The sequence below is a fragment of the Methylocapsa aurea genome, from assembly GCF_000746085.1.
GTDB classification, from domain to species: Bacteria; Pseudomonadota; Alphaproteobacteria; order Rhizobiales; family Beijerinckiaceae; genus Methylocapsa; species Methylocapsa aurea.
The window spans coordinates 57,672-113,881 of the sequence record NZ_JQKO01000008.1 but is presented as its reverse complement, the minus strand read 5'-3'; the positions used below and the strand labels follow the sequence as shown (position 1 = coordinate 113,881).

General features: G+C 62.3%; 53 protein-coding genes and 1 tRNA gene (2 of these 54 cut by a window edge). 30 read left to right on the top strand and 24 right to left on the bottom strand.

What is annotated here, in order from left to right; translation table 11 throughout:
- The 3 genes from DL86_RS06100 to DL86_RS06090 form a co-directional block, all read left to right on the top strand.
- Positions 1-1,698, top strand: partial view of an error-prone DNA polymerase gene (locus tag DL86_RS06100; RefSeq protein ID WP_425348902.1) — the 3' portion only. 1,785 nt of this gene lie to the left of the window's left edge; only the last 1,698 of its 3,483 coding nucleotides appear in the window; its start codon lies off the left edge, out of view; its stop codon occupies positions 1,696-1,698.
- 209 nt (positions 1,699-1,907) lie between these two features.
- Entirely contained in the window at positions 1,908-3,278 is a 1,371-nt protein-coding gene (locus DL86_RS06095) for an O-linked N-acetylglucosamine transferase, SPINDLY family protein (protein ID WP_084572752.1), read from the top strand.
- 111 nt (positions 3,279-3,389) lie between these two features.
- Entirely contained in the window at positions 3,390-4,316 is a 927-nt protein-coding gene (locus DL86_RS06090) for an MBL fold metallo-hydrolase (RefSeq protein ID WP_036259347.1), read from the top strand.
- Here the strand turns inward: DL86_RS06090 and DL86_RS06085 are convergent.
- The 3 genes from DL86_RS06085 to DL86_RS06075 form a co-directional block, all read right to left on the bottom strand.
- Positions 4,301-5,089, bottom strand: coding sequence for a DUF1499 domain-containing protein (locus DL86_RS06085; RefSeq protein ID WP_036259345.1), 789 nt, complete (start codon positions 5,087-5,089; stop codon positions 4,301-4,303). The two genes, DL86_RS06090 and DL86_RS06085, sit on opposite strands and share 16 nt — an antisense overlap.
- 128 nt (positions 5,090-5,217) lie before the next feature.
- Positions 5,218-6,189 (bottom strand): DnaJ C-terminal domain-containing protein, encoded by a 972-nt coding sequence (locus DL86_RS06080; protein WP_036259568.1) that lies wholly within the window; start codon positions 6,187-6,189, stop codon positions 5,218-5,220.
- 121 nt (positions 6,190-6,310) lie between these two features.
- Positions 6,311-6,685, bottom strand: coding sequence for an RT0821/Lpp0805 family surface protein (locus DL86_RS06075; protein WP_245276269.1), 375 nt, complete (start codon positions 6,683-6,685; stop codon positions 6,311-6,313).
- A gap of 227 nt (positions 6,686-6,912) precedes the next feature.
- Here DL86_RS06075 and pdxH point away from each other — a divergent pair, with 227 nt between their 5' ends.
- From pdxH to DL86_RS06060, 3 genes are read left to right on the top strand one after another with little or no spacing between them, the layout of a single operon-like run.
- Positions 6,913-7,527, top strand: coding sequence for a pyridoxamine 5'-phosphate oxidase (gene pdxH / locus DL86_RS06070; RefSeq protein ID WP_036259343.1), 615 nt, complete (start codon positions 6,913-6,915; stop codon positions 7,525-7,527).
- Positions 7,524-8,009, top strand: coding sequence for an NUDIX hydrolase (locus DL86_RS06065; protein WP_051952814.1), 486 nt, complete (start codon positions 7,524-7,526; stop codon positions 8,007-8,009). The genes pdxH and DL86_RS06065 overlap by 4 nt, the downstream gene beginning before the upstream one ends.
- Complete coding sequence (locus DL86_RS06060; RefSeq protein WP_245276268.1) at positions 8,006-8,599, top strand: TIGR02301 family protein; 594 nt, start codon at positions 8,006-8,008, stop codon at positions 8,597-8,599. Before DL86_RS06065 ends, DL86_RS06060 begins: the two co-directional genes overlap by 4 nt.
- Before the next feature lie 166 nt (positions 8,600-8,765).
- Here the strand turns inward: DL86_RS06060 and DL86_RS06055 are convergent, their stop codons facing one another.
- Positions 8,766-9,065 carry a hypothetical protein gene (locus DL86_RS06055; RefSeq protein WP_036259342.1) on the bottom strand — a complete coding sequence of 100 codons (300 nt, stop codon included), beginning with the start codon at positions 9,063-9,065 and terminating at the stop codon, positions 8,766-8,768.
- Positions 9,066-9,425: 360 nt separating this feature from the next.
- On the opposite strand from DL86_RS06055, the gene DL86_RS06050 reads away from it, so the two are divergent.
- From DL86_RS06050 to DL86_RS06030, 5 genes are all read left to right on the top strand, one after another.
- Entirely contained in the window at positions 9,426-10,418 is a 993-nt protein-coding gene (locus DL86_RS06050) for a P1 family peptidase (RefSeq protein WP_036259340.1), read from the top strand.
- 145 nt (positions 10,419-10,563) lie between these two features.
- Positions 10,564-11,574: a c-type cytochrome gene (locus DL86_RS06045; RefSeq protein WP_036259339.1), complete on the top strand. Its 1,011-nt coding sequence runs from the start codon at positions 10,564-10,566 to the stop codon at positions 11,572-11,574.
- 121 nt (positions 11,575-11,695) lie between these two features.
- Positions 11,696-12,997 (top strand): adenylosuccinate lyase, encoded by a 1,302-nt coding sequence (gene purB, locus DL86_RS06040; protein WP_036259337.1) that lies wholly within the window; start codon positions 11,696-11,698, stop codon positions 12,995-12,997.
- 451 nt (positions 12,998-13,448) lie between these two features.
- On the top strand, positions 13,449-14,105 hold the full coding sequence (locus tag DL86_RS06035) for a ferritin-like domain-containing protein (RefSeq protein WP_051952810.1): 657 nt from the start codon (positions 13,449-13,451) through the stop codon (positions 14,103-14,105).
- 25 nt (positions 14,106-14,130) lie between these two features.
- Positions 14,131-14,679, top strand: coding sequence for an RBBP9/YdeN family alpha/beta hydrolase (locus DL86_RS06030; RefSeq protein WP_036259334.1), 549 nt, complete (start codon positions 14,131-14,133; stop codon positions 14,677-14,679).
- Positions 14,680-14,689: 10 nt separating this feature from the next.
- Here the strand turns inward: DL86_RS06030 and DL86_RS06025 are convergent, their stop codons facing one another.
- Positions 14,690-16,015 (bottom strand): dihydroorotase, encoded by a 1,326-nt coding sequence (locus tag DL86_RS06025; protein WP_036259558.1) that lies wholly within the window; start codon positions 16,013-16,015, stop codon positions 14,690-14,692.
- 186 nt (positions 16,016-16,201) lie between these two features.
- Here DL86_RS06025 and ygfZ point away from each other — a divergent pair, with 186 nt between their 5' ends.
- Both ygfZ and DL86_RS06015 read left to right on the top strand, forming a co-directional pair.
- A complete protein-coding gene (ygfZ, locus tag DL86_RS06020) occupies positions 16,202-17,074 on the top strand; it encodes a CAF17-like 4Fe-4S cluster assembly/insertion protein YgfZ (RefSeq protein WP_036259556.1) in 873 nt (290 codons plus the stop codon).
- A gap of 70 nt (positions 17,075-17,144) precedes the next feature.
- On the top strand, positions 17,145-17,753 hold the full coding sequence (locus tag DL86_RS06015; protein WP_245276266.1) for a DNA-3-methyladenine glycosylase I: 609 nt from the start codon (positions 17,145-17,147) through the stop codon (positions 17,751-17,753).
- A gap of 10 nt (positions 17,754-17,763) precedes the next feature.
- Here DL86_RS06015 and DL86_RS06010 read toward each other — a convergent pair whose 3' ends face one another.
- A complete protein-coding gene (locus DL86_RS06010; protein WP_036259332.1) occupies positions 17,764-19,488 on the bottom strand; it encodes an ATP-binding protein in 1,725 nt (574 codons plus the stop codon).
- A 230-nt stretch (positions 19,489-19,718) separates the two neighbouring features.
- Between DL86_RS06010 and DL86_RS06005 the strand changes: the two genes are divergently transcribed.
- From DL86_RS06005 to DL86_RS05985, 5 genes are all read left to right on the top strand, one after another.
- Positions 19,719-20,399: a phosphohydrolase gene (locus DL86_RS06005; protein WP_051952808.1), complete on the top strand. Its 681-nt coding sequence runs from the start codon at positions 19,719-19,721 to the stop codon at positions 20,397-20,399.
- Positions 20,400-20,576: 177 nt separating this feature from the next.
- Complete coding sequence (locus tag DL86_RS06000) at positions 20,577-21,089, top strand: tyrosine phosphatase family protein (protein WP_036259330.1); 513 nt, start codon at positions 20,577-20,579, stop codon at positions 21,087-21,089.
- Positions 21,090-21,183: 94 nt separating this feature from the next.
- Complete coding sequence (locus DL86_RS05995) at positions 21,184-21,429, top strand: exodeoxyribonuclease VII small subunit (RefSeq protein WP_036259328.1); 246 nt, start codon at positions 21,184-21,186, stop codon at positions 21,427-21,429.
- Positions 21,430-21,574: 145 nt separating this feature from the next.
- Positions 21,575-22,186 carry a hypothetical protein gene (locus DL86_RS19685; protein WP_036259326.1) on the top strand — a complete coding sequence of 204 codons (612 nt, stop codon included), beginning with the start codon at positions 21,575-21,577 and terminating at the stop codon, positions 22,184-22,186.
- Between the two features lie 141 nt (positions 22,187-22,327).
- Positions 22,328-23,014: a fumarylacetoacetate hydrolase family protein gene (locus tag DL86_RS05985; RefSeq protein ID WP_036259323.1), complete on the top strand. Its 687-nt coding sequence runs from the start codon at positions 22,328-22,330 to the stop codon at positions 23,012-23,014.
- Positions 23,015-23,112: 98 nt separating this feature from the next.
- On the opposite strand, the gene DL86_RS05980 is transcribed toward DL86_RS05985, so the two are convergent.
- The 3 genes from DL86_RS05980 to glyS form a co-directional block, all read right to left on the bottom strand.
- The gene (locus DL86_RS05980; protein ID WP_202899169.1) at positions 23,113-23,319 is read right to left on the bottom strand and encodes a hypothetical protein; all 207 of its coding nucleotides are present in this window, start codon (positions 23,317-23,319) and stop codon (positions 23,113-23,115) included.
- Between the two features lie 157 nt (positions 23,320-23,476).
- Positions 23,477-23,608 carry a hypothetical protein gene (locus tag DL86_RS20700; protein WP_280948986.1) on the bottom strand — a complete coding sequence of 44 codons (132 nt, stop codon included), beginning with the start codon at positions 23,606-23,608 and terminating at the stop codon, positions 23,477-23,479.
- A gap of 155 nt (positions 23,609-23,763) precedes the next feature.
- On the bottom strand, positions 23,764-26,241 hold the full coding sequence (gene glyS / locus DL86_RS05975) for a glycine--tRNA ligase subunit beta (RefSeq protein ID WP_036259321.1): 2,478 nt from the start codon (positions 26,239-26,241) through the stop codon (positions 23,764-23,766).
- Between the two features lie 255 nt (positions 26,242-26,496).
- On the opposite strand from glyS, the gene DL86_RS19680 reads away from it, so the two are divergent.
- Positions 26,497-27,117: a hypothetical protein gene (locus DL86_RS19680; RefSeq protein WP_156964501.1), complete on the top strand. Its 621-nt coding sequence runs from the start codon at positions 26,497-26,499 to the stop codon at positions 27,115-27,117.
- Between the two features lie 183 nt (positions 27,118-27,300).
- Here the strand turns inward: DL86_RS19680 and DL86_RS05965 are convergent, their stop codons facing one another.
- Positions 27,301-28,245 (bottom strand): glycine--tRNA ligase subunit alpha, encoded by a 945-nt coding sequence (locus DL86_RS05965; protein ID WP_051952802.1) that lies wholly within the window; start codon positions 28,243-28,245, stop codon positions 27,301-27,303.
- 304 nt (positions 28,246-28,549) lie between these two features.
- Between DL86_RS05965 and DL86_RS05960 the strand changes: the two genes are divergently transcribed.
- On the top strand, positions 28,550-28,873 hold the full coding sequence (locus DL86_RS05960) for a hypothetical protein (protein ID WP_156964500.1): 324 nt from the start codon (positions 28,550-28,552) through the stop codon (positions 28,871-28,873).
- A 217-nt stretch (positions 28,874-29,090) separates the two neighbouring features.
- A complete protein-coding gene (locus tag DL86_RS05955; RefSeq protein WP_051952799.1) occupies positions 29,091-29,360 on the top strand; it encodes a hypothetical protein in 270 nt (89 codons plus the stop codon).
- 89 nt (positions 29,361-29,449) lie between these two features.
- Here DL86_RS05955 and DL86_RS05950 read toward each other — a convergent pair whose 3' ends face one another.
- Both DL86_RS05950 and DL86_RS05945 read right to left on the bottom strand, forming a co-directional pair.
- Positions 29,450-30,229, bottom strand: coding sequence for a tRNA1(Val) (adenine(37)-N6)-methyltransferase (locus DL86_RS05950; protein WP_036259318.1), 780 nt, complete (start codon positions 30,227-30,229; stop codon positions 29,450-29,452).
- Positions 30,222-30,446: a putative signal transducing protein gene (locus DL86_RS05945; RefSeq protein ID WP_036259540.1), complete on the bottom strand. Its 225-nt coding sequence runs from the start codon at positions 30,444-30,446 to the stop codon at positions 30,222-30,224. The genes DL86_RS05950 and DL86_RS05945 overlap by 8 nt, the downstream gene beginning before the upstream one ends.
- Before the next feature lie 136 nt (positions 30,447-30,582).
- Here DL86_RS05945 and DL86_RS05940 point away from each other — a divergent pair, with 136 nt between their 5' ends.
- Entirely contained in the window at positions 30,583-31,596 is a 1,014-nt protein-coding gene (locus DL86_RS05940) for a polyprenyl synthetase family protein (RefSeq protein ID WP_036259316.1), read from the top strand.
- A gap of 429 nt (positions 31,597-32,025) precedes the next feature.
- On the opposite strand, the gene DL86_RS19675 is transcribed toward DL86_RS05940, so the two are convergent.
- Positions 32,026-32,532 (bottom strand): hypothetical protein, encoded by a 507-nt coding sequence (locus DL86_RS19675; protein ID WP_156964499.1) that lies wholly within the window; start codon positions 32,530-32,532, stop codon positions 32,026-32,028.
- 456 nt (positions 32,533-32,988) lie between these two features.
- Between DL86_RS19675 and DL86_RS05930 the strand changes: the two genes are divergently transcribed.
- The 4 genes from DL86_RS05930 to DL86_RS05915 all read left to right on the top strand — a co-directional run bounded on the left by DL86_RS05930 (position 32,989) and on the right by DL86_RS05915 (position 37,510).
- Complete coding sequence (locus DL86_RS05930; protein ID WP_036259312.1) at positions 32,989-34,221, top strand: cell wall hydrolase; 1,233 nt, start codon at positions 32,989-32,991, stop codon at positions 34,219-34,221.
- A 259-nt stretch (positions 34,222-34,480) separates the two neighbouring features.
- Positions 34,481-36,280, top strand: coding sequence for a tetratricopeptide repeat protein (locus tag DL86_RS05925; protein WP_036259309.1), 1,800 nt, complete (start codon positions 34,481-34,483; stop codon positions 36,278-36,280).
- 161 nt (positions 36,281-36,441) lie between these two features.
- Entirely contained in the window at positions 36,442-37,308 is an 867-nt protein-coding gene (locus DL86_RS05920; RefSeq protein ID WP_036259537.1) for a 4-(cytidine 5'-diphospho)-2-C-methyl-D-erythritol kinase, read from the top strand.
- A gap of 128 nt (positions 37,309-37,436) precedes the next feature.
- A tRNA-Gly gene (locus DL86_RS05915) sits at positions 37,437-37,510 on the top strand.
- Positions 37,511-37,529: 19 nt separating this feature from the next.
- Here DL86_RS05915 and DL86_RS05910 read toward each other — a convergent pair.
- The 4 genes from DL86_RS05910 to zwf form a co-directional block, all read right to left on the bottom strand.
- Positions 37,530-38,192: a class II aldolase/adducin family protein gene (locus DL86_RS05910; protein WP_036259307.1), complete on the bottom strand. Its 663-nt coding sequence runs from the start codon at positions 38,190-38,192 to the stop codon at positions 37,530-37,532.
- Positions 38,193-38,221: 29 nt separating this feature from the next.
- Positions 38,222-38,866 (bottom strand): bifunctional 4-hydroxy-2-oxoglutarate aldolase/2-dehydro-3-deoxy-phosphogluconate aldolase, encoded by a 645-nt coding sequence (eda, locus tag DL86_RS05905; RefSeq protein ID WP_036259304.1) that lies wholly within the window; start codon positions 38,864-38,866, stop codon positions 38,222-38,224.
- Positions 38,867-38,938: 72 nt separating this feature from the next.
- Entirely contained in the window at positions 38,939-40,750 is a 1,812-nt protein-coding gene (gene edd / locus DL86_RS05900; protein WP_036259301.1) for a phosphogluconate dehydratase, read from the bottom strand.
- A gap of 47 nt (positions 40,751-40,797) precedes the next feature.
- The gene (gene zwf, locus DL86_RS05895) at positions 40,798-42,273 is read right to left on the bottom strand and encodes a glucose-6-phosphate dehydrogenase (protein WP_036259298.1); all 1,476 of its coding nucleotides are present in this window, start codon (positions 42,271-42,273) and stop codon (positions 40,798-40,800) included.
- 343 nt (positions 42,274-42,616) lie between these two features.
- Here zwf and DL86_RS05885 point away from each other — a divergent pair, with 343 nt between their 5' ends.
- Entirely contained in the window at positions 42,617-44,119 is a 1,503-nt protein-coding gene (locus DL86_RS05885; protein WP_084572735.1) for a leucyl aminopeptidase family protein, read from the top strand.
- Positions 44,120-44,669: 550 nt separating this feature from the next.
- Here the strand turns inward: DL86_RS05885 and glmM are convergent.
- The gene (gene glmM / locus DL86_RS05875) at positions 44,670-46,019 is read right to left on the bottom strand and encodes a phosphoglucosamine mutase (RefSeq protein ID WP_036259295.1); all 1,350 of its coding nucleotides are present in this window, start codon (positions 46,017-46,019) and stop codon (positions 44,670-44,672) included.
- A gap of 582 nt (positions 46,020-46,601) precedes the next feature.
- On the opposite strand from glmM, the gene ybgF reads away from it, so the two are divergent.
- The 3 genes from ybgF to ftsH all read left to right on the top strand — a co-directional run bounded on the left by ybgF (position 46,602) and on the right by ftsH (position 51,020).
- Positions 46,602-47,804: a tol-pal system protein YbgF gene (gene ybgF, locus DL86_RS05870; protein ID WP_051952796.1), complete on the top strand. Its 1,203-nt coding sequence runs from the start codon at positions 46,602-46,604 to the stop codon at positions 47,802-47,804.
- The gene (gene tilS / locus DL86_RS05865; RefSeq protein WP_036259294.1) at positions 47,798-48,922 is read left to right on the top strand and encodes a tRNA lysidine(34) synthetase TilS; all 1,125 of its coding nucleotides are present in this window, start codon (positions 47,798-47,800) and stop codon (positions 48,920-48,922) included. The genes ybgF and tilS overlap by 7 nt, the downstream gene beginning before the upstream one ends.
- 172 nt (positions 48,923-49,094) lie before the next feature.
- Positions 49,095-51,020: an ATP-dependent zinc metalloprotease FtsH gene (gene ftsH, locus DL86_RS05860; RefSeq protein ID WP_036259529.1), complete on the top strand. Its 1,926-nt coding sequence runs from the start codon at positions 49,095-49,097 to the stop codon at positions 51,018-51,020.
- Positions 51,021-51,238: 218 nt separating this feature from the next.
- Here the strand turns inward: ftsH and arsC are convergent, their stop codons facing one another.
- The 6 genes from arsC to tolQ all read right to left on the bottom strand — a co-directional run.
- Positions 51,239-51,655 carry an arsenate reductase (glutaredoxin) gene (arsC, locus tag DL86_RS05855; protein ID WP_051952794.1) on the bottom strand — a complete coding sequence of 139 codons (417 nt, stop codon included), beginning with the start codon at positions 51,653-51,655 and terminating at the stop codon, positions 51,239-51,241.
- Between the two features lie 138 nt (positions 51,656-51,793).
- Positions 51,794-52,315, bottom strand: coding sequence for a peptidoglycan-associated lipoprotein Pal (gene pal, locus DL86_RS05850; protein ID WP_036259292.1), 522 nt, complete (start codon positions 52,313-52,315; stop codon positions 51,794-51,796).
- Between the two features lie 419 nt (positions 52,316-52,734).
- Positions 52,735-54,036, bottom strand: coding sequence for a Tol-Pal system beta propeller repeat protein TolB (gene tolB, locus DL86_RS05845; protein ID WP_036259524.1), 1,302 nt, complete (start codon positions 54,034-54,036; stop codon positions 52,735-52,737).
- 77 nt (positions 54,037-54,113) lie between these two features.
- Positions 54,114-55,274 (bottom strand): cell envelope integrity/translocation protein TolA, encoded by a 1,161-nt coding sequence (locus DL86_RS05840; protein ID WP_036259290.1) that lies wholly within the window; start codon positions 55,272-55,274, stop codon positions 54,114-54,116.
- Between the two features lie 6 nt (positions 55,275-55,280).
- Positions 55,281-55,727, bottom strand: coding sequence for an ExbD/TolR family protein (locus DL86_RS05835; protein ID WP_036259287.1), 447 nt, complete (start codon positions 55,725-55,727; stop codon positions 55,281-55,283).
- 185 nt (positions 55,728-55,912) lie between these two features.
- Positions 55,913-56,210: the 3' end of a protein TolQ gene (gene tolQ, locus DL86_RS05830; protein ID WP_036259284.1), read on the bottom strand. The gene runs 446 nt beyond the window's last position; the window shows 298 of its 744 coding nt (coding positions 447-744); its start codon lies beyond the right edge, outside the window — the gene reads right to left on this strand; the stop codon is at positions 55,913-55,915.

Below are 56,210 nucleotides of genomic sequence, written 5' to 3'. Positions count from 1 at the left end.
GGCCGCGCCCTGACATTGGCGAGTCTGCCGGCCGAGGAGCGCGCCGTCTATGCGATGATTTCACGCGCGGATACGATCGGCGTATTCCAGATCGAAAGCCGCGCGCAGATGTCGATGCTGCCGCGGCTCAAGCCGGCTACATTCTACGATCTTGTTATCGAAGTCGCGATCGTTCGGCCCGGCCCGATCCAGGGCGACATGGTGCATCCCTATCTGCGCCGCCGGCAACGTTTGGAGCCGGTCGTCTATCCATCGAAAGAGCTTGAAGAGGTGCTCGGCAAGACGCTCGGCGTCCCTTTGTTCCAGGAACAGGCGATGAAGATCGCCATCGTCGCCGCCGGCTTCACCCCTTCCGAAGCCGACCGGCTGCGCCGCTCCATGGCGACGTTCAAACGCGTCGGAACGATCAGCGCTTTTCAGGCGAAGATGGTGGAAGGCATGGTCGCGCGGGGCTATCCACGCGACTTCGCCGAGCGCTGCTTCAAGCAGATCGAGGGCTTTGGCACTTATGGCTTTCCTGAAAGCCATGCGGCCTCCTTCGCTCTTCTCGTTTATGCATCCGCCTGGATGAAATGCCGCTATCCGGACGCCTTCGCCTGCGCTCTTCTCAACGCCCAACCGATGGGTTTTTACGCGCCGGCGCAAATCACGCGGGACGCCCGCGAACATGGCGTCCAAATCGAAGAAGTCGATGTCAATTTCTCCGCCTGGGACTCGACGCTTGCGGAGCGCGCGCAATCGGATGAAGCCTTGCCGCTGCATCCCCGCCATGCGTCCATGCAAGGCGAAATCTTCTCAACTCACGCCATCCGGCTCGGCTTCCGGCACATTAAGGGGCTTTGCGAATCCGACATGCGCCAACTCGTCGATTTGCGCGCGGAAGGATATGATTCCATCCGCGATCTTTGGCTCCGCGCCAGGCTCTCGCCAGACGCGCTGGAAATTCTAGCCGGCGCCGACGCCTTTCGCTCCCTCGGCCTCGACCGGCGCGAGGCGCTTTGGGCCGTGCGCGGCCTCAACCGCGCCGGCGACAAGGATGATCTGCCGCTTTTGAAAGACCTCAGCTGGCGCGCCATCGAGCCCGACGCCAGGCTTCCAGCCATGCCGCTTGGCGAACATGTGGTGGAGGATTATCGCCATTTATCGCTCTCCCTGAAGGCGCATCCAGTCGCCTTCCTGCGCGACCGGCTCACACAGAAGAAAATTTTCCGCGCCGCGGAGCTTGCGTCCCTTCCCCCCGGCCGGCGTGTCAGCGTCGCCGGCCTCGTTCTCGTGCGCCAGCGCCCGGGCTCGGCCAAGGGAGTGATCTTCCTGACGCTCGAAGACGAGACCGGAACCGCCAACGCCATCGTCTGGCCGAAAGTCTTCGAGGCCCTGCGCCCGATCGTCATCGGCGCGCGTTTCATCGCCGTGACCGGACGCCTGCAGAACGAGGCGAATGTGATCCACATCGTCATGGAGCGCGCCGAGGATCTGACCTCGCTTCTCGGCCTATTGTCCGCCCAAGGCAAAGACATCTCGGCCCTCGCCCACGCCGACGCCGTCAAGCGCCCGCATCTCCGCAGCCGTTGGGGCGAATTGGAAAGAGAAGCCCAGCCAAGTCTTGCCGCCCAGCCCAACCTTTTCGATGCGGCGGAAACGCCCCGCTCCGCCCTCGAGGTCCGGCGCATTCTGCCGAAGGGCCGCAACTTTCAGTAAGGCGGCAATGATCGCGGTTCGCTTCGGCCCCATCGAAGACGCCAAGGCGGCCCGGCTCTTGCTTTACGATGGGACCGCGCCGTTACAATTTAACTACATATTAGAGCACGAACCATGCTTTAACGCGTCCGTCAGGCGTTCCGGATCGTCTCTCGCCCGTCCATCGCTTTACGCCGAAGCAGATCGCCGCGCACTTGTTGGGGAATCTCATGAGGCTCCGCCTTGAAAGCCGCGACATGTGCGAGTGGTCCGGGCTCGCCGACTTGCTCGAAAGCTTCCGCCTCCAAATCGCGCGGGGAGAATCCGGCAAGATCTCGCCTTTTCTGCTGCTCGCCATGTCCGGCGTCAGCGCCAGCGAACAACGCGGCTGTTCCGAGCTCTGGATGAAGGACAGGCAAGCCGCCTCCGCCGCTGATCGCGACGCGCTCGCCTTTACGTTCAGCGCCGCCGCGCGCGCGAAAATCCGAATTGGTTATCTATCCTGCGACTTTCACGAACACGCGACCGCGCTGCTGCTCGTTGAGATGTTCGAAGCGCATGATCGCGCTCGTTTCGAGCTATTCGCCTATTCCTATGGCGCCGATGACGGCAAGCCGATGCGGCCGCGTCTCAAGGCCGCCTTTGACCATTTCATCGACATTGAAGCCTTGTCGAACATTGACGCGGCGCGCGCGATCCATGCCGACGAGATCGACATTCTCGTCGATCTCAAGGGCTTCACAATGCATACGCGAACCGCAATTCTTCTGTTCGGTCCGGCGCCGGTGCAGGTCAACTTTCTCGGCTATCCGGGAACGCTCGGCGAGAGTCTTTGCGATTATATCATCACGGATCCTTTCCTCACTCCGGCCGCCAGCGCCAGGGACTACAGCGAGTCCTTCGCCTATCTGCCGCATACCTATCAGCCGCATGGACGCAGGGCCCTGATCGGGACGGCGCCGACCCGGACGCAAGCCGGATTGCCCGAGGATGGGTTTGTCTTTTGCTGCTTCAATCAGGCCTATAAGATCACGCCGGAAATGTTCGACATCTGGTGCCGGCTCTTGATCGAGGTTCCCGGCAGCGTCCTTTGGCTCTTGAAGAACGACAAGGCCGAGGGAAACTTGAAGAACGAGGCTTTGTGGCGCGGCGTCACCCCGGATCGGCTGATCTTCGCGAAGGATTTGCCGCAGATCGAGCACCTCGGCCGGCTTCAGCTCGCCGACCTCGTTCTCGACACCTTGCCCTATAACGCGCATACGACGGCCAGCGACGCCCTCTGGGCCGGCGTGCCTCTCGTCACCTGCGCGGGAGATACCTTTCCTTCGCGCGTCGCCGGGAGCATTTTGCGCGCGATCGGCCTCGGCGAACTGGTCGCCGCCGATCTCGATGGCTATTTCAATGTCGCCCATGAACTCGCGATCGATCCGGAGAGCCTCGCCAAGATCAACGCCAAACTCGCGGCAAACCGTCTGACGACGCCGCTTTTCGACATCGAAGCCTATACGCGCGACATCGAAGGGCTCTATGAGACCATGTGGCGACGCTATAGCGGCGGCGAGGCGCCCGCCTCGATCGGCGCGGTCCCGGCGCCAGATTGAGGCCGCCGTCGATTCTCTCAAGCAAGAGCGCCTTTTCCGCCGCGCCTTGGCGACATATGAATCATTGAACCGCGGCGGCGCGTTCTGGACCCCACAAGCGCTGGACTGCAGATGCCCGAACCCACGCAGGAAGACGAGATCGCCTTCAACCGCTCCTTCGAAGGGGCCCCGGGCGAACTCATCCGGCTTTCGCCCCTGGTCCGCCGGATGGTCGCCGGCAACGCCGGGCCGATGACATTCACCGGAACCTGCACTTATGTCGTCGGCTCCGGCCAAGTGGCGGTCATCGATCCCGGCCCGGACGACAAGCGCCATATCGCCGCATTGCTTGACGCCTTGCGGGGCGAGACCGTCGCGACCATCCTTGTCACCCACACCCATCGGGATCATTCGCCTGGCGCGCGCGCGCTGAAGGAGGCGACCGGGGCCCAAATAGCTGGCTGCGCGCCATATCATCCGGCGCGAGAGGGCCTTGCGGCCGAAATGGGCCGGATCGATGCCGCAAATGATTCCAACTATGCGCCCGATGCGGTCATGCGCGAGGGCGACGCGATCGAGGCCGCCGACTTCACTCTCGTCTGCGTCGAGACCCCGGGCCATACGATGAATCATCAAGCCTTCGCCCTGCCGCAGGAAAACGCGCTGTTTTCCGGCGACCACGTCATGGCCTGGTCGACCTCGGTGGTGACGCCCCCGGACGGCGCGATGCGCGATTATATGGCCTCGCTCGACAAGCTGCGCACGCGGGACGATAGGATTTATTGGCCGGGACATGGCGGGCCGGTCAACGAGCCTCAACGCTTCGTGCGCGGGCTGGCCCAGCATCGGCGCGCGCGCGAGAAATCGATTTTGTCCCACATCGGCGCGGGAGACGCCACGATCGCGGCAATTGTTGCGACCGTCTATGAGGGCCTCGATCCGGCCCTGCGCGGCGCCGCCGCCTTATCGGTTTACGCCCACATCGAGGACCTCGTCGAGCGCGGGCTGGTTTGCGCAGAGGGGCCGGCGGCGCTGGGCGCAAGCTATCGTCTCGCGTGATCGCTTTTGTCGACTTCCGCCTGTAGAGCGGACTCGAATTTTTCTATGTTGCGTTGATTGGAGCCAAAATCATAGGGCCCGAAGCGCGAGACGGAGCGAATGTCGACCCGCGTCTGCCCGACGAGCGGCCGGATCCGTAAAGTGATGTCGCAGGGAAATCCCAAAATCAGGCTCGAGGCGATCGCATCGACATGGCCAAGGCCGGAGCGTCCGCCAGGCGGTTTCTGTTCGACGATTTTCCAGCCGTTCGCGGTCATCGCCTTCAGGATGGATTGATAGGCCTCCTGCGACTCGAGATCGAGCAGGATAGGCTGGATCTGCGGATAGGCCTGCATCTGCCGTTTACGCATCTGAACGGGAATGCTGGCCGGGGTCGCGCCGCCGCGCGCCGCCTGCGCTTGACGGGACAAGGAGAAAACCGGCGGATCGGCGATGTCGGTCGAAATATCGACAAGACGCGGCAGGCGCAGCGTCCTTTCGGCGAGGTAGGCCGGATAGGCCAGGAAAAGCAGCGCTAGAAAAAGCCCTGCGGAAGCCTGTCCCGCGCCCTTGCGCCCGCTGCGCCAGATCACGACAAACGCCAGGAACGCAAATAAAATCGCGACGCAAGCGACAAAAGCCGCGGCGGCCAGCACCGCGAAGGTCGCCGGCGGATCGAGTCCCGCGCGCCCGAGGAAAACGCCGACAAGTCCAACGGCAACAGAAAAAAAAGCGAGATTCCGGCTAAGCAAGGCCGCCTTGGAATAAGGCTCTTCGACGATCAAGCGCCGCATCACCGGTCCCCGCACGCGATATTTGAAATCAACCCTGGACCGCTCGAAAGAAGCAGGCCTTCTTAAGCCAAGCTTCGGGTCTGGCCACTAGAGCATTTTCATGCGGGCTGTGTCCACTTCAAGCGCTCTCACGTCATATCGGTGCGGGGATTATAAGGCTTCTGGGCCTCCCATTTGCGCATGAGGCTCGAGAGGTCGGAATCGGACTCATCCGGCAGGACAATCCGCAAGGTCACCAACAGATCGCCCGCCGGTCCTTGCGGATTGGGCAGGCCCTTGCCGCGCAGACGCAAGGTGCGGCCGCCGTTGGAGCCGGCCGGAATTGCAAGCTCCACCGCCGCATCGAGCGTCGGCGCATTGACCTTGGCCCCAAGCACGGCCTCATAAAGGGTGACCGGCAGATCGAGCCTCAAGTCGCGCCCATCGACCCGGAAAAACGGATGTTTGGCGATTTTGACCGTCACCATCGCATCGCCCGGCTCGCCTCCGGCAGCGCTCGGCTGCCCCTGCTTCTTCAGGCGGATCTGCTTGCCGTCTTCGATGCCCGCCGGCACTGTGACTTCCAGGGTCCGGCCAGTCGGCAAGGTGACGCGGGCGGTGGTTCCCTTGACCGCTTCGGCGAGGCCAACGGTCACGCTTGCGGCGACATCCTCGCCGCGCGTCGGAGCCGAGGCTGGACCCCGCCCGCCTCTGCGCCCGCCGGCCGCCCCCGCGCCGAAAAGATCGGCGAATATGTCGCCGGCATCGAACCCATGGCCGCCAGGGCGCCCGCCGCCGAAATTAAACTCGAAATGCTCGGCGCCGGGGCCTCCGCCCGCCTTGGCGCCGCGCCCAAAGCCGGGTCCGCCAGCGCCAAACCCCTCAAAACCGTGATAACGCGGCTTGCCCTCGGCGTCGATTTCGCCGCGATCGAACGCGGCGCGCTTCTTGTCGTCGCCGAGGATCTCGTAAGCGGCGCTAACCTCGGCGAATTTTTCCTTCGCCTTGTGTTCACTGCTCTGATCGGGATGGAATTTCTTCGCGAGCTTGCGAAAGGCCTTCTTGATCTCAGCCGCATCGGCTGATTTCTGCACACCCAAGACCACATATGGATCACGCATCGATGAGCCCACTCCCCGCGCCCGCCCATTGACCGGCACAAGCGCCAATGTCTCTTAGTGCATTTGGGGGATCGGCGCGCCGGACGCAAGGCTTTCGGAATGAATCGAGGCGAGGGGCGCCCTAATTCGAGGCCCTCAAGTCTTTGCTTGTGGGATTGATTTCCGCGATTGCCCAATCGCCCGCCTTTTCCGAACAGGCGGTTCCCCGCATCGATCGCGCGTTGCCTTTGCGATCGATCTGGCTCAGAAAGACGCGGCAGATCTTCGCGTCCGAGGGATAGGCCGCGCCGATTGGGGTGAAGGACCCTTTGGCTCCCGATTCCGGATTGGCCCAGCCGACCAGCGACCCATTGCCCTGCGGATCGAGGGCAGTGTCGAGAGCCGCCTTTGCCCGGCGCAAATCCTCGGCGTCCAAAAAATGGGCGAAGGAGGCCTTTGGAATCGAGCCGGTCGCGTCGTCGTTCGAAGCCGTCAGTGAGGCGATCTGCATCGACATGGAGCACCCAGCCAGCGCGAAGGCCAAACAAGCAGTAGACATCCACGCGGCGGCGAGGCTGGTCGAATTGAACCGAGCCCCCCGGATGACCGGCCGGCTGGCTTCCAGCTCGCAGCTTTTTCCTGTCAAAAGCTCAGCGCCGGACTTATATCGTCGATCGTGGCGCAAGAACTCCTCTGTCACGATTCCGCCGCTCGCAAAAAATTAGGCCTTGTGGAGACTTACCCTTGAACAAGTTAACGGGGCGTGACTTCACCGAGGAGACCGAGCCTTTCCAATTGTTCGCATCCTGGTTCGAGGCGGCGCAAAAGAGCGAGCCGAACGATCCCAACGCGATGGCGCTGGCGACCGTCGACGCGGATGGACTGCCGAATGTCCGCATGGTTCTGCTCAAGGCGGTCGAGGATTCGACCTTTGTCTTTTACAGCAATTCGGAGAGCGCCAAGGGCCAAGAACTGCAGGCCAATATGAAGGCCGCGGCTGTCCTGCATTGGAAATCGCTGCGCCGCCAGGTTCGCTTTCGCGGGCCGGTCACGCTTGCCTCCGACACCGAGGCCGACGCCTATTTCGCGAGCCGGGCCTTGCAAAGCCGTCTCGGGGCCTGGGCGAGCCAGCAATCGCGCCCGCTCGAAAGCCGCTTCGCGCTCGAGGCGGCGGTGGCGAAATATGCGGCAAGATTCGCCCTTGGGGGCGTGCCCCGGCCGCCCCATTGGATCGGCTACAAGATTGCGCCGGTCTATTTGGAATTCTGGTCGGATGGCGCATTCCGCTTGCACGACCGCATCGCGTTCCGAAGGCCGACGCCGCAGGAGCCCTGGCGCAAGGAGCGGCTCTATCCATGAAGCCCGATAGGATTTTCGCGTCGCCGGCGGATCGGGAGCGGATCTATCCTCCCTACCCTTTCCTCGCCGTGAGCCTGGCGGTCTTCCGGGCCGGCCGGGTGTTGCTGGCCACGCGCACAAAGCCGCCCTATGCCGGCGCCTTTTCGCTGCCCGGGGGACTGGTCGAGGCGGGAGAAACCTTGCAGGAGGCGGCCTTGCGCGAATTGCGCGAGGAGGTGCAGGTCGAGGCGCGAATCGTCGCCTTCAACCGGCACGTCGAATCGATCGAACGCGATGACGAGGGAGGGATCTTGCGCCATTATGTGATCGCCTCCTTTGTCGGCGCCTGGATCGCCGGGGAAGGCGCGCCCGGACCGGAGGCGGGCGAAGTCATCTGGGCCGAGCCGTCCGACCTCGCCCGGCTCGATTGCACGCCCCATGTCCTCGCCACGATCGAGGCGGCGGAAACAGCGCTGAAGGCGCCGATGCGAGGCGCGTCGTGAGCTCTATTCCCGTCCGCGCCACGCCCTCCCGCCAGAAGCCGGGCCGCGCCAAGATCATTCGGAGCTTAGTGCTTCACGCATCCTTGGCGGCGCTGGTCTGCGTCGCTCTATCCACGGCGCCGGCGGTCGCCGTGGAGGGACAGGCCGCGAAGGCTGGGCATTCGAGGACGCACTCCAAAGCGGTTTTAGGCAAGAAGACTCAAGGCAAGGGCGCCCCGGCCAAGCCGGCGGAGGCAGCTCCGGCTCCCGCGACAAATGCAGAGACGCCCGCCTCGGAGCCGCCGCCGCCGCCCTACGAGGCGCAGGTCTTAAGGCTCGCCGAGATCCTCGGGGCTTTGACCTATCTCGACGATCTGTGCGGTTTCAGGGATTCAGGCGACTGGCGCGCGAAGATGCAGGCGCTTCTGGAAGCCGAAGCAAAGACAACGTTTCGGAAAGAGCGCCTTGCGGGCGCCTATAATCGCAGCTTTCGCGGCTATGAGCGATCGTATCGCGCCTGCACGCCGAACGCTCAGGCGATCATCAACCGGTTCCTCGCCGAAGGCGGCCGGCTCGCGCATGAGGTGGTCAATCGATTCAGCGCTTCGTGAGCGGCGCCGCCCTTGCGCCCGGAGGCAAAATCGCTTCCGAGATCCGCAGGGCGTGCGGTCATCCCTCCCCTCAGCGGGGGAGGATGACCGCACGCCACGGATATTAAGCAATGCGCCGCGCTTCGAGGCGCCGGCGCAACCTTTGGAGACAAGCCCCAAATGCAGCTTAATGACGATCCTGGATTCCATTGTGAACCTGGGCGAGGACGCGGCCTTCGACCCAGGCGAACCCAGCGTTCGGATCGGCGCAATTAATCTCGCGCTCGATGATAAGCCGGTCGCAGAGGATGACGCAGATGTCTTCTATCGGAGCAGAGGTGTCATTCTCCTCGGTCATGCGATCGATCGAGATTTCTCCCCATTCCTCGCCATCGATCATGTGGATGATGAAGACTTCCTCATGCCCATGGATGCCGTGATAGTTTACCCTGAAGGTTTCACCGCGATATTGAAATTCACGTATCATCTGACCGCCGACTCTCTATTAGTGGGTTAGCGAATGTGTGGGTTAGCGAATGGATTTCGATCCATTGATGCAAAGCGCGGCGACCATATGCATAGGGGCAAGTCGAGGTCAAGTCGGCGCGGCGCCGCGGGCGCATCGGTTCGGTACAGAGGCGGCAAGATTTTGCGCCGCACAAAAAGAGTCGAAGAGATTACCTTCAGGGCCATATATTAGAATCGATATATTATAGAGCGCGACGAGGAGTTGGCGATAGCGCAGTATCATATAATTAGTTTATATAGGATGTGCTCTATTTATTACTGAACTTTTTGATCTAATACTTGTAGCGGCAAGACAGCCCGCGGAACCGGAGCGCCGATAGTGAAAAATCTCATCACGGATGTCCCCGGCCTTCGCGTCGGCAATGCCCTGGACGAAAAGCTCGGATCCGGCGTCACCGCCGTGATTTTCGATGCGCCCGCCATCGCCTCGATCGCCATTCACGGCGGCGCGCCGGCCCTGCGCGACGCCACGCTCCTCGAACCCGAGATGACGGTGGAGCGGATCGACGCCCTGGTTCTGTCCGGCGGCTCCGTCCATGGCCTCGATTCGATGGGCGGGGTCTTGGCCTTCCTGCGCGAGAGCGGCCGCGGCTTCGCGGTCGGCGACGTCAAGGTGCCGATCGCCCCCGGCGCGGCGCTCTTCGATCTTCTGAACGGCGGCGACAAGAATTTTGGGAGCGAACCTGTCTACTGGCATCTGGGCTACAAGGCGGCGCGCGCTGCGGCCACCGATTTTGAGCTCGGCAGCATCGGCGCCGGATATGGAGCGACCCTCGCCGACATCAAAGGCGGCCTCGGCTCGGCCAGCGAGACGACCTCGAGAGGCTTTCGCGTCGGCGCGCTTGTCGCGGTGAATGCGGTTGGCCGCGCGACAATCGGCCGAAGCGCGCATTTCTGGGCCGCTCCCTATGAACGGAACGGCGAATTCGGCGGCCTTGGCTGGCCTTCGCCATGGCCTCCGGACGCGCTCGACTTTCACATCAAGGGCGACGCCGCAGAGAACACGACGATCGCCATCATCGCCACCGATGCGGCCATGACCAAAGCCGAGGCCAAGCGCCTTGCGATCATGGCGCATGACGGCATGGCCCATGCGGTGCGCCCCTCCCATGCCGCCATGGACGGCGACACGATTTTTTCCGCCGCGACCGGCGCGGCGAGCCGGACCTCGACGATCCGCGACAGGACCGAAATCGGCATGCGCGCCGCCGACTGTCTCGCCCGCGCCATAGCCAGAGCCGTTTACATGGCCACGCCCTTGCCTTTTCCAGGCGCCCAGCCGAGCTGGCGCGGCAAATTTGGGACGGGGTGAGGACAGCGCAAATAGTCTCATGCTACAGCTGTGAACTCGCAGAGCCGCATTCCCCAATCCCCTGGAGGCCGAGCGCTCTGGATCGGCGCCGTCCCGAACGGGCCGCCAAGCGATCGCACGGATTTTCGAGGCAGGAGCAAAACAGATGGCGATAAACTTTGCGTGGAAGCTGCTCGCGGCCATGATGGCGCTCGGCGGTCTCTTTCTCATGCCCGCCACGGCCGAAGATCAGTCCAAGCCAAGCGCCCGGGTCTGGACCGTCCCAGATGTCGGCGCGCTGCCTGATGACGCTCATGGCCAGCAGGTGCGCCGGGGACGCGATCTCATCACTTCGACCTACGCTCATATAGGTCCACAGGTCGCCGATCATGCAAAACGTTTCGCGGGCAACAACATGGCCTGCGGCAATTGTCACCTCGAGGCTGGAACAAAGAAGTTCGGCTTGCCGATTTTTGGGCTCTACTATGACTTTCCGCACTATAGCGCCCGTACCGGCGCGGATATCTCCATCGAAGACCGCATCAATTCCTGCATGACGCGGAGCATGAACGGCCGGCCAATGCCTGCTAACGCGCCGGAAATGAAGGCGCTTGTTGCTTACGTCAAGTTCCTTTCGATAGGCGTCGCGCCGGGCGAGCAGCTGCCCGGCCATGGGTCGGGCAAGATGCCGGAGCTCGACCGGGCGGCCGATCCCAAGCGCGGCGAACTGGTCTATCAGCGCGCCTGTCTCGACTGCCACAATACCGATGGCTCGGGGGTCGCGCGCAGCAAAGCGGCGATGGCGCTGGGCTATGCCGCGCCGCCGCTCTGGGGAAAGGATAGTTTCAACGATGGAGCGGGCATGGCCCGGATCGGCGATATGGCGAATTTCGTTCATTTCAACATGCCGCATGGGGCCGATTATTTGAACCCGATGCTGTCGGTCGAGGATTCTTGGGATGTGGCGGCCTATGTCGAGTCGCAGAGCCGGCCGGCAAAATCCGGCCTCGCGCATGACTTTGCGAACCTGCTGGACAAGCCCGTCGACGCGGCCTATGGGCCCTATGCAGACAGCTTCAGCGAGGCCCAGCATAAATACGGGCCATTCGCGCCGATCCGCGCCGAAATCGCGCGCCTGAAAGCCGAGAAGAAGCTGATTCCGAACGAAACGCGATAAATGGCGCTCGCGCCATTCAGGGCCAAAAAGCCTCTTTGGCCCTGCTCCTGCGGCTGATCCCTTTGCCGGCCTCGTAGCCGCGTGTTAGGCCTGCCCGCTCCCAACCCGAAAGCTCAAGGCCATGATCCCGCGCTATTCCCGTCCCGAAATGACCGCCGTCTGGGAGGCGCAAACCAGGTTTCGGATCTGGTTCGAGATCGAGGCCCATGCCTGCGACGCGCTCGCCGAAATCGGCGTCATCCCAAAAAAATCGGCGGAGGCGATCTGGGCCAAGGCCGGCCATGTCGCCTTCGACGTCGCGCGAATCGACGAAATCGAAAAAGTCACCAAACATGACGTCATCGCCTTCTTGACTCATCTCGCTGAATTCATCGGCGAGGACGCCCGTTTCGTGCATCAGGGCATGACCTCCTCCGATGTGCTCGACACCTGTTTTGCGGTGCAGCTCGCGCGCGCCTCCGACATTCTCCTCAACGACATCGACGCCTTGCTCGCGGCCCTGAAGCGCCGCGCCTTCGAACACAGACTGACGCCGGCGATCGGCCGCTCGCATGGGATTCACGCCGAGCCGGTGACCTTCGGGCTGAAGCTCGCGGGAGCCTATGCGGAGTTTTCCCGCGCCCGCGAACGGCTCGTCAATGCCCGCAAGGAGATCGCGACCTGCGCGATTTCGGGCGCCGTCGGCACCTTCGCCAATATCGATCCCCGCGTCGAAGCCCATGTCGCGGCAAAACTCGGCCTCGCGGTGGAGCCCGTCTCGACGCAAGTTATTCCGCGCGATCGGCATGCCATGTTCTTCGCGACGCTTGGCGTCATCGCCTCCTCGATGGAGCGGCTCGCGACCGAGATCCGGCATTTGCAGCGCAGCGAAGTTTTGGAGGTTGAGGAGTTTTTTTCCGAAGGGCAGAAAGGCTCTTCGGCCATGCCGCATAAGCGCAATCCGGTCTTGACCGAAAACGTGACCGGCCTCGCCCGTCTCGTGCGCGGCATGGCGCTGCCGGCGATGGAAAATGTCGCGCTCTGGCACGAGCGCGACATATCCCATTCCTCGGTCGAGCGGATGATCGCGCCCGATGCGACGATCACGCTGGATTTCGCGCTGAACCGCCTCACCAATGTCATCGACAAGCTGCTCGTCTATCCGGCCAATATGCGGAAAAATCTGGATCGGCTCGGCGGCCTCATCCATTCGCAGCGGGTCCTCCTCGCCCTGACCCAGAAGGGCGTCAGCCGCGAGGACGCCTATGGCTTCGTCCAGCGCAACGCCATGCCGGTCTGGCGCGGCGAAGGCGATTTTCTGACGCTCCTGAAAAACGACAAGGACGTAAGCCTAGCGCTGAGCGCGGCGGAGCTCGATGATCTGTTCGATCTCGGCTATCATCTGAAAAATGTCGATGTCATATTCGCCCGCGTTTTCGGCTAAGCATCGAGGCCGCGGCCAATTCGGGAGAAAATAACGCGGACTGAGCGGCGCCCAGCATTTTCGAGCGAAGCGGAAACCGGTTCGCATTGTGAAGCGTGATTGAAACTAGGGGTCTATATCTGACAACACTTTAGACGAGATTGCCGACGCTGGAAAAAGGGGGGTCGCAACCCGACGCCTCCTTGGCATAGCCTGCTTAGGAGGAATGACCCATGAATACCGACACGCTGAGCATCATGCCGATCATATGGTGGGTTGTCGGCGTCGCGGTTTTCCTCATCCTGTATAGAATGCGATAGACGACGCGCATTCGAAGCGGCGGCTTCCGCCGAAAAGCGATCCGCTGCTTAGCTCCAGCCTGAGAGGCTGCGACGAACGGTCAAACGTGGCCAAGCGCGGCTTTCCTAGGACCTCGGCGCGCAAGAGCACAACACAGAAGAAAGAATTGCCCATGCAAGTTCAAGATCGGCAAATTCAAGATCGACAGGCGGAAGATCGCCTCGATGCCTCGATCGGCGCCATCGTCGCCGACCCGCTCCTACACGCAAGGTGGCTGAACACCTTCTCGTTCCTGGAATATGTCGGATTCCGCAAGATCGTGAAAAGCCAAAGGGCCGAGGCCTTGAACGCCGCGATCCTCACCCACGCGCTCGAGGAAGGCCGCCATGCGCTGGGCCTGAAAAAGCTCGCGGTGAAACTGGGCGGTCCGCAGTTTGATTCCTACGCGCCCAAAGCCCTGCTGTGCGGGGAGGAGGCCGAAGCCTATTTTCAGGATCTCGACGGCGCCTGCGAGGAAGCTTTCCTGGATCGCTCCGAGGCCGAGCGCGCAGCGCTCGTCTATTGCTATGTAACCTGGCTCGTCGAGCGCCGCGCGCTGCAGGTCTATGGCGCCTACAAGACCGCGCTTGGCGATTCCGAGGTTGCCCGCAAGCTCGACGGACTGCTCGCCGAGGAAGCCAAGCATCTCACCGACGTCGAAGCCTCGCTCCACGCCGGCGACCCGGATTTCGTCACGAGGTCGCGGGAATTCGAGGCGGTCGAAACCGGCCTCTACAGCAAATTCCTCGAGGCGCTCGCGCATGAGCTCGCCGCGCCGGCCGCGGCCTGAACGCGCCCTCCCCTGAGCCTTGCCGATGCGCACATCCGACGCGGATATTCTCATCATACCCGGGCTTGGCGGCTCGGGACCCGATCATTGGCAGAGCCGGTGGGACGCCAAGCTCCCGACCGCGCGCCGCGTCGTTCAAGCCGACTGGGACCGGCCCGAACGGGAGGCCTGGCTCCAGCGCATCATCGAAGCGGCTGAGCGCGCCGAGCGCCCGGTGATCCTCGTCGCGCATAGTCTCGGCGCCCTCGCCGCCGCGCATGCCGCGCCGTTTTTGGCCGGCAAGGTCAAGGGCGCCTTTCTCGTCGCGCCGGCGTCCAGGGAGGTCATCGCCGGGATAGAAGCCGTCGACCCGGCTTTCGCCGCGCTTCCGCTCGAACCGCTGCCCTTCCCCTCCCTCGTGATCGCCAGCCGCAACGATCCCTTCGCGCCTTATGCCGAAAGCGAAGCCCTTGCCCGCGCCCTTGGCGCGGAGCTCGTCGACGCCGGCCATTCGGGCCATATCAATATAGAAAGCGGCCATGGCCCCTGGCCCGAAGGCCTGATGCGCTTCGCCGGTTTCCTGAAGACGCTGTGACCCTGCTCCCTTACAAGGCTTGACCGAAGCGCACCGGCTCGCCGCGCGACGGGGCCGCGATCTCGCCCTCCCAGCAGACCCGCGCGCCGCGAACAATCGTCCCCACCGGCCAGCCCAAGACCTCCCGCCCGGCATAGGGCGTCCAGCCGCAGCGCGAGGCGATCCAGCCATCCTCGATGGTCTGGCGCCGCTTCATATCCACGAGGGTCAAATCGGCGTCATAGCCCACGGCGATGCGGCCCTTTCCGGCGACGCCAAACAGCCGCGCGGGACCGGCGCTGGTCAGATCAATGAAGCGGCCGAGGCTGAGCCGCCCCGCATTCACATGATCGAGCATCACTGGAACCAACGTCTGCACGCCGGTCATGCCGGAGGGACTTTGCGGATAGGGCCTGGCCTTTTCTTCAAGCGTATGGGGCGCATGATCGGAGCCCAAAATATCGACGATGCTTTGGCCCACTCCATACCAGAGGCTGTCGCGGTGGCGGGCGTCGCGCACCGGCGGATTCATCTGCAATTTTGTTCCCAGCCGGGCGTAATCGTCGGCGCTAAAGGTCAGATGATGGGTCGTCGCCTCGACGCTTGCGATATCCTTATGATTTTTTAGAAAATCGATCTCCTCGGCGCTGGACACATGCAGCACATGCACCAAGGCGCGGCATTGGCGGGCGATGCGGATCAGACGCTGCGTCGCCTGAAGCGCCGAGGCCTCATCGCGCCAGATCGGATGCGACGACGGATCGCCCGAAATCCGCAAGGGCTTGCGCGCGTTCAGGCGCGGCTCATCCTCACAATGGAAGGCGGCGCGCCTTCGGGTCTGGCTCAAGATATTGGCGATTCCGGCATCGTCCTCGACCAGCAGCGATCCCGTCGAGGACCCCATGAACACCTTGATTCCGGCCACCCCCGGCAGCCGCTCGAGCTCTGGAATATCGCGCGGATTGTCGGCGGCGCCGCCGACCCAGAAGGCGAAATCGCAATGCATCCGATGGCGCGCCCGCGCCACTTTGTCGGCCAGCGCTTCGGCGCTCACGGTCAGTGGATTGGTGTTGGGCATTTCGAAAACCGCCGTGACGCCGCCAAGAACAGCCGCGCGGGAGCCGGTCTCCAAATCCTCCTTATGGGTCAGGCCGGGCTCGCGGAAATGCACCTGCGTATCGATGACGCCCGGCAGGATGGTGAGGCCTGCGGCCTCGATCGCCTCGCCGGCGCTGGCGCGGGCCAAATCGCCGATTTCAGCGATTTTTCCGTCCCTGATCCCTATATCTCGGGCTCCTATGCCATTGTGGTCGACAACGACGCCGCCCTTCAAAAGCAGATCGAAGGTTTGCGGCATTGGCCCATCCATTGCTTGAGATTTGGCGACGGCAGCAGTTCCGACGAAATGGAGCCGGTCCGGCGAGAAGAAAACGCGACAAAACAAATGTCCTGGAGCGGCTTTCGGATCCAGGGCGCAAGCGCCTTGCGCTCCCTCGCGAGCGGATTAATACAAGTGCGGCAGGACAGGAGTCGAGGATCTTCGATGGCAAACAGCGCATTTCTCAGCGATCGCGGCGTCCTCAAGCTGGCTGGCGGCGACGCGACGAATTTTCTGCACAAGCTTGTCACCAATAGCGTGCTGAACATCGCCCTTGGCGAAAGCCGCTATTCGGGCCTCCTGACGGCCCAGGGCAAGCTGATGTTCGACTTTTTTGTCGTTCCCCTGCCGGAAGGGCCGGACGCCGGCTATCTGGTGGATTGCCTTCGCGAGCAGTCCGCCGATCTCGCCAAGCGGCTCAATTTTCATAAGATGCGGGCGAAAATCACCATCGAGGATCAATCCGAGGCCTTTGGCGTCGCCGCGTTTTGGGGCGACGGCGCGCCGACCGGCATCGATGGCGTGGTCTATCGCGACATGCGGGCGCCCGACATGGGCCTGCGGGTCATCGCGTCGCGCGCGAGCCTCGCCGGTCTCGGCTCGGACGAAGCGAGCTATGAGGCCCATCGGGTCGCCCAAGGCGTGCCGAAAGGCGGCGTCGATTTCGTCTATGGCGATACATTCGTCCATGACGCCAATCTCGACCGGCTGAATGGCGTCGATTTCAAAAAGGGCTGCTATGTCGGCCAGGAGGTCGTCGCCCGCGTCCATTTCCGCAATTCCGCGCGCAAGCGGATCGTGAAGATCCATTTCAACGGTCCGACGCCCGACCAAGGCGCTCAGATCATGGCCGGTGAAATCACGATAGGCCAGGTCGGCTCGACCGCCGGCTCGGAGGGGCTCGCCTCCCTGCGGCTCGACCGTCTCGAAGACGCCAAGGCGGCCGGGGCGGCGGTGCAGGCCGGAGGCGTCTCCGTGGATGTGACGGTGCCGCCGGAATTCATCGAAACCGCCGCAGGGGTTGAAAAGCGGCTCTAAAGGTTTATCAACTTGCAGCCATTGGAGCGCCGCCAAAGGGTCGGTCGACGCTGTCGCGCCCGTCCATTGAATGATGCAAGACGCGAACTCTTTACTCCACGCCGACAAGAAGCCCCGCTGCACTTGGCCGGGGAGCGATCCCCTCTACCTCGCCTATCATGACGAGGAATGGGGCGTGCCCGAACGCGACGACCGGGCGCTCTATGAAAAGCTGATCCTCGACGGTTTCCAGGCCGGGCTCTCGTGGATCACTATTCTGCGCAAACGCGAAGCCTTTCGCGCCGCCTTCGATCGCTTCGAACCGGAAAAGATCGCCCGCTATGACGCCTCCAAAGTCGCGGCCTTGATGCAGGACGCCGGCATTGTCCGAAATCGCGCCAAGATCGAAAGCGCGGTTGTTTCCGCCCAGGCGTGGCTCAAGATCCAAGAAGGCGAAGGCTTTGCAAATTACCTCTGGAATTTCTTCGATGGACGGAGCGTCCAGAACATGTATCGCAGCTCCAGCGAAGTCCCGGCGCAGACCGCGCTTTCGGTTCGGATGTCGAAGGATCTGAAAAGCAAAGGGTTCAATTTCTGCGGCCCGACCATCGTCTACGCCTTTTGCCAGGCGACCGGCATGGTCAACGACCATCTCACAACCTGCTGGCGTCATGCCGAATGCGCCGCGCATTCGGCATGAGGGTCCCAGCTCATTCCGCCGCCGCCGCGATCGGCGCTTCGGCGGGATGGGCCAGATCGAGGCCGCGGAAAACCGAACAGCGGATAAAGACCTCCGCCGTCGGCGGCACATTCTTCTGATTGCAGAATTTCGCGGTGAGCTTGGTCAGGCCCTTGATGTCGCGCCCGGTCGCCGCCGGGAACATGTGAACCAGATCGTCCTTCAACTTTTCCTCGACGGGCAAAGCGAATTGCTGCGTCATCACCTCCCAGATCCGGCGCCGCGCGTCGGCGGTCGGCGGATGGAATTTGATCATCGCAATGCAGCGCGAAACGATGGCTTCGTCGATGTCGTCCACGCGGTTGGTGGTCATGAACAAGAGCCCGTTGAAATATTCAAGCACGCGCAAGAACACGCCGACGACCGCGTTGGTCGCGATATTGTCGTCGCGCTTCTTGATGTAGACGTCGGCCTCGTCGATCAGCATGACCGCGCCCCAGCGCTGCGCCCGCGTCAGGACGTCTTTCAAGGCCTGCTCCATCTGGGCGACATTGAGACCGAGCTGGCCTGAGTGAACCCGGTAAAGCGGGCGCCGGATGATTTCCGAATAGACTTCGGCGGTCAGAGTCTTGCCGACGCCCGCCGGCCCGGCGCAAAGCACCGTGGTGCCGCCGGACTTGCCGGCGACGATGTCATCCATGAGGACGTCCATTTCCGCCGTCAGAATGTCGATGAGATCGGTCTGCTCCTGCGGCAGGACCAGCTTTTCCTTCAATTGCGGTTGATACTCATAGAGCTCCATGTCATCGACATGGACCCAGATGTAATGGTGCAATTCGAGGTGGAACATCAGGACATAGGCGTGGACCGGCAATTGGGTGAAGAGACCCTTGGGGATCTCTTTTTGCGATTCCTCGACCTCGTCCTCGGCGCTGTAGCGATCGCTCTTGGCGGCTTTCTTGAGATATTGGCCAAGGATGTCGCCGGTCGCATCCATCGTCAGGGTGCGGGCGGTCAAAACGCCTTCATCATTCACCAGCCGGGCGGGGCCGCCGCTGGTTGAGAGGACGACGACATCCTTGCGGGTCCAATCCGTATCGCGATGCGTCGAATTCGGATCGTCGGCGTAAAAGCCGGTGCCTTTGGCGGAAAACTGCGCGCCATATTGCGCCCGCCAATCGAAATATTTTTCGACTGTTCTGTCATATTCCTCGATGAGTTCCGGGGTCTCCTTGAGGAACCCTTTCATGGCGAAGATTTCGCCAACCGTCCTGCCGATGATATCGGTCGAGGAAATGCGCAGAACCTGCGTCGTCACCGAGCCTTTGACATTGGCCTTCAGCTCCAGGAAAATCTTGCCCGCCGCATCCTCGGCCGGCGGCGTGAAGTCAAGCCGCGTCAGCACATAGGGCAGCGGCCTATTGGTGACATTGGCGGTGAACAGCCAACCCCTTATGCCGTCCTTGGCCAGGTAGCGAGCGATCGCCGGGACGACATTTTCGAGATCCTCCGCGCCGAACCGCTCGCCGCCGCTGGAAAGCGCCTTGCGCAGCGTCGAAAGATGCGCCGCCTTGGTTTTGTAGTCCAGCCCGCCGTCTTCATAGAGCTTCTGCAGGAAGGCGAGTTCGGAAGCCGACAATTGATGGAAAGGCGCCTCGACCTTGTTGCCGAACCGAAGCTGCTCCTTGAGCGGCGCCAGGTTCGGGAATTCGGCCACCATGGCCTCAATATGGGATCGATCGATCTGAAGGTTCATCCTTGTCTCTCCAATTCGAATGATCTCTGGAATGATCTCTGAAAAGCCGCGCGGCGGAACCAGCCGCCTGCGCTGTCGCAGTGTTTAAGCAATCGGCGTGCCGCAAGCTGGGGCGAGCGGTACTGTAATGATTTAACGGTGCGCTCGGGCCCGCCCTGTTTGGCCCCTTGGCCGGCGAAAGCGCTCTGACCGCTGTTTCCCCTCCCGCCGAAATGATCTAGAAAACCGATATGGTCTTCGAAAACGCAACCGGCCGCGAGCCCGGCGCGATCAAGACGCGGGCCTGGGTTCGGCTTTACTCCGGCAAGCGGCTCGATCTGCTCGATCCGACGCCATTCGACTGGGAAGACCGCGACCTTGCGATCGGGCTCGCGCGAACCTATCGCTGGGGCGGACATTCAGCCTGGGCCCTGCCGCTCTCGGTCGCCCAGCATTCGCTTCTTGTTCTGGCCTTGCATCGGCTTTCATTTCCCAAGCGCGCGGACGCCAGGGCCGAACTGCGCGAGTTGCTCCATGACGCCGACGAGGGGCTGCTCGGATTCGATTGCATCTCGGTGCTGAAGCCATTCCTCGGCGAGGCCTATCGCACCCTCACCGCCAAATTGGAGAGCGCCGTGGCCCTTCGCTATGGCTTGGCCCCCTGGACCGCTCGCGAAAAGAAGGCGCATAAGCGGGCCGATCGCATCGCCGCCGCCTCGGAAGCCGTTCATGTCGTCGGCTGGACCGAAAAGGAAGTGAGCAATACGTTGCGGATTCCCTATGAGCCTTTGGCGGCGGACCCTTTGCTCGATGTCTATGGCGGAACCGCCTGGGAGCCCTGGGCGCCGGCGCTGGCCGAAACCCGCTTCCTGGCGGAGCTCGAACGGCTCAGCGGCCAGGTTCGCGAAAATTTGCACGGGGATTGTCCGTGAGGCCATCCAAATTGTCATGAAAATCCCCGATGACGGTAGGGATCGGATGAGTCGACGCCAAGCCGGCTGGGTTGGCGGGATTAGGCCATTCGGCGTCCAGACGCCTCTGGCGCGGACCGCGACGCGGCTTGCAAAGGCGGCGGCCGGCCAGAGAGCAAGGTTTTGAAGGATCGATCCATGGCGCGCATCCATGTCTGCTCGCTCTCGAAAGTTCCGGAGACGGTTCGTTCGACCGGCGCGCGAACCCTCGTCACGCTGATCAACCGGGGCACGCCGGTCCGGCGGCCCTCGGAAATTCCGCCCGACCGGCACCTTATGGTCGCCGTTTCCGATATTGTCGCGCATGAAGAGGGCCATATCCTGCCCTCTGACGCCCATGTCGCGCAATTGCTGGCCTTCGTGCGGCAATGGGACCGCGCCGACCCGATGCTGATCCATTGCTGGGCCGGCGTCAGCCGCTCGACAGCAGCGGCCTTCATCGCCGCATGCGCCTTGAACCCGCATCGCGCCGAGACCGACATTGCCGAGGCGATCCGGCGCGATTCGCCGACCGCGACGCCCAATGCGCGGCTGGTCGCCGTCGCCGACGCCATGCTCGGGCGCGAGGGCCGAATGGCCGCCGCCGTCGAAAGAATCGGCCGCGGCGACGAGTGTCACGAGGGCGTCCCCTTTGCGCTGGAGTTGCGCTGATCGCAAACCGCGCCTACGACGGCGAACTCGGGCGCCCCGCCGCTCGCGGGCTTATCGCTAAGCGGGATTGTCTTAACGAAGGAAAGACCCGGCCTTGCCAGAACCCGAAGATGTCGCCGCCCTGCCTTTCGAACGCGCGATCAAGGAGCTCGAAGAAATCGTCGACCGGCTGGAAAAGGGCTCTGTCGAGCTTGAGGAATCGATCGCGATCTATGCGCGCGGCGAGGCCTTGAAGAAACATTGCGAGAATTTGCTGAAAAGCGCCGAACAGAGGATCGAAAAGATCACTTTGGGCCCGGACGGGCGCCCCAGCGGCGCCGAACCGCTCGACGTCGACTAAGATCGACGAACGCGGTCTTGAGACAACGAAGTCTTGAAACAACGAAGTCTTGGGATGAAGTCCTCGGCATGATTTGAATGGTCAGGCTGGCGCAGCATTCCTTTGCTTTGTCTATCCGGGCGAAAAATTTAGGAGGAACGCGACGATGTTGAAAAAAGCAATCAGCGCTGGCCCGGCGCATGTTCTTGCTCTCGCAGCCTCGCTTGGATTGGCGCTGGCGTTTGGACCAGCCCTCGCCCAGCAGCCGACCGCAGCCCAGACCAGCGCGATCCGATCCGCTTGCCAGAGCGATTATCGCGCGAATTGCGCCAGCGTTCCGCCGGGCGGCTCGGCTGCTCTTGCCTGCTTGCAGAAAAACGCGGCCAATCTCTCGCCCGCCTGCAAGACGGCGGTCAACGCCGTCGGCGGCGCGCCCGCCCCGGCCGCAACCACGGCGGCGGCGCCTTCCGCGGCCGCCTCGCCCGCCCCCGCCTCTCCTGCCGCCTCCTCCACTGCGACCGGAGCAGCCAGCGCTCCGGCCGCGGCTCTGGCCCCCACCCCGGCTCCGGCAAAACCCGCAACGCCGCCGCAGGCCTTTCCGCCGTTGTCGCCGCGCGAAGAATTGATGGTCCTGCGCAATGCCTGCGGAGCCGATTTCCGAGCCCTCTGCGCTGGCGTGCAACTCGGCCAAGGCCGAGCAATCGGCTGTTTGCGGGCCAATGGCCCATCGCTCTCGGACCGATGCAAGGGCGCGCTCATGCGGGCGTCGCAGCGGTGACGTCCGTCTCCGACTGGACCAAACGCTTTCGGCGGCGCGAATTGCAGCCGCGACATCGGTCAAGCTTGGCAGGTTGCTTGCTTAGCAGCGGTCAGCCGCGTCGCCCGCGCGCGCGCTCCATTTCAACCGAGGTCTGAACCCATGGGTGATTACGCCTTCGCCGAGCCGCCGGTCATCTCCCTCATGTCGATGTCGACCCGGCCTTTTCCCGTCCGGCGCATCTATTGCGTCGGCCAGAACTATCGGGACCACGCCAAGGAGATGGGCGGCAATCCGGAGACCGACGAGCCCTTTTTCTTCATGAAGCCCGCCGACGCCATCCTTCAGAACGGCGAAATCATGCCTTATCCGCCGGGCACCAGCGATCTGCATCACGAAGTCGAACTGGTGGTCGCGATGAACATGGGCGGCAAGAATATACCGCCCGAAAAAGTCAACGACATGATTTTCGGCTATGCCGTCGGGCTCGACATGACCAAACGCGACGTTCAAAACGCGGCGAAGCAAAAGGGCCGGCCGTGGGAAATGGCCAAAGCCTTCGACTTCTCCGCCCCCTGCTCCTCGATCACGCCGGAAATGTACACCGGCGTCGTCGCCAAGGGCAAAATCCAGTGCAAGGTCAATGGCGAGTTGCGCCAGAGCGCCGATCTCGGCGACATGATCTGGGGGGTCCCGGAAATCGTTCACCATCTCTCGCGGCTCGTCGAAATCGCGCCGGGCGATCTCATCTTCACCGGAACTCCGGCGGGCGTCGGACCGGTGGTCAAGGGAGACAAGATCGAGGCGACGATCGCGGGCCTGGAGCCGCTTTTGATCGAGATCGGTTAGAGCATTTTCGAGCGAAGTGGATGCCGGTTCGCGTTAAGAAAATGAGATAAAACAAAGACCTAGAGCTGCTTTCTGATTCCGCTGAATCTGAAAGCGCTCTAGCGACGCGCCGGGAGGCGCATGGGCGCATCCATATTGACCTTCAAGACAAGAACATAAGGCGCGATCCGCACCGCGCCTGGATGACCGCGGGTCTCCTCCCGGGCATAGCGCAGCGCCGCCGCCTCATCGGCGAATAAGCCGCCGCAGCGACCATGCGTCTCGACCACGACCCAATGATTCTGGCCATCGCGGCCAACGATCAAATTAGGAGGCTCCTTTTTGGAGGAGGGGTCTTCGGTCCCTTGCAAATTGTCCAACATCGTCCCCTTTAGAGCATGATCCCAAAAAGGCGCCGCCTTCTCAAGAAGATCATGTTGTAAAAAAACAAGTAGCTAGAGCTGCGCTGAATCTGAAAGCGCTCTAATGTGGCGGCAAAAGCCCGATCCCGCGTGCGATCAAGCCGATGCAAATGATCATGGCGACGAGCGCGGCATAGACGAGATCGGGGCGGTTCATCAGGCGCGAAGTCCGGGATCTAGATCGTGGTCTCATCGCTTTCTCCATCTGGCCGCATGAGGCGGCCGAGGCGGCGAGCGTGTCAGAATGGGCATAAAGGATCGATTGGGCGCGCAAAGACGCAACCTATACAAAACATAAAGACGCCGCCCGCAGCGCGGGAGTTCCGCGCGGCGGCGTCATTTTGGCGATCATCCGGCGATTTTCGAGAAATCCGCGATCTTATGCACGGCCTGGCGCAATTCGTTGAGGAGCCTTAGCCGATTGAGCCGCAACTCCTTGTCCTCCGCATTCACCGTGACCTTATCGAAAAAGGCGTCGACAGGCCCGCGCAGCGAGGACAGGGATTCCATGGCGTCTTCAAACGGCGTCTGGCCGGCAAATTCAGGGCGCCCGATCCGCGCTTGGGCCAATTCCAGATGCGCGCCCGCATCGGCGGACATTCTTTGGATCCCGCTCCAAAGGCGGATTTCCTCCTCCTGGCGCAGCAAGGCGGGGTCCGGCCTTCCCTCGAAGGCCCCTGCTCCGTCCTTTTTCTCTTCAGCGCGCAAAATATTGGCGGCGCGGCGATAGCCAGCCAATAGATTGCCGCCTTCCTCCTCATCGAGGAATTTGCCGAGCGCCTCGACCCGGCGCACGATCAGCAGGAGATCGTCCTGGTCCGGCAAGGCGAACACCGCATCGATGAGATCGTGCCGCGCCCCGCGCTCGCGCAAATAGACTTTCAGCCGATCGGCGAAAAAACCTAAGAGCTGATCGAATAAGATGCTTCGTCCGGCGAGGAAGGCCTCCATCTCGTTGTGGAAGGCGGCGTCGAGATCGGCTTGCGGTTCGGCCAAGCCGCCGCGGGCGATAAAATGCTCATGCAGCCGCTCATAAGGCTTCAGCAGAGCGAACAGACGATCGAATTGCCGCAAATCCGCTTCGAGAGGCTCTGACTCGCCGGAAAAGCGCGCCTCCAAATAGCGATGCGCCGCCGCAAAAGCACTGGCGCCGGGCTCGAAGGAGAATTCCCAGGCCCAGAGGCCCCCCCGCACCAGTTCGGCGAGTTCGCTCTCCTCGCTCGCCTCTTCGTCGAGGATGCGGCGCAAGCCGAACGTCGGCACGGCTTCGCTCACCCCGGCATGATGGGCGAAAGCCGCCGCGAGAATAGGCCGCAAAGGCAGACGCAAATTGTTTTCAAGGACAATCGCGATGACGCCGAGCGCCGCCCGGCGGAGGGCATAGGGGTCCTTGCTGCCAGTCGGCTTTTCGTCAATCGCCCAAAAGCCGACCAGGGTGTCGAGCTTGTCGGCGAGGGCGACGCTGATCGCCACCCGATCATCTGGAACGCGATCGGTCGGACCTTGCGGCTTGTAGTGATCTTCGAGCGCCTGCGCGACGCTTGGGTCCTCGCCCTGTGCGGTCGCATAATAGCGCCCCATCAGCCCCTGCAATTCGGGGAATTCGCCGACCATTTCAGACGTCAGATCGGCCTTGGCGAGGAGGGCCGCGCGGCCGGCGAGTTCAACATCGGCCTTAATGGTTCGCGCGACGTCCCGCGCGAGCAGCCTCAATCTTTCGACGCGTTCGCCCTGACTGCCGAGCTTTTCGTGAAAGACGATCGAATCGAGCTTGGCGAGGCGGTCCTCGAGCTTGACCTTAAGATCGCTCTCCCAAAAGAATTTGGCGTCGGACAGCCGCGCGCCGACAACCCGCGCATTTCCGGCGGCGATCACCGCGCCACCATCTCTCGCCTCGATATTCGCCACCAGAACAAATCGATTAGCGAGGCCGCCGCGCGGCGGGCCTTTCAAAACGAAGCATTTCTGATTGGCGCGGATCGTGGCGCGGATCACTTCTTCCGGAATGTCGAGAAAGGCCGCGTCGAATTCGCCCATCAAGACGACGGGCCATTCGACGAGGCCGGCGACTTCCTGCAAAAGCGCCTCATCCTCGACGAGTTCGAGCCCGTGCGCCAAGGCGAGGTCCCGTGCGTCAAAAAGGATGATGTCGCGCCGCCGCGCCGGATCGAGGACGACTTTGGCTTTTTCCAATGCCGGAACGTAATCGTCGAAGCGCCGGACCTTGATTTTATCCGGCGCCATGAACCTGTGGCCGAAGGTGAAATTGCCGGAGGCGACGCCATCGACGGAAAACGGGATGAGGTCGGGCTCCTCGGTCTCCGGGCCGAAGGTCGCAAGGATCGCATGGAGTGGGCGCACCCAGCGCAAGGAATCGGCGCGTGTGGAAGCCGCTCCCCAGCGCATCGACTTTGGCCAGGGGAAGCGTTTGATGACGCCGGGCAGGATTTCGGCGAGAAGATCAAGGCACGTCTGGCCGCCGCGCTCGATCACGGCGACGTAAAATTCGCCCTTCTTGGGATCCTTTTCGATTCGAGCCTGATCCAACGAGGTCAGCCCGGCGCTCTTAAGGAACCCCTGCACGGCCGCGTCGGGCGCGCCGACGCGAGGTCCCTTCTTTTCTTCGCGCGTATCGGGCTGGCGCGCCGGCAGGCCGGCGATGTGCAAGGCTAGACGTCGCGGCGTCGCAAAACTCGCCGCGCCTTCATAGCCAAGACCGCGTTCGCACAAGGCGTCGGTGACGAGGCGCTTCAAATCTTCCGCCGCCTGCGCCTGCATGCGGGCGGGAATTTCTTCGGAAAAAAGTTCAAGGAGGAGGTCGGGCATGGTCTCGTTTCAGCGCGGGGCGCGAATTCCGCTGCAGGAATAAGCGGGCAAGAGCCGCCTTCTATAAACGCAGGCCGCCCCAGAAGGAATGGTCTAGGACGCCGCCTTCCCGGTCAAATGGACTCATCCGATCGAAAGGCGCCCGAGCCGATGATCGGCGGCTGCGCCCCGCGCCAAAACGAAGAATCGATCACTTTTTGGGCGAATCGGAACGAGCTGAGCAAGGACAGCGTTCGGCGGGAAAGGAGGAGCGCCATGAACATCATCAAAAGTTCGGCATTTGCCGCCGCGGCTCTGCTCGCAGCCACGGCGACCGCCTGGGGCGGTCCAATGAGCGTGGCGAGCGCGACCCTCATCGCGCCGCGCCAAACACAGATTGAGCAGGCGCACTATTGGCGCGGGCGTCGCCATCATCACCATTACCATCATCATTACCGGCGCTATCGACATTACGGCTGGGACCCTGGGGCGGCATTCGCGGGGGCGGCGCTGGGCCTTTTCGCGCTGCCGGCGATCGCGGCGACCGGCAGCTGGTGCGGCCCCTATTACGGGTCGTGCTATTATGGCGGACCTTACTATAGCGGATATTACGGCTGGCCCTATTACAGCCGTCCATACTACGGCTATTACCGTCCATACTATCGCCATTATGGCTGGCGCCCCCATTATCGTCACTACGCCTATCGGCCCTACTATCGCCATTACGGCGGCTGGCATGGCCCGCGATTCGCCGGTTACGGCGGCCGCGCCTATATTGGCCGCAGCGTTGGATTTGGAGGTTGGCATGGAGGAGGTTGGCACGGCGGCGGTGGCTGGCGCGGCGGTGGGGGCTGGCATGGGGGCGGTGGGGGCTGGCATGGCGGCCGCCATCGTTAATCCTCGACGCGTCGTTCAGAGCGTTTTTGCGAGAAGCCGTAAGTTCGCATTGTGAAAATGCGATAAAGTAAAAAACTAGAGCTGCCTTCTAGGGAATCAGAAAGCAGCTCTAGAGCATATTCCGAACAATTGGTTCGATCTGTTCGACCTGTCGCCCAACCAGGCGTCACGCCGAACGCGTCGTCAGGCGCCGCCAGCCCCGGTCTTCAGCCAAGCCGCGCCGCAAGCCTTGGCGAGGTCGCGCACCCGTAAAATATAGCTTTGCCGTTCAGTCACCGAAATGACCCCGCGGGCGTCGAGCAAATTGAACAGGTGGGAGGCCTTGATGCATTGATCATAGGCGGGGAGCGCCAGCAGATGCCGCTCGCCCATGTCTCCCTTCGTCAGCAACGCCTTGCACTCGGCTTCGGCGTCCCTGAAATGCTGCTGCAAGGCGTCGACATTCGCGGCTTCGAAATTATAGCGGGAGAATTCCTCCTCGGCCTGGAGGAAAACATCGCCATAGGTGATCTTTTCCGCCCCTTCGAGGCCGTTGAAATTCAGATCCATGATGCGATCGACGTTCTGCAGATAGCAGGCGAGGCGCTCAAGCCCATAGGTCAGTTCGCCCGAGACCGGCGCGCATTCAATGCCCGCGACCTGCTGAAAATAGGTGAATTGCGACACCTCCATGCCATCGCACCAGCATTCCCAGCCAAGCCCCCAGGCGCCGAGCGTCGGGCTCTCCCAATCATCCTCGACGAAACGTATGTCATGCAGCCGAAAATCTATGCCGATCGCTTCAAGCGAGGCGAGGTAAAGCGCCTGTAGATCTGACGGCGAAGGCTTCAGGATCACCTGAAACTGATAAAAGTATTGCACCCGGTTGGGGTTCTGCCCATAGCGGCCGTCCTTCGGGCGGCGCGAGGGCTGAACATAGGCGGCCTTCCAGGGGCGCGGTCCCAGCGAACGCAAAGTGGTCGCGGGGTGAAACGTGCCCGCGCCGCATTCCATGTCATAAGGCTGCAGAATGACGCAGCCTTGCGCGGCCCAGAATTTCTGAAGCGTCAGAATGAGGCCCTGGAAAGAGCGCGCCGGATCCAACCCACCGGCGGCGGGTTCTCGTATCTCGCTTGTGGCTTCGTTCATGAGATGAGGCGACTTTCGAATCGGGCCTTGAATGCGTTAAGGCAAAGCTTGAGCGCCCCACGCCCTCCGCCCCAGCCAAGGCAAACCTCTGTTACAATATACAACTTGGCTTATCCACCCCAACCGCAAAGGCCGCATCCCTGCGCGCCGTGTCCTGAAGTTTCCCATCAGCGCGGTCAATTCCTGGCCCTTTTGTCTTGGCCTCTCTTGGCTCGCGTGCGAGATCCATAATTTACTATTGCTCTCCGCATAATTTGGATGCACCCTTTACTTGCGATTTTTCATTGCCTCGAAGGAGGAAAAAATGAAATTTTTAAGGATAGTCGTCCTCGCCCTCTGCGCCGCCTATGGCGCGATCATTGGAGCCGCCAATCTCGCCCAAGCCACGCCCATGAGCGGCCTTTTACAGGCCGCGCCGGGGGTGCTAGGCCTTGAAAAGCTCAATGCGCAAACCTTCCCTGTCGAAAAGACCTATCACCACTACAGGCATTATCATCGCCACTATTACCACCGGCGCCATTGGCGCCACCCCTACTATCGCCGCCATTATTGGCGCCGGCACTATTATCATCCTTATTGGCACCGCCGTTATTACCATCCATATTGGCATCGTCGCTATTATTGGTAGGAAGACGCGGGAAATCGCACTCGAGCATCATTGCTTCCAGCCGGCGGGCGATGGAGCGAATCGAATCCTCGTGAATGCGCGAGGGCGGATCAAGAAGCGCGGATCCCGCCAAGCCTGAAGCGGGGCGATCTCATGCGTCGTAGAACGGCGCACAGGATTCGCCCCACGGCTAGTCTCGAAAATCCATGATAATTATGTTACAAAGGAGAAGAGAAACATGCATGCGCGATTCAAAATCGGCTTCGGATTCGCAGCGGGCGCGGCCGTCGCCGCGATTGGCTTTGCAAGTCTCGGCTTCATAAGCATCGCCCAAGCGGCGCCATTAGCTGGCGCGGCCTCGAGCGTCCTGACGATTCAGGAGCCGGCGATCGTAGAGGCGCGGACGGAACAGGCCCATTATTCTCGCCATCGCCATACGCATCGGGGCCACCATCACCATTACCACCACCATCATCATTATCACCACCACCACCACGGCCGCCATTGATCGTCAGTCCATAGTTTGGCCCTTGTCGCTTTAGGCGATGAGGGCGGGGTCGCTTTATGGAAGACTCCTTCCGTCGGCGAGCGAGCCCTTCACCAATGGATCGCCGCCGCGCCTTGATGGAGGGCCTCGGCGGCGGCGGTAAAAGCCGTCCCCTCATGCAAAATAAGCGGCGGCGCGATCGATGTCGGCGCGCGGCTGCCTTTCCTGCCGCGCACCAGAACGCGGATCGCGGCTTTCTCACGCCTCGGATGGACCGCCAGAATTGTCAATGCGCCGGCGCGCCCGGCCAAGCTTTCGAGAATGGCCGGCAAGGCGTCCGGCCGGTGAATCAGGATGATCGAGCCGCCAGGCTCCAGCAAAGCCAGCGAGGCGGCGATCCAGGCGGCGAGCGGCCGGGGACCTTCCGCCTGCATCGCATGCGCCCGCCGCTTGCCCGGTTCGGGCGAGAGCCGCGCCCGGCCGGGATCGGCAAAAGGCGGATTGGTTATGATGAGGCTGGCGGATTCGTCCAACAAGCCCGCGGCGCGACGGCAAGGGCGCGACAAAATGTCAGCTTCGAAGACGAGGCCGCGTTCCGCAAGGCCGTTAAGCGCGAGATTGTCACGCGCCAGCGCGGCCGAGAATGGATCGTTTTCGACGAGGCCGATTCGCGCGGCGGGATGCATAAGCGCGAGCGCCAGTCCCGCCGCGCCCACCCCGGCGCCGATGTCGAAGGCGAGACCAGAAAAATCAACCGGCGCCGCGGCGGCGAGCAGCACCGCGTCGGTTCCCGCCCGGTGGCCCTTGCGAGGTTGACGCAGCAAGAGCCGGCCGCCAAGAAACCCATCGGTTGCAGTCGGCGGCGCGGCCTCGCCCCAGTCCTCAGCCATCCCCCAATTCTCCGGCGAGCCCGGCTTCCGCCAAAACCTTCCGGGCCAAGACCGCTTCAGAGGCGTCGACGAGCAGCCGGCGGGGCAGGAAACCCAGCGATCCTTCCATCGCGCTCATATGCTCATCGGCGACGAAGACGACGATCCCATTTTCAAAGAGGATTGCTTCGATCAGCGAAATCAGCACAAGGTCATTGGTGCGAAGAAGTTCGATCACGGGGCCTCCAGAGGTTCGCCAGACCGCCTCTCGCATGGGATAGGACCTCCGGCAAGGCCGGAGAATCGCATCCAACTGTTGCGAAGCGTGAAACAGCGCCCTAATAAGTGCGCGCCGGCATTCGGAGAATTCGATCTTGGGCGTTGTCATCCCCCTAGAAGAAAAGACGCAAGAGCCCAGCATCGAGGGGCTTCTCGCCTTGGTGAGCGCCGACATGGAGCGCGTCAACAAGACGATTCTGGCGCGGGCCGCCTCGGACGTGTCGATGATTCCCGAAGTCGCCAATCATCTTATATCGTCCGGCGGCAAGCGGCTGCGGCCAATGCTGACCCTGGCGACCGCCGGCCTTTGCGGCTACGACGGCGCCGGCCACATCAAACTTGCCGCCTCGGTCGAATTCATGCACACGGCGACCCTCCTCCACGACGATGTCGTGGACGAGAGCGACATGCGCCGGGGAAAACTCGCCGCGCGCATGTTATGGGGCAACGAGGCGAGCGTCCTCGTCGGCGATTTCCTTCTCGGCCAAGCCTTCAAGATGATGGTGGAGGTGGGCTCGCTGCCTTGCCTCGACGTGCTGTCCTCGGCCGCCACCATCATCGCCGAAGGCGAAGTGATGCAGCTCTCCGCCGCCAAGGACACCCAGACGAGCGAAGACGATTACCTCGCGGTGATCCGGGCCAAGACCGCCGCCTTGTTCGGGGCGGCGTCCGAGGTCGGCCCGCTCCTTGGCCAAAGGCCCAAGGCGGAGATCGCCGCCTGCCGCGGCTATGGGCTCAATCTCGGCATCGCCTTTCAGCTCATCGACGATGCGCTCGATTACGGCGGCACCTCGGCCAAACTCGGCAAGAATGTCGGCGATGATTTCCGCGAAGGAAAGATCACTTTGCCGGTGGTTCTCTCTTTCCGCCGCGGCACGCAAAAGCAGCGGGACTTCTGGCGCCGCACTTTGGAAAAAGGCGAAATCGCCGAGGGCGACCTCGAGACCGCGATTGCGACGATGCACAAGCACCGCGCGCTTGAGGATACGATTGAGCGCGCCCGCCATTATGGGGCCATGGCGCGCGACGCCTTGGAGCTTTTTCCCCCTTCGCCATGGAAATTCGCCTTGAGCGACGTCGTCGATTTCTGCGTCAACCGGGCTTACTGAAGTGACCTGCGTCAAAGGTCGGAATGGGTGGTCCAAATTGCAGCCGGTATCTTCGCACTACACTTGATCATCCGAATCGAAATTTCGGCGTTTCCGATTCGGTAGCTCACTCTAAAAAGCAGCAGCGGACACCCGTTCCGGCTAATAATAGCGAAAATATCCTAAATTGAAGGCGGGAGCGGTGGCCGAACGTCGCGACCAGATTGCGGATCAAGGTAGCGCCAGTCGAAGAGAGTGGAGCCAACCCAATGGCCAAGTGGCTCCAAGACAATGCGCGACCCCGGTGGTAGCCGGTCAATTACCGCCCGCAAGAGGGCGTCAGCTCCTTGCTGCTATCCCCTCCGATAGGACGCTTCCGGATCATCATGTTCGTGCATAAGCCTTTTTCCTATGATGGGGGATGCCAAAACTCGATTTAACTTAAGTTAATCAAAGCCCAAGGTCTTCAAGAGTTAATTCGCGGACGCCCCGTCTACGAGCAAGTGCAGGATCCTTCAAATCGAGCATTGAAAATAGTCGCCCCTCACGGATCACGTGCCACTGCCGCCATGCGCTTAGGGAAATGATTTCACCCTTGTCATTGCGATGATTTTTGGCCTCTTGGACGATGCGCATTGCAGGCTGCAAAACGCTCCCTTTGGACGGTTCGATTCTCTTACCGTCCAAATAAAAGCCCGCCTCACGAATTTCTGCGACAGCATCTGGTTTTCTCTTCCGTTTGGAACCATCCGACAGAAAGAGCATAGGCCGCTCGCCGGCGTGGAGCAGCACGCCTTGGCCTAGATCAAGGACGCTGAAATCGGATACTTTGACCGGCACCAGCAACGGCGATAGCACCCTTACTAAAATGTCTGATTTAGTTTCATCTGGAGCTTGCCGAAAGCGCTCCAGGAGCGTCGCAGCTTCATGGGTTAAACCGGCGTATTCAACGTACATTCAACCCTCCTGACATGAAGATTATGAGGGCTTTGTAAGCGTGCTAGCTGCTTATGTCAACTTTTTAGCTACTAAAATAGATATGCTTGCTTAGATCAGGCCGTGCGCCAGAAGGCCTCGGGAACGGAAATCAAATTGCTCCCTACGCAATTTTCAAATCTGCCCCATTCTGGCACGCAGGGGAAGCGCCCACCGTAACCTGTTCTCAAGCTTAAGCGCCAATAACAATATGTCTGACGGCGAACTGGCCGGATCGGGAAGCGTTTTCGCCGACGCCCTGCCAGAGGGCTCTGGAGCGCTTCACGATCGGATGGAATCATCCGATCGAAGAGGAATCATTTAGATTCAATGCGTTGGGGCATGTTCTTATGAGACGTCGGATAAATCCGATGCCTCAATATCGAAAAAGTCGGTCAACTTTTTTGAGAACATGCTCTAAGCGAGCGTGGGACGCGCATGGGCAGTTCGCGGATCGGTTGGGCGATGGGGGCAGTGGCGCCCTGGTGGCTCGGCATGGCGCTCGCCGTGTCGATCCCCGCCGACGCCGGCCAGGAAGCGGCGACCGGCGCCTCGGTCGCTCCCCTCGCATTTCGGGCGCCGCCGCCGCCAATGGAGCTGATTCCGGCGCAATCTCCATCGCTGCGCGGGGACTTCGGCGGGCTTTCCGGCGAGGCGGGACGGCTTTTGCGCAAGGCCAGCCTCGTCCTTGGCGAGGCGGACGAGTTTAAGCGCTTGCCCGACGAAATCGAGCCGCGCGCCGACCTTAAGCGCAATGCGCGGAGGTTTCCGGCGCTTGACCGCAGCCGCAAAGGCGATCCAGTCGTCGGTTTGCGGCCGACTTTCGATACGCGGCTGCGCCGCTCCGGCGGTCTCGCCAATCTCCGCGCGCATGATCTTATTTTTGCTCATGATGAAGCCTGGCCGACCGGCGGCTTCGCGGAGGTCGACGGCGAAGCCGCCGGTCCCGACAGCGTCGCGTTCTTCGAGCCCTGGCCCGATGGCGAAACGCCGACGACCGCCGGCTCCGGCGCCTCGCCGCGTCAGGACGGCGGCGCCGTGACCATGCGCCCGGCGGCGATCAACGAACGCATCCTGCAAGGCGCGACGCCCGCCGTCCGCCGCGCTATGGCGCTTGGCTCGACGACCCCTGCCCCCGCCGATTCCACGCCGGTCGAAGTCGCGGTTCTCCACGGCCTGCCGCGCGGCGCGGCGCCGAACCTCAACCAGAGTCCGCAAAATGGCGCGCGGCCCAATTTCGCCTCGCTGATCGATCAGGATCAAGCGGCGCAGGAAAAGCGGTGCCTCGCCGAAGCCATCTATTTCGAAGCCCGCTCCGAATCGGAGGAAGGACAAGCGGCGGTCGCGCAGGTTGTCTTGAATCGGGTATCGAGCGGACTTTATCCCGCGTCGATCTGCGGGGTCGTTTACCAGAACCGGCGCCACTACAAAGCCTGCCAGTTCACTTTCGCCTGCGAGGGCAAGTCGCTGCGCGTCAGCGACCCCGACTCCTGGCGCACGGCGGTCCGGATCGCCGGAGAGGTCACCAACGGCCAGACCTATGTTTCGGATGTCGGCGGCTCCACCCATTATCACGCCAATTACGTCCGGCCGCGCTGGGCCAGAAGACTTGAAAAAATGGATGTCATTGGCCACCATATTTTTTACAAGTTGCGGCCCGGTCAGACTTGATGAATTGCGCTCCGCAAAGTGGAGCAACGCATTTTTTGCCCAGCGCGCCGGACTCAAGCCGGAAAAGCCTCCAAGCTCAAGCTTACGCGCCTTTGGTTCGACGCCGGCAAGAGTCCGTTCCCTTCAAATCCTTGTATGGTCCCGGGGCGAACGACCCATGGGCTTGCCCGGCAGACGCAAAAGGGCCATGTTTAGAATCGAAATAACGCTGACAGGCCCCGCGTGATCAGCCTCTCCTCTCGCATGGAAAAACGGTCGCATGTCGCTCGAGTCTAAGTTCGCCCGGAAGGCCCTCGGCCAGAGCCGTCGCCGCCTCGCCTTGCGCGCTGCAATATTGTCTGCTCTTGCGGTCTTTCTATTTCCCGCGACGCTCAATGCGGTGCAAGCGCGGGCCAGGGAAAACCTGGCGATCGCGGCTCCCTTCGAGGTCGGGGAAAGCCCGGCCGGGAATTATCTCGCGGCGCTCGTCGCCGGGGCCGAACGCGATACGGTCGCCGCCGCGACCTTTTTTCGCGAGGCGCTCCGGTACGATCCGCGCAATTCGCGCTTGATCGAGCGCGCCTTCGTCGCCTCCGTCTCGAATGGCAACATGCCGGAGGCTTTCGGCCTCGCGACCCGTCTTATCGCCCGCGAGCCGGACAACAGCCTCGCCCATCTGGCGCTTGGCGTTCAGGCTATCAAGGCAAGGCAGTTCGCGGCCGCTCGAGCCCAATTCGCCAAGGGCGGGTCCGGCCAACAGCGCGACATCACCGCCACGCTGCTCACCGCATGGAGCTACCAGGGCGAGGGGAACACCCGCCGCGCGCTCGAACTCGTCGACCGGCTTCGCGACGAGAGTTTCGGCGTTTTCCGCGACTATCATGCCGGACTCATCGCCAATATCGCCAAGAATCCAGCTGAGGCGACCAAACGGATGAAGGCGGCCTATGAGGCCGACAAGAATACGTTGCGCCTCGTCGACGCCTATGCCCGCTTCCTTGCCCGCCGCGGCGACCGCAACGACGCGATCAAGATCTACGAAGCCTTCGACGAGATCCTCCCCAACCATCCGATCATCGCAGCGGCGCGAGCGGACTTGAGCGCCGGCAAACCGCTTGAGCCGCTGATCAAGAATGCCGAGCAAGGCGCGGCCGAGGTGCTCTATGGCCTTGGCGCCGCCGGCGGCCGGCAAGGCGATGAACTCGCCGCGATGATCTATCTGCGTCTTTCGCTTTATCTCGCGCCGCAAAACAGTCTCGCCATCATTACCTTGGCCGACATATACGAACGCATCAAACAGAACGAACAGGCGATCGACGTCTACGAATTGGTGCGGGAGAGCGATCCGCTGCGCACCACCGCCGATATCCAGACCGGCCTCATTCTCGAAGCCATGGGCCGGCCGGAAGATTCCGCCAATTATTTGAAACGCGTCGTCGACGAGCACCCAAAGAACGATGACGCCTTATCCGCGCTCGGCAATCTGCAACGCGCCCATAAGCAATATGCAGAGGCGGTCGACACCTATAGCCGCGCGTTGAAAGAATCGACCAAACCCGCGAAAGCCAATTGGCCGATCTATTACTTCCGCGGAATTTCCTATGAACGGGAAAAGAATTGGCCGCTCGCCGAGGCCGATTTCAAACAGGCGCTGGCGCTGTTTCCGGATCAGCCGCTGGTCTTGAACTATCTCGGCTATAGCTGGGTCGATCAAGGCATCAACCTCGACGAAGCCTTCACCATGCTGCACCGGGCGGTCGAGTTGCATCCAACCGACGGCTACATCGTCGACAGCCTCGGATGGGCCAATTACAAGCTGGGGCGCTACGACGAAGCGGTCAAGGAACTCGAACGCGCGATCGACCTGAAGGCCTCGGATCCGGTGATCAACGATCATCTGGGCGACGCCTATTGGAAAGTCGGCCGCAAACTCGAAGCGCGGTTCCAGTGGAATCACGCGCGCGACCTCAATCCGGAACCCGATGATAAGGTCAAGATCCTGCGCAAGATCGAACGCGGCCTCGACGAGGACGAAAAGCCCGCCGCCGCCGAAGCCGATCCGCATAAGAACGGCGGGTGAACGCTCGCCCCGCGCAGCGATATTGGTTCGCGCGGCCGCGGTCTTAATCTAAGTAATGCGCTCCCAGCGTCGACGGCGGCGGAAATTTGCTCCGCCTGGACCCCGGTTCGAGACCGTCGCCGCATCTTCAATGCAAATTCGCGGCGGCCGCCTTGCCTATCATCCTCACCGAACGCGCGCCCGCGAAAATCAATCTGACCTTGCACATTGTCGGCCGCCAGACCGATGGGTGGCACGCGCTCGAAAGCCTCGTCGCCTTCTCGCGCGGCGGCGACGATCTCTCTCTTGTCGAGGGCGCGCCCTTGAGCCTTTCGATCGAAGGTCCGACCGCGCCCGCCTCCGGCGCTCTCGGCGATAATCTGGTCCTGCGCGCCGCCCGCAATTTCTCCAAGGCCTATGCGGGCGCGCGGCTCGGCGCTTTCCATCTCGTCAAACGCCTGCCGGTGGCGGCGGGAATTGGCGGCGGCTCCTCGGATGCGGCGGCGGCGCTTCGACTTCTCGCCCGCGCCAACGCGATCTCGATCGAGGACGAGGGCTTGATCGAGGCCGCGCGGCAGACGGGCGCCGATGTGCCGGTCTGTCTCGCCAAGCGGGCCCGGATGATGACGGGGATCGGCGGCGAGCTTGGGCCATTGCTGGAGCTTCCTCCGCTGATCGGCCTCATCGTCAATCCCGGCGAGCCGCTCGAGACCAAAAGCGTCTTCGCCCAGATGAAGATCGCGCCGGGCGCCAAGACGCGTTTCGGCGGACATCCGGAGCTTTGCGCGAAAATGCCGGCCGACGCGCTGATCTCGGCCTTGCGCAAAGGCCGCAACGACATGGAGGCGGCGGCTTGTGTGCTGGCGCCGATCATCGGCGACGTGCTCGCCGTCCTTTCCGCCGCGCCCGGATGCCGCCTCGCCCGCATGTCCGGCTCGGGCGCGACATGTTTCGCCATTTTCAAGGATTGCCGGACCGCCGCGCGGGCGAAGAAAGCCATTCTGCAGGCCCATCCGGCCTGGTGGGTCAAGACCTGCGTTTTGAATTAAAGCAGCAGTTGCTTCGATCCAGAGCGCTTGTGGCAATGACTTTCCGTCAAGACTATAGAGCCATTGAAATGGACTGGCCGAAGCGCTAAGCTTCCCAGCACGCTCCTTAGGGGAGCGGGAATGGTTTCGCGGGCGTAGTTCAATGGTAGAACGGCAGCTTCCCAAGCTGCATACGAGGGTTCGATTCCCTTCGCCCGCTCCAAAATGCGCCCTACAGAAATCTACGCCACGCGCGGCTTTCGCCGCAGTCCGTAATCCTTGAATTTTTCGACCGTCTTGGCGATCTCCTCATCCGCCAGCAGGCGCGGCGTTCCGATCTGAAGCGCGATCGCATATTGTTTCGCCAAGGTCTCGACTTCGAGCGCGCGCCACATCGCCTCGGCGAGATCTGAACCTGTCGCGATCATCCCATGATTGCCAAGCAGCGCGCAGCTTCGATCGACCAGCGCCTCCAGCGCCGCGACCGACAGTTCCGGGGAGCCATAGCTTTCATAGCGGGCGCAGCGGATGCTCGGCCCGCCCGCCGCCGCGATCATATAATGCGCGGCCGGGATCTCCATCCCGCACATCGCGAAGGCCGTGCAATAAAGCGGATGCGCGTGAACCACCGCGTTCACCTCGGGGCGCTGGCGCAAGATGTCGCGATGGAAACGCCATTCCGATGACGCCGGCAAGGGGTGTTGGTAGCCGCCATCCATGGTCATGAAAACGATGTCGTCGGCGGCCATCTCTTCATAGGGCAGGCCCGATGGGGTTATCAGGAGGCCGCCTTTCCAGCGCGCCGAAATATTTCCCGCCGTTCCCTGATTGATGCCTTGCCGGTCCATCCGGCGGCAGGCCTCGACAATCGATTGCCGGAGCGCGAATTCCTCGCTCATGGCCATGGCGCTCTCCTATTCCAAATCGCGCGTTATCATCGCCGCGCGAGAGCTGTCGCCTGTCGCGCCAGTTCCTCGACGCGAACGAAATCGCGGGCGTCGAGGATGTCTCGCGCCACCATCCACGATCCCCCGACGCAGGCGACATTGTCCAACTCGAGATAGGCCTTGGCCTTTTGCGCATCGATGCCGCCGGTAGGACAAAAAACAAGATCGGGCAAGGGACCGGCGAGCGCGGCAAGATATTTCGCGCCGCCCGCCGCCTCGGCGGGGAAAAATTTCAGCGCCCGGAATCCGCGCTCGAAAAGCGCCATGGCCTCGGAGGCCGAGGCGACGCCGGGCAGAAACGGGACCGACGAGCGCAGCGCCGCCTCGATGAGGCGCGGCGTCGTCCCCGGACTGACGAGGAAGCCCGCGCCGGCCTCGACCGCCGCCTCGGCCTGGGCGGCCTCGATGATGGTTCCGGCGCCAATGATCGCTTCGGGAAACGCCTTGGCGAGCACGGCGATGGCTTTGAGCGCGGCGGGCGTGCGCAGAGTGATTTCGAGCACATGGAGGCCGCCCGCAATCAGCGCGGCCGCCTGCTCCAGCGCCGCCGCGACATCGGCGACCTTCAAGACTGGAATGACCGGCCGGCGCCGCATCAGCGCCAGGGTCGCCTCGGTGTGCCGATACCGCATCTCCAGCGCCTTTCGATTTGTCGCATTTTCTTAACGCGAGCCGGCGTCCGCTTCGCTCGAAAAATGCTCTGGTCAGACGATCCCGCTCGCGCCCAATTCCGGCGCGCTCGCATGGGCGCGGAAGAGCTCGAACAAATCGCGCCCATAGCCATGCGCGTTGGCTTCAAGATCGCAGCTTGCATTGGCGCGCTCTTGCAGATCCTGCGCCGAAACTTCCGCCATCAGCATGCCCGCCTCGGCGTCGAGGCTGATGATGTCGCCATCGCGCAGCCGCGCGATCGGCCCGCCATCCTGCGCCTCGGGGCTCACATGGATCGCGGCCGGCACTTTTCCCGAGGCGCCCGACATGCGCCCGTCAGTGACCAGCGCCACCTGATGCCCTTGCGCCATGAGCGAAGCCAGCAACGGCGTCAGCTTGTGCAATTCCGGCATGCCGGTGGCGCGCGCGCCCTGAAAGCGCACCACCGCGACAAAATCGAGGTTAAGCTCGCCGGCGCAGAAGGCGGCCTCCACCTCCTCCTGAGTGTGGAAGATGCGCGCCGGCGCGCGCAGCTTGCGGCGCTCCGGGGCGACCGCGCTCAATTTGATCACCGCGCGGCCAAGATTGCCCTCCAGCACCTTCAAGCCGCCATCCTGCGAAAAAGGCCGCCGCGCCGGACGCAGCACGGAAAGATCCGAGCTCGCCGCCGCCGCCGGGCGATAGGCGAGCCTGCCGCCGTCGAGATAAGGCTCCACGACATAGCCCTCGAGCGCATGGCCGGCGATCGTCTTCGCGTCGGGATGCAACAGGCCCGCCTCCAGCAATTGGCCGATGAGGAAGCCCGTGCCGCCGGCCTTCGTAAAATGATTCACGTCGGCGCCGCCGTTCGGATAAATCCGGGTCAGCAAGGGAACTGCTTTCGAAAGATCGGCGAAATCGTCGAGCGTCAGGATCAGTCCGCCGGCGCGGGCCATGGCGACAAGATGAATCACGTGATTGGTCGAGCCGCCGGTCGCATGCAAGGCGACGATGCCGTTGACGAAAGCGCGCTCGTCGAGAATTTGCGCCACTGGCGTATAGTCTTCGCCAAGCGCGGTGATCGCCAGCGCCCGTTGCGCGGCGGCGGCGGTCAGCGCATCGCGCAAGGGCGTATCGGGATTGACGAATGAGCCGCCGGGCAGATGCAGGCCCATCGTTTCCATCAGCATCTGGTTGGAATTGGCGGTTCCGTAAAATGTGCAGGTGCCGGGCGCATGATAGGAGGCGGCTTCCGCCTCGAGCAAATCCTCGCGCGAGGCTTTGCCTTCCGCGTAGCTCTGGCGCAGCATCGCCTTGGTCTCGTTCGGGATGCCGGAGGGCATCGGCCCGGCCGGAATGAAGACCGCCGGCAGATGTCCGAAGGCCTGCGCGGCGATGACGAGGCCCGGCACGATCTTGTCGCACACGCCAAGAAACGCCACGGCGTCGAACATGTCATGCGACAGCGCGATCGCCGCCGCCATGGCGATCACATCGCGCGAGAACAGCGACAGCTCCATGCCGGCGCGTCCCTGCGTGACCCCGTCGCACATGGCGGGCACGCCTCCTGCAACCTGCGCGACGGCGCCGATCTCGCGCGCCGCCCGCTTGATGATCGCGGGAAACCGCTCATAGGGCTGATGCGCCGAGAGCATGTCGTTATAGGCGGTTACGATCGCGAGATTGGGCGTGATCCCCTGGTGCAAGCGCTGTTTCTCGGTCGCGCCGCAAGCGGCGAACCCATGCGCGAGATTGGCGCAGCCAAGCCCCTCGCGGCGCGGGCCCTCCCGCCGCATGGCCTCGATCCGGCCAAGATATTTCTCGCGGCTCGGGCGGCTGCGCTCTTGGATGCGGGCGGTGACATCTGCGATTGCTTGCTGAACCATGGCTTGGCCTCACCGTCGGAAGCTGAGCGCGTCGGCGCCAGCGTCGCTCAAACGACATCCTCGTTCCAGCTTCGTCCATCGCGCTCGACGAGGGCGATCGCCGCGGCCGGCCCCCATGTGCCGGCAAAATAAGGGCGCGGCCCGTCGCTCATATGGCTCCAGGCCTCGCGGATCGGATCGATCCAGCGCCACGCTGCCTCGACCTCGTCGCGGCGCATGAACAAGGTCGCATTGCCGCGAATGACGTCCATCAACAATCGCTCATAGGCTTCAGGAGCGTAAATCTGGAAGGCCTCGGCGAAATTCATGTCGAGCGGCACATAGCGCAGGCGCATGCCTCCGGCGCCCGGCTCCTTCAGCATCAGCCAGAGCTTGATGCCCTCGTCCGGCTGCAGCCGGATGACCAATCGCGTCTTCGAAATCCGGCCCGACTCGGCGCTAAAGATCGAATGCGGGATTTTGCGGAAGGCGACGATGACCTCCGAAACCCGTTGCGGCAAGCGCTTGCCGGTCCGAAGATAGAAGGGCGTGCCGGCCCAGCGCCAGTTCGCGACGGCGACCTTGAGCGCGACGAAGGTTTCGGTCGCGGTGTCGGGATTGCCGACGTCCTGCGCATAGCTCGGCACGGCGCCGCCTTCGCTAGCCCCGGCGCGATATTGCCCGCGCACGGTTGCCTGCGCCGCGTTGCTGGCGTCGATCGGAGCGAGCGACTCCAGGACCTTCAATTTCTCGCCGCGCACCGCATCGGCCTCCAGAGAGGCAGGCGGCTCCATGGCGACGAGGCACAAAAGCTGCAGCAAATGATTCTGCACCATGTCGCGAAGAGCGCCGGAGTTTTCATAATAGGTCCCCCGGCTTTCGACGCCGATCGATTCGGCGACGGTGAGTTCGACATGGTCGATATGGGCCGAGTTCCACAGCGGCTCGAACAGCGCGTTGGCGAAACGCAGCGCCATCAGATTTTGGACGGTTTCCTTGCCAAGATAATGGTCGATGCGGAAAATCTGCCGCTCCGAGAACACCGCCCCAATGGCGTCATTGATGCGCGCGGCGGACGCCGCATCATGGCCGATCGGCTTCTCGACGATGATGCGAGAATTGGGCGTGACGAGCGCATGGGCGGCGAGTTGCTTGGCGATGGGGCCGAAACGGTCCGCGGCGGTCGCAAGATAGAAAGCCCGCACGCGCGAAGGGTCGCCGGACAATCGCTCGGCGAGAAGATCCCAACCAGCGTCCTGTCCGACGTCGAGCGGCACATAATCGATCATGTCGAGAAAGGCTTTGACCTCATCCGCACGCCCCGCCTCGGTCGAGAATTTTTGCAGCGCCTCCGCGATCGTGCGGCGATAGGCGGCGCTGTCCAACGGCTGGCGCGAGACGCCGATCAATCGGGTTGGCTCGGAGAATTGCCCATCGAGAAAACGCCGAAACAGCGCCGGAAAGAGTTTGCGATAGGCAAGGTCGCCGGTTCCGCCGAAAACGACGAGATCGAAGGGATCAACCTTGAGGATGCGCGAAACCATTGGCTCCCTTTCCGTGCGGCGCGCCTCGTGGACCGCGCCTTCTGGCGATGCAACCTTGCCGCTAATGCAAAGGATTTCGGGCCATCTTTCAGATTGGCAAGGCGCCTGCCCCCCGCACACGCGGCATCGCCCTGCGCTCATGGTCCAACGCGCGGATATGCTGGCCATTGTCGACAAGTTGCGACGTCAAGTCGATCCCCAATCGTCTCGCGGGTGACGATAGCGGCGAGCCTCAAAAGGAAGCGGCGAACGTTTTGAGATCAGGCTTGAACTTGTTGCTCGCTCTGTCATGAAACGTTAACACTAGAACGCTTCCCACCGACATTCCTTGCAGGAGTTCTTGATGCTGCTTCACCGCGAGTCTTCAGAAGCGGCCACGCCGATCTGGTTCGTGACGGCGCGGACGTGGCCGGAGATCCGGTCGGGGCTGCCGGCTCAAGCGCAAGCTTTCACGGCCAGTTGCGGCTTCGAGCCAGCGCCCGGCCGATCTTTTCTCCTTCCCGACGCCACCGGCGCCATCGCCGCGGCGCTGTTTGGCCTCGAGGGCGAGAACGCAAAGGACAAGGACCCGTTTCTGCCCGGACGGCTGGCGGCGTCCTTGCCGCCCGGTCTTTATCGCTTCGCCAACGCGCCGCATGATCCCAGCCTCGCCGCGCTCTCCTGGCTCCTGTCCGGATATCGTTTCACCCGCTACAAGAGCCATGACGTCGAACCGGCGATCCTCTGCGCTCCTCCCGGCGTCGATGCGGCGCGCATCGAGCGCATCGCCAAGAGCGTCGCGCTCGGGCGCGACCTGATCAATACGCCGGCCAATGATCTTGGCCCCGACGCACTCGAAGCCGCCGCCTTGAACGTTGCGAGCCAATATCGCGCGAAAGCCTCGGTGACGCGCGGCGATAAGCTCTTGCAGACGAATCTGCCGCTCATTCACGCCGTCGGCCGCGCCGCCGACAAAGCGCCCCGTCTCGTCGATTTTTGCTGGGGCGATGCAAACCATCCCAAAATTACCTTGGTCGGCAAAGGCGTCTGTTTCGACTCGGGCGGATTGGACATCAAGCCCTCGTCCGGCATGTTGATGATGAAAAAGGACATGGGCGGCGCGGCGAGCGCCCTGGCGCTGGCGTCGATGATCATGTCGGCCAATCTTGCGGTGCGGCTGCGGGTGCTGCTGCCGATCGTCGAAAACTCGATTTCGAGCAATGCTTTCCGGCCAGGCGACATCTATCCGAGCCGCAAGGGCCTCTCGGTCGAGATCGGCAATACCGACGCCGAAGGCCGCCTCATTCTCGCCGACGCTCTGGCCCTGGCGGACGAGGAGGCCCCAGAGCTCCTGTTGGATTTCGCCACCTTGACGGGCGCGGCCCGGGTGGCGCTTGGGCCGGACCTGCCGCCTTTCTATACGATGGATGAGACGCTTTCCGCCGACATCGCGAGGTTTGCGGCAGCCAGCCATGATCCGGTCTGGCGGCTGCCTTTGTGGGGCCCCTACGACAAGCTTCTCGACAGCAAGATCGCCGACATCAACAATGTCGCCGGGGGTTCCTTCGCCGGTTCGATCACCGCTGCGCTGTTCCTGCGCCGTTTTGTCGAACGCGCCAAGAGCTGGGCGCATTTCGATGTCTACGCCTGGACGCCAAGCTTGAAGCCGGGGCGCCCGGAAGGCGCCGAGATCCAGGCCGCGCGTCTGCTCTTTGACTTGCTCGAGGCGCGTTATGGCGCCGGCGCGGCGATCGAGCCGACGGAAGGCAAGAGCCGCAAGATCATTCGCCGCGTCAAGGAAACCAGCGGCCTTCGCCATTCCGAAGATGATGACGACGGCGGCGCCTTCGATGATCTCACGCCATAGGATGGCCGCGCCCGCGCGCCGTTCGGTCGGCTGGAGCGTTGACCGCTTGAACAAGCCCTATGATCGTGAACGGCTTGCGGTTAAGCTGCGGCGCGCGCTCGATGGCTCGGCCGGGGAAGCCGAAGCAACCGCTCGGATTTCATGACCAAGCCGGGCTCCCTCCAGGATGCGCAAGGGGCAAGTTCGATATCTTTGGGGAAGGACAGAAAAATGCTGCCAGACGTAAAATGGGCGCTCGCCGCGGTTGTTTTCTTGGGCCTAATGGCGACTCCCGCCCTGTGCCAGTACTCCGTTGAGCAGGAGACGGCCGCTTGTCAGAACGACGCCCTGAACCTTTGCGGCCCGGTTATTCCAGATCATGCGAAAATTCACGCATGCCTCGTGAAATATAAAGCTTATCTCAGTCCCCAATGCCGCGCGATCGTAGCGCCGACTAAACAACGCCGGCGCCAAAAGCACTCCTAAATCTCGCGCTGAGCAGCGAGACCGCGGGGCCGTCTCGTTCGTCGAAAAGACCGCGCTCGCGCTGGCGTCTCCTTCCGACCAAACGTCAGGCCGCCCGCGCCCAAGCGGCAAGGGCGTCGCACACGTCGTCGACTATGCGCTCGACGACGTCGAGATTGTCGCCCTCCCCCATCACCCGAATCACCGGCTCTGTTCCCGATGGGCGGATCACGAGCCGCCCAGCATTGCCGAGCTCCCGGCGGCCCGCTTCGATGGCGCGGATGACGCCGTCATCCTCCAAAGGCCGGCCGGCCTTGAAGGTTACATTTTTCAAAACCTGCGGCAGAGGCTCGAAGCGACGGCACACCTGGCTCACCGGCTTCGATTCGCGCTTGACGATCGCCATCAATTGCAGCGCAGCGACGAGGCCATCGCCGGTCGTGCAATAGTCCGACAGGATGATATGGCCGGATTGTTCGCCGCCAAGATTATACCCGTTCTGACGCATGTGCTCGAGAACATAGCGGTCGCCGACCGGCGTGCGCGCCAGCGAAAGACCGACGTCCTCGAGATAGCGCTCAAGGCCGAGATTCGACATCACCGTCGCGACGATGCCCGGCTTGGTCAACCTTCCCTCGTCCTTCCAGCTTTGCGCGATCGCCGCCATCAATTGATCGCCATCGACGATCTTGCCCATCTCGTCGACGATGATCACCCGGTCAGCGTCGCCGTCGAGAGCGACGCCGATGTCGGCGCGCATTTCCCGGACTTTCTTGACCAGAGCTTGCGGAGCCGTCGAGCCGACGCCGCGATTGATATTGAAACCATCCGGTTCGACGCCGATCGAAAAGACCTCGGCTCCAAGCTCCCACAAGGCTTCTGGGGCGACCTTGTAGGCGGCGCCGTTCGCGCAATCGACGACAATGCGCAAGCCGTCGAGGGAAAGCGTGCGCAGCAAAGTCCGCTTGGCGAACTCAATGTAGCGCGCGCGATCGCCCTCGACCCGCATCGCCCGGCCAAGATCGGCGGGTTTCGACAATTTCAGCGCAAAGTCCTTGGCGAGCATCGCCTCGATTTTCGCTTCGACCTCGTCCGACAATTTATAGCCGTCCGGTCCGAACAGCTTGATCCCATTGTCCTCAAACGGATTATGCGAGGCGGAAATCATCACGCCAATGTCGGCCCGCATCGAATGGGTGAGCATAGCGACGGCTGGCGTCGGCATCGGCCCCAGCAGAAGCGAGTCCATGCCGACCGAGGCGAAGCCCGCGACCATGGCGTATTCGATCATATAGCTGGAGAGCCGCGTATCCTTGCCGATCACCGCGCGATGGCGATGGTCGCCGCGCTGAAAGACGACGCCTGTCGCCTGCGCGACCTTCATCGCTAATTCAGGCGTGATCGCCACATTGGCGCGGCCCCTTATTCCGTCCGTCCCAAAATGCTTGCGAACCATGGTTCGAATATCCCTAGAGCATAATCCCACGGAAATTTGTAGAGCTCTCAAAGGGGATTATGCGTTAAAACAACGACGTAGAAAGCGTGATCCGGTGCGGGCCGGAGCTGCGGATCGGATCGCGCCATAAGGTGGACCGAGGGATAGCGCCATCGGTTCGCGTCAAAACGATGGCGCTCGGCGCAATAGAGCATGGTCTTAAAAAAGTTGACCGACTTTTTCGATATTTAGACATCGGATATATCCGATGTCTCATAAGAACATACTCTAACCCTTTGAATCTGACCGATTCTTTCCCGATCAGATGAGTCCATCTGAGCGGGAAGCGCTAGATGCGCAAATCAGAACGGTTGGCGCAACGCTTGATAAACCGGCAATTGCCATGAGAGCCAAATGCCGCCTTTCAAACAATTCGAACCATTACTGATCGCATTTAATTAAAGATCGCTTGATCGCTGCGTCGATTGAGCGATCTTTCCGTTAATCTCGAAGCCAATCGCCAAGAATTGCAGCGCTTCATCGCATTTCGCCGAAAGCGTTCACATATCCTCAATCTCGCTCACTTGACAGGAACGCCGCCTCATGACGTTTTTCGACAGACCCCTGCCCACCGTCGCGACGGCTATCCTGTTGCTCGGCATCGCGTCCCTGGCGGCCGGGTTGGCGCCGCCCGCCCGCGCGGAAAAATCGCCGGCGATGCGTCTCGAGCTCGCGCAAGGCTTTGGCGTCCCCCCCGCCGACATTGGCGAATCCGGCGATTATCGCTATGGGCGGCCGCAGCAGGACGCGGCGGGTCTGCTCGTTAGAATCGACCGGTTGGAAAACCAGATGCGCCAGTTGAACGGACAGATCGAACAATTGCAGTTCGAGAATCGCAAGCTGGGAGAACAGCTCAAGAAATTCCAGGAAGATGTCGATTTCCGCTTCCAGGATGCCGGCGGGCATGGCGCGACTCCGGCGCCCTCCGCGCCAAGGCCTCCACAAAAGCGCAGCGAAGCGCCCGAACCAAGCATCGAATCCCTCGCTGAGGCCCCTTTGCCCGCCACTCCCTCAACCGCGACGCCGGCGCGGCCGAGCCGGCGCGGCGATGCTTTCGACCCCTCCGAGGATCCGACCGCGCCGGGAGCGCCGCGTCCGCTCGGAAGCCAAGCCTCGACCCCGCTCGGCGCCGCTGGCTCAGGCGGGAGCACGGGGCGAGGGCCCTTGGATCGTTCGGCCGCCGGACTCGATCCAAGCGATCCCGATGCGCCGCTCGACCTCCCAAGCAGCAAGCACCGGAGCGGGCAAGCCGCTCCCCCTGCCTTGGGCGCACGGCCGGCGCCTGACAGTTCTCCCCTCGTCGCCACAGCGCCCGGCGGCGCCGTCACCGCCGGCGGCACTGTCATCGCAGGAGCGCCGGTCAACCTGGTAAAAGAAGAGTTCGAAATCGCGCTCGGCTATTACAAGGAGAAAGAGTATGAAAACGCTGAAAAGAGCTTCATTGCTTTCCTCAAGAAAAATCCAAAATCCAAACTGATTTCCGACGCGACCTATTACCTTGGCGAAACCTACTTTCAACGCGGCCGCCAGCGCGAGGCGGCGGAGCAATATTTGAAGATCTCGACCCAATATGCGAATGCGCCCCGCGCGCCCGAAGCCTTGCTGCGCCTTGGCCAGTCGCTCTATTCTCTCGGCGCCAAGGAACAGGCCTGCGCGACATTTGGCGAAATCGGGCGCAAATATCCAAACGCCTCCGCCTCGATCAAGGCCGGCGCCGAGCGGGAGGCCAAGCGCGCGCAATGTTAGGTCCGGCGAACGAGGACCAAAATTCTGATCGCGCCGACCAAGGTCCGATTGGCGCCGCGCCGTTCAAGACACCGTTTGGCGGGGCGGAGATCGCGCGGCTGTTCCGCTCTTGGGAAGATGCGCGCGGCATCCTCCTCGCAGTGTCCGGCGGGCCGGATTCAGTGGCCTTGATGCTCCTCGCCGCGGCCTGGGCCGAGTCGCGCGCCGCGCCGCCGCTGCGCGTCGCAACCGTCGATCATTGCCTGCGCGAGGGCTCGCGCCACGAGGCTGAGCAGGTCGGGGCCTGGGCCGCGGCGCTCGGGCTGCCGCACGAGATTCTCGTTTGGGATGGCGCAAAGCAACGCTCGCGGATTCAGGAGCGCGCGCGGCAGGCGCGCTACGATCTTCTTTTCGCCCATGCGGCCAGGATCGGCGCGGATATTGTGGCGACCGCGCATCATGCCGACGATCAGGCGGAAACCATCCTGTTCCGGCTGCTGCGCGGAAGCGGCCTTGCCGGCCTCGCCGGGATGACCGGATCGCGCGAGCGCAGCGGCCTCACCCATTCGCGCCCGCTGCTGCATCGCTCCAAAGCGGAGCTTCTGGCTTTTTGCGAGGCGCGCGCGCATCCCTCTCTCGACGATCCATCGAACCGGAATCCGGCTTACGCCCGGACCCGGATGCGCGCGCTCAGCGGTTTCTTCGCCGCGCAAGGCCTCGATGGCGCGGCTTTGCTTCGGCTCGGCCGCCGCGCCGCCAGGGCAGAAGCGGCGCTGGCGGAACAGGCGCGATTCCTTCGCGCTGGATTGGAGGCGGAGCGCAAGCCCGGCCTTTTCCGCGCCAATATCGCCTCCCTCGCGGCCCAGCCGGAGGAGGCTTTGCTGCGCATTCTCTCCCTTGAGATTCAAGCCATTGAGGCCCAAGCATTGGACGACGTCGGACCGCCTCTGCGTCTCGACCGGCTTGAGGCGCTCACGCTGGCCTTACGCAAGGCGCTGCAATCCGGCGTCTCCTTCGCCTCCACATTAGGAGGCGCCGCGCTTCGGCTTCGCGCCGACGGGACCCTGACCATTCAACGGGAGAAAGCGCGCCGCCGCGGCCTGACGGGCCCCAAAAAACCGCCATCGGACGCAATCTGACGCGGAGCGCCGCATCTCTTCGATCAAGACTTAGCCGTTGGCAAGCAAGACGGCCCCCTTGGCAAGAATGAGGACGAAGCCTACATTGCTTAGAATGCCTCTCTTGTGGGGTTGTTTTTCTTTCAATGGGCGGCCGGCCTTCCGGTCAGATCGGCCTGTAGCGGGAATGAAAATGAATCCGAATTTCCGAAATTTCGCGCTTTGGGTAATCATTATCCTGCTCGTCGTCGCGCTGGTCATGCTGTTCCAGAACCCCGGTCAGCGCGCGCCGTCGCAAGACATCACCTTCAGCCAGCTTCTGAATGAGGTCGACCAAGGTCATGTTCGCGAGGTCACGATCTCGGGCAATGAGATTACCGGCCATTTCACCGACAATCGCGCTTTCTCGACTTATGCGCCGAACGATCCGACTTTGGTGCAGAGTCTCTATAAGAAAAACGTGTCGATCTCGGCCAAGCCGCCGTCTGACGGCAATAATTGGCTGCTGACTCTGCTCGTCAACGCGCTGCCGCTCATCGCCATCATCGGCGTCTGGATCTTCCTGTCCCGCCAGATGCAGGGCGCCGGAGGCAAAGCGATGGGCTTTGGCAAATCCAAGGCGAAGCTTCTGACCGAGGCGCATGGGCGGGTCACCTTCGAGGATGTCGCCGGCGTCGACGAAGCCAAGGAAGACCTCCAGGAGATCGTCGAATTCCTGCGCGATCCGCAGCGGTTCCAAAAACTTGGCGGCCGGATTCCGCGGGGCGTCCTGCTCATCGGTCCGCCCGGCACCGGCAAGACCTTGCTGGCGCGCGCCATCGCCGGCGAGGCCAATGTGCCCTTCTTCACGATCTCCGGATCGGATTTCGTCGAGATGTTCGTCGGCGTCGGCGCGAGCCGCGTCCGCGACATGTTCGAGCAGGCCAAGAAGAACGCGCCTTGCATTATCTTCATCGATGAAATCGACGCCGTCGGCCGTCATCGCGGCGCCGGTCTTGGCGGCGGCAATGACGAGCGCGAGCAGACCTTGAACCAGCTGCTCGTCGAAATGGATGGATTCGAGGCGAACGAGAGCATTATCCTCATCGCCGCGACCAACCGTCCCGACGTGCTCGACCCGGCGCTGCTGCGCCCGGGCCGATTCGATCGCCAGATCGTCGTGCCGAACCCCGACGTGGTTGGCCGCGAGCGCATCCTGAAAGTGCATGTCCGCAAGGTTCCGCTCGCGCCAGACGTCGAATTGCGGACGGTCGCGCGCGGCACCCCGGGCTTTTCGGGCGCCGATCTCATGAACCTCGTCAACGAGGCCGCCTTGCTCGCGGCGCGGCGCGGCAAGCGCGTCGTCACGATGGCGGAGTTCGAGGATTCCAAGGACAAGATCATGATGGGCGCGGAGCGCCGCACCATGGTCATGACCGAGCAGGAAAAAATGCTGACCGCCTATCACGAGGGCGGCCACGCCATCGTCGCCCTCAATGTCCCGGCCACCGATCCGGTGCATAAAGCGACGATCATTCCGCGCGGCCGGGCGCTCGGCATGGTCATGCAGCTCCCCGAACGCGACAAGCTCTCGACGACCTATGAACAGATGACCTCGCGTCTTGCCGTCTGCATGGGCGGCCGGGTGTCGGAGGAAATCATTTTCGGCAAGGACCAGATCACTTCCGGGGCGCAATCCGACATCGAACAGGCGACCAAGCTCGCACGCGCGATGGTGACGCGCTGGGGCTTTTCCGACAAGCTCGGCACCGTGATGTATGGCGATAACCAGGAGAATGAAGTCTTCCTTGGCTATTCCATGGGCAAGCAGCAAACCATTTCCGAGGAGACGGCGCAGAAGATCGACTCGGAAGTGCGCCGGCTTGTCGAAATGGGCCTCGCCGAGGCTCGGCGCATCATCACCGAGAAGCGCGCCGATCTCGAGGCGCTCGCCAAAGGGTTGCTCGAATATGAGACCCTTAGCGGCGACGAGATCATGGGTCTCTTGCAGGGTCGCAAGCCGGTGCGCGACACTGGCGACGATTCAGCGGCGCAGCGTGGATCCGCTGTGCCGACGGCCGGTGTCGGCGTTCGTCCGAAGTCGGGGCCTGGCGGATTGGAGCCCCAGCCGCAGGCTTAAAGCAAAGCCAGGTTCGATTAAGGTCCGCATGTGATTTAAGACTCGTGGCCGCCCTTCGCTCCCGCAATCGGAGCGAGGGGCGGCCACAATGCTGTTTTGAGCCCAAAAAGCGCGGTCAATTGAAGACGGCTCCCGCGCGAATCCTGCACCGTCCGCTTGACGCCTCCTCAGGCGTAGGGGCATAGCTCCCGTGCCGCGGCGCGGCCAGCCAAAGCGGCCTACCCTTTCCTATCGCTTTTGACCGGCTTGGCTTGTCCCGCCTTGACTTGTTCCTTTTGCGGGCCTGCGGGGAGCAGTTCATAGACGCGTTCGGGCGGACGGCAGAGCATCGCCAAGGACTCCGTCGAAACGATCGGCCGCTCGATCAGGATCGGGTATTTCAGCATCGCATCGATCAAAACCGCGTCCGAGAGTCCCTCATCGGCAAGACCGAGGTCGTCATAGGGCGTGCCGCGTCGGCGCAAAATCGCTCTCGGCTTCAGCTTCATCCGCGCCAGAAGATCCAACAGAACCGCCTTTGAAGGCGGCTCCTTCAGGTAGGGAACGATTAAGGGCTCGATCCCGGCTTGGCGGATGAGGCCCAGGACCTTGCGCGAGGTGGCGCAGGAGGGATTATGATAAATGGTTAAGCTCATGAAATCGGATTTTAGGCCGGGATCAGGCGACCCGCCACGAAAAAAACCGGCGCCTGAATGGAGGGGCGCCGGTTCGAGTTGCGGGCTGGGAACAAGGGAGGAAACGCCAAGGGGCGCAAGTTCCCTCGCCCGATAAGATCAGGACTGGCCGCCGCCGAGCACCGTGACCGCGCGGCGGTTTTGCGACCAGCAGGAAATATCGTTGCAGACCGCGACGGGGCGCTCCTTGCCATAGCTGGTGGTGCGAATCCGGGCCGCCGGAATGCCTCGGGCGACCAGATATTCCTTAGTGGCTTCGGCCCGGCGCGCGCCGAGGGCGAAGTTATATTCGCGCGTGCCGCGCTCGTCGGCATGACCTTCGACGGTGAATGTGTAGCGGCTATACTGCTGCAGCCACCGCGACTGCTTATCCAAAGTCGCCTGCGCGGTTGGGCTCAGTTCGCTGGAATCGCTGTCGAAGAAAACCCGGTCGCCGGCATTGACGGCGAAATCTTGCGGACTGCCAGGAGCGGCCGCGCGCGAACCGCCTGCGCCAAAGCCGGCGCCGCCGGCAAGCGCCGCCGGATCTTCGGTCGGCGTCTTGGCGCAACCGGCAATCGCGAGGGCGGCGCCCAGCACGGCGGCGAATTTCAATTCGCCCAACCGTTTGAGAAAGCTCATCCCTTTTCTCCTTGTGTGATCGCAGGACATGACCTGTCCTATCCCCCGGTGGTTAATGGAAGGTTCCGTCAACCTTGATCGAAGCTTGCCTCAAAGCGTTGCATTTGAGCAATCACGCCTGATGGTTAACCCTCTGTTGACGGCGGCATTAGGGCCGCTTGGCCATCTTGTCGCCGATCCTGCCTGGCGGAGCCCCCCATCCGGACCTCGCGCGTCTCCCGGCAAGCGTTCTAACCGCGCGACCTGTCGCCGCGCTGGTCAATCCATCCGGGGAGCGGACCGACGGAGCGCGTTCCGATCAGGCGCCATAGGGCATTTTCGAGCGAAGTGGATGCCGGTTCGCGTTAAGAAAATGCGACAAAAAAAGACCTAGAGCTGCCTTCTGAGTCCGCCGAAACCGAAAGCGCTCTACCGCGGATTCAGTTGAGCAGCGGACTCCAGGCGGGATCGGAGCCGAAACTTGGCGTCGGCACGAGGAACTCGCCGCGGCCGAACACATCTACCATGTAGATTTTCGAGCCGCTTTGCCCGCCTGGATCGCGGAAGAACATCAGGTAGAGGCCATTGGGCGCCCAGGTCGGGCCTTCATTGTGATAGCCATCGGTCAGGATCCGCTCGCCTGATCCATCCGGCCGTATGACGCCAATGGCGAAAGTGCCGCCCTTCTGCTTGGTGAAGGCGATGAAATCGCCTTTCGGCGACCAGACCGGCGTTGAATAGCGTCCCTCGCCAAAGGTGATCCGCTTCGGCGCCCCGCCGCTCGCCGACATCACATAGACTTGCTGCGTTCCGCCGCGGTCCGATTCAAAGGCGATTTGCGTCCCGTCCGGGGAATAGGAGGGCGAGGTGTCGATCGCCCTGGAATCGGACAAGCGCGTCGTCGTCCGCGAGCGCAGATCCATAGTGAAGAGGTTCGATGCGGACCCTTGCGCCAGCGACATAACGATCTTCTGCCCATCGGGCGAAAACCGCGGCGCGAAGGTCATGCCCGGGAAATTGCCGACCACCTCGCGCTGGCCGGTCTCGATGTTCAGCAAGAGCACCTTCGGGTCAGATGCGCCAAAGGACATATAGGTCACGTCCTGCGAGGATGGCGAAAAGCGGGGCGTGACCACGAGATCGTCGCCGCGCGTCAAATAGCGCACATTGGCGCCGTCCTGGTCCATGATCGCAAGGCGTTTGCGGCGGTTCTCTTTCGTCCCGGTCTCGTCGACGAAAACGACGCGGGTATCGAAAAAGCCCTGCTCCCCGGTGATGCGCGAGAAGATCGCATCCGAGATAATATGCGCGACCCGGCGCGCATTATTGGGGTCGGTAACATATTGCTGGCCGGCGACCTGCGCGCCGGTGGCGACGTCCCAGAGCCGGAATTCGCTCTGCAGCCGCCCATCCGAGCCGCGGCTGGTGCGCCCGGTCACGACAAATTGCGCATTGATCATGCGCCAGGAATCCATCTGCGGCGCCTGGTCGGGGTTGGCGATGGTCTCGACGAAAGTCTTGGGATCGAGCGGCGTCAGAAAGACGGAGCGCTTGAAATTATTGGTGACAATGCCGGTCAACTGAGCCGCCGCCGCTGCGTCGCCGGCAAAAGCCGTCACCGCCACCGGAATCGGCTTGAACTCGGCCGATCGCCGCACATCGAGATAGCGGTCCTGGCCCAAGGCGGGGCCGAGCCCAGCGCCAAGGCAAGCGGCGGAAAGGGCTCCGGCGGACAAGGCCATGGCGGACCTGCGCGTAAGATCCAAAATCCCGCTGGAATTGCGATTGGCTTCGCCGCGCGGCGCAAAATGAAAAGTTTTCACAGCATTTCCTCCGGATCGAAGCGAACGATCCGGCCTTTCCATTCATTGTAGTAGGGCTGATACTGAGCCGGGATTTGCAACGGATCGCACCGCCGCACCGCCCGGATCGCACTTTCAGCGAGATTGCGCAAATTGGGATCGGATGGCGGATTGAGCAACTCGGGCTGGCCAATCAGCGCGCCATCTTGCGCATATTGAACATGAATCTCGGGGACGTATTTTTTCTGCGCGCCAAGCCCGATAAAATTCCAACACCGCTTGTACTGCTCCTGCAGCAAACCATCAAGCCGGCCCCAGAGCGAGGGCGACATTTTGGCCGCGTTCGCGGTCGGCGAGCCCAGCGAGGCCACTTGCTGCAACTCGCGTCCGGTCGAGGCTTTCCGTTGCGGCGCGTCCTTGGTCAAGAACCTGCTGATGTCGCCCGGATCGAATTTCTGGTTCGATTCATTGGCCTCGTCTCCAGATTTCGGCTTCGGCGCAGGCTTTTCGACGGGCTTCTGGATCGGATCCTTTTGCTTTTCCTGCTCGAGCAGTTTCGCCAATTGATCCGGTTTGAATTTTGGCTCGGCCTTTTGCGGCCTCTCGATCGGCTTTGGCTTCTGTTCCGCCACAGGCTCCTGCTTCGGCTCGACCTTAGGATCAGGCTTGGGCCTGGGAACCGGCTTTGGCTCGATCGCTTCGGCTGACTCGGGCGGCGGCGGCTTTGGCGGCGATGGCGGCGCGGCCGTCTTAGCGGGCTCGGGTTTGGCGGCGGGCTTCACAGGCTCCTCGGCCGGACGCGGCGGCGGCAGCGCCGCGCTGCGTTCGGGGGGCGTTGGCGGAGTTTTCGGCACGTCATGGCCGGGATCCGGCTCGCGCTTCAGCGGCGAAGGCGGCGCAGGCGCATCCATCTTGGCTTCGGCAAGCGCCGGATGGGGCTTCAATTCGGCGATTTCAGCGCGCTTTTCGACCCTTTGCAGCGGCTTTGCCTGCTTGGGCGCGGTCTTTTCGCCTCTCATGATCTGATTGAATTCGCTATCGCTGACCATTTCGACAGGAATGCTCTCCTGCGCATCCTCGAATTGCGGGGCATGCGAAAAGGAAAGCAGCAGCGCGGCGAGCAAAAGGAGATGGATGCCGCTCGAGATCGCTAAGCCTGGATTTCCGCGCAGCGACATTGCCGTTTAGTTCTTGCTCGGATCGGTGACCAGCGCGACCTTCTTATATCCGGCCGCGGTGATGATCGACATCACTTCGGCGATCTTGCCGTAATTCACGGCATTGGCGCCGCGCACATAGATGCGCTCGTCAAAGCCCGCCTTGGCGACTTCCTTCAATTTATCGGCGAGCTGCGTGACGGGCACCGGCTGATCCATGACATAGACGAGGCCTTTGTCGTCCACCGCGACGGAGAGCGGCTTCTGCTCGATGTTCAGCGCCGAGGCCTTGGTCTGCGGCAGGTCGATCGGCACGCCGCTCGCGAGCAGCGGCGCCGCCACCATGAAGATGATCAAGAGGACCAGCATGACGTCGATGAAAGGCGTCATATTGATCTCGGCCATGGCGCCATAGCGCGGCACGCCGCGCCGCCGGCGCCCGACTCTGCGCGCTGCAACTCCAGATAAGGCCATTTTCAAAATCTCCCGCGCGCTGCCTCAAAGCATTTTCCGGCGAAATAGACGCCAACTCATCGATCGAAAATGCGCCGCCGTCGGTTGGAACAGGATGGCTTCAAGGCGAAACGGTCTGTTCACTATCAATTTTGTCGGGCGCACGACTTCACCCGAGAAGTCCGCAACGCCTCGGGGACCATGCTCTAGGCCGCCTGATCGTGACTGGCGCGCTGATCGATTTGACGCGACAAGATCGAGGAGAATTCATCGGCGAAGGCTTCGAGCTGCGCCTGTTTCTTGGCGACGTCGCCTTGCAATTTATTATAGGCGATCAGCGCCGGAATCGCCGCGAAAAGCCCGATCGCGGTGGCGAACAGCGCTTCCGCTATGCCAGGCGCGACGACCGCGAGCGAGGTGTTGCGCGAGGCGGCGATCGAGCGAAACGAAGACATGATGCCCCAGACCGTCCCAAACAGTCCGATGAAGGGACTGGCCGAGGCG

What these genes read in the sequence shown, in the direction of transcription:
- DL86_RS20700 (WP_280948986.1), bottom strand. Translation starts at nt 23,608, where the DNA reads ATGAGACCACGATCTAGATCCCGGACTTCGCGCCTGATGAACCGCCCC.
- DL86_RS06005 (WP_051952808.1), top strand. Translation starts at nt 19,719, where the DNA reads ATGGTCTTCGAAAACGCAACCGGCCGCGAGCCCGGCGCGATCAAGACG.
- pal (WP_036259292.1), bottom strand. Translation starts at nt 52,315, where the DNA reads ATGAGCTTTCTCAAACGGTTGGGCGAATTGAAATTCGCCGCCGTGCTG.
- DL86_RS06045 (WP_036259339.1), top strand. Translation starts at nt 10,564, where the DNA reads ATGGCGATAAACTTTGCGTGGAAGCTGCTCGCGGCCATGATGGCGCTC.
- DL86_RS06095 (WP_084572752.1), top strand. Translation starts at nt 1,908, where the DNA reads ATGAGGCTCCGCCTTGAAAGCCGCGACATGTGCGAGTGGTCCGGGCTC.
- DL86_RS05835 (WP_036259287.1), bottom strand. Translation starts at nt 55,727, where the DNA reads ATGGCCTTATCTGGAGTTGCAGCGCGCAGAGTCGGGCGCCGGCGGCGC.
- purB (WP_036259337.1), top strand. Translation starts at nt 11,696, where the DNA reads ATGATCCCGCGCTATTCCCGTCCCGAAATGACCGCCGTCTGGGAGGCG.
- DL86_RS06035 (WP_051952810.1), top strand. Translation starts at nt 13,449, where the DNA reads ATGCAAGTTCAAGATCGGCAAATTCAAGATCGACAGGCGGAAGATCGC.
- DL86_RS05950 (WP_036259318.1), bottom strand. Translation starts at nt 30,229, where the DNA reads ATGGCTGAGGACTGGGGCGAGGCCGCGCCGCCGACTGCAACCGATGGG.
- DL86_RS05955 (WP_051952799.1), top strand. Translation starts at nt 29,091, where the DNA reads ATGCATGCGCGATTCAAAATCGGCTTCGGATTCGCAGCGGGCGCGGCC.
- DL86_RS06055 (WP_036259342.1), bottom strand. Translation starts at nt 9,065, where the DNA reads ATGATACGTGAATTTCAATATCGCGGTGAAACCTTCAGGGTAAACTAT.
- DL86_RS05985 (WP_036259323.1), top strand. Translation starts at nt 22,328, where the DNA reads ATGGGTGATTACGCCTTCGCCGAGCCGCCGGTCATCTCCCTCATGTCG.
- DL86_RS06015 (WP_245276266.1), top strand. Translation starts at nt 17,145, where the DNA reads ATGATGCAAGACGCGAACTCTTTACTCCACGCCGACAAGAAGCCCCGC.
- DL86_RS05930 (WP_036259312.1), top strand. Translation starts at nt 32,989, where the DNA reads ATGGGCAGTTCGCGGATCGGTTGGGCGATGGGGGCAGTGGCGCCCTGG.
- DL86_RS05840 (WP_036259290.1), bottom strand. Translation starts at nt 55,274, where the DNA reads ATGTCGCTGCGCGGAAATCCAGGCTTAGCGATCTCGAGCGGCATCCAT.
- DL86_RS19675 (WP_156964499.1), bottom strand. Translation starts at nt 32,532, where the DNA reads ATGTACGTTGAATACGCCGGTTTAACCCATGAAGCTGCGACGCTCCTG.
- ybgF (WP_051952796.1), top strand. Translation starts at nt 46,602, where the DNA reads ATGACGTTTTTCGACAGACCCCTGCCCACCGTCGCGACGGCTATCCTG.
- DL86_RS19680 (WP_156964501.1), top strand. Translation starts at nt 26,497, where the DNA reads ATGAACATCATCAAAAGTTCGGCATTTGCCGCCGCGGCTCTGCTCGCA.
- DL86_RS06025 (WP_036259558.1), bottom strand. Translation starts at nt 16,015, where the DNA reads ATGCCGCAAACCTTCGATCTGCTTTTGAAGGGCGGCGTCGTTGTCGAC.
- arsC (WP_051952794.1), bottom strand. Translation starts at nt 51,655, where the DNA reads ATGAGCTTAACCATTTATCATAATCCCTCCTGCGCCACCTCGCGCAAG.
- DL86_RS06075 (WP_245276269.1), bottom strand. Translation starts at nt 6,685, where the DNA reads ATGTCGATGCAGATCGCCTCACTGACGGCTTCGAACGACGACGCGACC.
- DL86_RS05965 (WP_051952802.1), bottom strand. Translation starts at nt 28,245, where the DNA reads ATGAACGAAGCCACAAGCGAGATACGAGAACCCGCCGCCGGTGGGTTG.
- ftsH (WP_036259529.1), top strand. Translation starts at nt 49,095, where the DNA reads ATGAATCCGAATTTCCGAAATTTCGCGCTTTGGGTAATCATTATCCTG.
- edd (WP_036259301.1), bottom strand. Translation starts at nt 40,750, where the DNA reads ATGGTTCAGCAAGCAATCGCAGATGTCACCGCCCGCATCCAAGAGCGC.
- DL86_RS05960 (WP_156964500.1), top strand. Translation starts at nt 28,550, where the DNA reads ATGAAATTTTTAAGGATAGTCGTCCTCGCCCTCTGCGCCGCCTATGGC.
- DL86_RS05925 (WP_036259309.1), top strand. Translation starts at nt 34,481, where the DNA reads ATGTCGCTCGAGTCTAAGTTCGCCCGGAAGGCCCTCGGCCAGAGCCGT.
- ygfZ (WP_036259556.1), top strand. Translation starts at nt 16,202, where the DNA reads ATGGCAAACAGCGCATTTCTCAGCGATCGCGGCGTCCTCAAGCTGGCT.
- DL86_RS06010 (WP_036259332.1), bottom strand. Translation starts at nt 19,488, where the DNA reads ATGAACCTTCAGATCGATCGATCCCATATTGAGGCCATGGTGGCCGAA.
- DL86_RS06085 (WP_036259345.1), bottom strand. Translation starts at nt 5,089, where the DNA reads ATGCGGCGCTTGATCGTCGAAGAGCCTTATTCCAAGGCGGCCTTGCTT.
- tolB (WP_036259524.1), bottom strand. Translation starts at nt 54,036, where the DNA reads ATGGCCTTGTCCGCCGGAGCCCTTTCCGCCGCTTGCCTTGGCGCTGGG.
- DL86_RS05885 (WP_084572735.1), top strand. Translation starts at nt 42,617, where the DNA reads ATGCTGCTTCACCGCGAGTCTTCAGAAGCGGCCACGCCGATCTGGTTC.
- glmM (WP_036259295.1), bottom strand. Translation starts at nt 46,019, where the DNA reads ATGGTTCGCAAGCATTTTGGGACGGACGGAATAAGGGGCCGCGCCAAT.
- eda (WP_036259304.1), bottom strand. Translation starts at nt 38,866, where the DNA reads ATGCGGTATCGGCACACCGAGGCGACCCTGGCGCTGATGCGGCGCCGG.
- DL86_RS06030 (WP_036259334.1), top strand. Translation starts at nt 14,131, where the DNA reads ATGCGCACATCCGACGCGGATATTCTCATCATACCCGGGCTTGGCGGC.
- DL86_RS06000 (WP_036259330.1), top strand. Translation starts at nt 20,577, where the DNA reads ATGGCGCGCATCCATGTCTGCTCGCTCTCGAAAGTTCCGGAGACGGTT.
- DL86_RS06090 (WP_036259347.1), top strand. Translation starts at nt 3,390, where the DNA reads ATGCCCGAACCCACGCAGGAAGACGAGATCGCCTTCAACCGCTCCTTC.
- DL86_RS19685 (WP_036259326.1), top strand. Translation starts at nt 21,575, where the DNA reads ATGTTGAAAAAAGCAATCAGCGCTGGCCCGGCGCATGTTCTTGCTCTC.
- glyS (WP_036259321.1), bottom strand. Translation starts at nt 26,241, where the DNA reads ATGCCCGACCTCCTCCTTGAACTTTTTTCCGAAGAAATTCCCGCCCGC.
- DL86_RS06065 (WP_051952814.1), top strand. Translation starts at nt 7,524, where the DNA reads ATGAAGCCCGATAGGATTTTCGCGTCGCCGGCGGATCGGGAGCGGATC.
- zwf (WP_036259298.1), bottom strand. Translation starts at nt 42,273, where the DNA reads ATGGTTTCGCGCATCCTCAAGGTTGATCCCTTCGATCTCGTCGTTTTC.
- tilS (WP_036259294.1), top strand. Translation starts at nt 47,798, where the DNA reads ATGTTAGGTCCGGCGAACGAGGACCAAAATTCTGATCGCGCCGACCAA.
- DL86_RS05910 (WP_036259307.1), bottom strand. Translation starts at nt 38,192, where the DNA reads ATGGCCATGAGCGAGGAATTCGCGCTCCGGCAATCGATTGTCGAGGCC.
- DL86_RS06080 (WP_036259568.1), bottom strand. Translation starts at nt 6,189, where the DNA reads ATGCGTGATCCATATGTGGTCTTGGGTGTGCAGAAATCAGCCGATGCG.